This is a genomic window from Streptomyces sp. NPDC002463 (assembly GCF_042889835.1).
Classification (GTDB): domain Bacteria; phylum Actinomycetota; class Actinomycetes; order Streptomycetales; family Streptomycetaceae; genus Streptomyces; species Streptomyces nymphaeiformis.
In genome coordinates, this window is the sequence record NZ_JBIARL010000001.1 from 980,913 (window position 1) to 1,036,461 (window position 55,549).

At 72.4% G+C, this 55,549-nt stretch carries 56 protein-coding genes and 1 pseudogene (2 of these 57 only partly in view); 32 read left to right on the forward strand and 25 right to left on the reverse strand.

Features of this window, described 5'->3' with window-relative positions:
• Together thpR and ACFYX3_RS04610 are read right to left on the reverse strand one after the other, a co-directional pair.
• On the reverse strand, positions 1-398 hold the 5' portion of the coding sequence (thpR, locus tag ACFYX3_RS04605) for an RNA 2',3'-cyclic phosphodiesterase (RefSeq protein WP_376585691.1). Its footprint begins 187 nt before the window's first position; the window shows 398 of its 585 coding nt (coding positions 1-398); the start codon lies at positions 396-398; its stop codon lies off the left edge, out of view.
• Positions 399-436: 38 nt separating this feature from the next.
• Entirely contained in the window at positions 437-2,722 is a 2,286-nt protein-coding gene (locus tag ACFYX3_RS04610; RefSeq protein ID WP_389007870.1) for an FG-GAP repeat domain-containing protein, read from the reverse strand.
• 83 nt (positions 2,723-2,805) lie between these two features.
• Here ACFYX3_RS04610 and ACFYX3_RS04615 point away from each other — a divergent pair, with 83 nt between their 5' ends.
• Positions 2,806-3,309 carry a GNAT family N-acetyltransferase gene (locus tag ACFYX3_RS04615; RefSeq protein WP_389007872.1) on the forward strand — a complete coding sequence of 168 codons (504 nt, stop codon included), beginning with the start codon at positions 2,806-2,808 and terminating at the stop codon, positions 3,307-3,309.
• Between the two features lie 48 nt (positions 3,310-3,357).
• Here the strand turns inward: ACFYX3_RS04615 and ACFYX3_RS04620 are convergent, their stop codons facing one another.
• The 3 genes from ACFYX3_RS04620 to ACFYX3_RS04630 all read right to left on the reverse strand — a co-directional run bounded on the left by ACFYX3_RS04620 (position 3,358) and on the right by ACFYX3_RS04630 (position 7,623).
• Complete coding sequence (locus ACFYX3_RS04620; protein WP_389007874.1) at positions 3,358-5,670, reverse strand: FG-GAP repeat domain-containing protein; 2,313 nt, start codon at positions 5,668-5,670, stop codon at positions 3,358-3,360.
• A gap of 129 nt (positions 5,671-5,799) precedes the next feature.
• Positions 5,800-7,152 carry an MFS transporter gene (locus ACFYX3_RS04625; RefSeq protein ID WP_376585682.1) on the reverse strand — a complete coding sequence of 451 codons (1,353 nt, stop codon included), beginning with the start codon at positions 7,150-7,152 and terminating at the stop codon, positions 5,800-5,802.
• A 27-nt stretch (positions 7,153-7,179) separates the two neighbouring features.
• The gene (locus tag ACFYX3_RS04630) at positions 7,180-7,623 is read right to left on the reverse strand and encodes a MarR family winged helix-turn-helix transcriptional regulator (protein WP_116165386.1); all 444 of its coding nucleotides are present in this window, start codon (positions 7,621-7,623) and stop codon (positions 7,180-7,182) included.
• Between the two features lie 210 nt (positions 7,624-7,833).
• Here ACFYX3_RS04630 and ACFYX3_RS04635 point away from each other — a divergent pair, with 210 nt between their 5' ends.
• On the forward strand, positions 7,834-8,061 hold the full coding sequence (locus ACFYX3_RS04635; RefSeq protein ID WP_116159561.1) for a ribbon-helix-helix protein, CopG family: 228 nt from the start codon (positions 7,834-7,836) through the stop codon (positions 8,059-8,061).
• Here the strand turns inward: ACFYX3_RS04635 and ACFYX3_RS04640 are convergent.
• Complete coding sequence (locus tag ACFYX3_RS04640; RefSeq protein WP_359514363.1) at positions 8,031-9,482, reverse strand: NCS2 family permease; 1,452 nt, start codon at positions 9,480-9,482, stop codon at positions 8,031-8,033. The two genes, ACFYX3_RS04635 and ACFYX3_RS04640, sit on opposite strands and share 31 nt — an antisense overlap.
• 152 nt (positions 9,483-9,634) lie before the next feature.
• On the opposite strand from ACFYX3_RS04640, the gene ACFYX3_RS04645 reads away from it, so the two are divergent.
• From ACFYX3_RS04645 to ACFYX3_RS04655, 3 genes are all read left to right on the forward strand, one after another.
• The gene (locus tag ACFYX3_RS04645; RefSeq protein ID WP_389007877.1) at positions 9,635-9,913 is read left to right on the forward strand and encodes a DUF2530 domain-containing protein; all 279 of its coding nucleotides are present in this window, start codon (positions 9,635-9,637) and stop codon (positions 9,911-9,913) included.
• An 80-nt stretch (positions 9,914-9,993) separates the two neighbouring features.
• Positions 9,994-12,414: a cation-translocating P-type ATPase gene (locus ACFYX3_RS04650; protein ID WP_389007879.1), complete on the forward strand. Its 2,421-nt coding sequence runs from the start codon at positions 9,994-9,996 to the stop codon at positions 12,412-12,414.
• A gap of 254 nt (positions 12,415-12,668) precedes the next feature.
• Positions 12,669-13,484 (forward strand): hypothetical protein, encoded by an 816-nt coding sequence (locus ACFYX3_RS04655; protein ID WP_389007881.1) that lies wholly within the window; start codon positions 12,669-12,671, stop codon positions 13,482-13,484.
• 4 nt (positions 13,485-13,488) lie between these two features.
• Here ACFYX3_RS04655 and ACFYX3_RS04660 read toward each other — a convergent pair whose 3' ends face one another.
• The gene (locus ACFYX3_RS04660; protein WP_389007883.1) at positions 13,489-14,067 is read right to left on the reverse strand and encodes an HD family hydrolase; all 579 of its coding nucleotides are present in this window, start codon (positions 14,065-14,067) and stop codon (positions 13,489-13,491) included.
• Between the two features lie 176 nt (positions 14,068-14,243).
• A complete protein-coding gene (locus ACFYX3_RS04665) occupies positions 14,244-15,083 on the reverse strand; it encodes an XRE family transcriptional regulator (RefSeq protein WP_389007885.1) in 840 nt (279 codons plus the stop codon).
• 249 nt (positions 15,084-15,332) lie between these two features.
• On the opposite strand from ACFYX3_RS04665, the gene ACFYX3_RS04670 reads away from it, so the two are divergent.
• The 5 genes and pseudogenes from ACFYX3_RS04670 to tgmC all read left to right on the forward strand — a co-directional run bounded on the left by ACFYX3_RS04670 (position 15,333) and on the right by tgmC (position 18,132).
• Positions 15,333-15,509: a hypothetical protein gene (locus ACFYX3_RS04670; RefSeq protein WP_389007887.1), complete on the forward strand. Its 177-nt coding sequence runs from the start codon at positions 15,333-15,335 to the stop codon at positions 15,507-15,509.
• Complete coding sequence (locus ACFYX3_RS04675) at positions 15,506-15,727, forward strand: hypothetical protein (RefSeq protein WP_389007888.1); 222 nt, start codon at positions 15,506-15,508, stop codon at positions 15,725-15,727. Before ACFYX3_RS04670 ends, ACFYX3_RS04675 begins: the two co-directional genes overlap by 4 nt.
• 23 nt (positions 15,728-15,750) lie before the next feature.
• Positions 15,751-16,062 carry a putative ATP-grasp-modified RiPP gene (gene tgmA, locus ACFYX3_RS04680; RefSeq protein ID WP_389007890.1) on the forward strand — a complete coding sequence of 104 codons (312 nt, stop codon included), beginning with the start codon at positions 15,751-15,753 and terminating at the stop codon, positions 16,060-16,062.
• Positions 16,059-17,011, forward strand: a pseudogene (tgmB, locus tag ACFYX3_RS04685) (ATP-grasp ribosomal peptide maturase). The gene tgmA and the pseudogene tgmB overlap by 4 nt, the downstream one beginning before the upstream one ends.
• Entirely contained in the window at positions 17,008-18,132 is a 1,125-nt protein-coding gene (gene tgmC / locus ACFYX3_RS04690; RefSeq protein WP_389007892.1) for an ATP-grasp peptide maturase system methyltransferase, read from the forward strand. Before tgmB ends, tgmC begins: the two are co-directional and overlap by 4 nt.
• Before the next feature lie 217 nt (positions 18,133-18,349).
• Here tgmC and ACFYX3_RS04695 read toward each other — a convergent pair whose 3' ends face one another.
• Both ACFYX3_RS04695 and ACFYX3_RS04700 read right to left on the reverse strand, forming a co-directional pair.
• Entirely contained in the window at positions 18,350-18,754 is a 405-nt protein-coding gene (locus ACFYX3_RS04695; RefSeq protein ID WP_389007894.1) for an SRPBCC domain-containing protein, read from the reverse strand.
• Positions 18,751-19,065, reverse strand: coding sequence for a helix-turn-helix transcriptional regulator (locus tag ACFYX3_RS04700; protein WP_116159566.1), 315 nt, complete (start codon positions 19,063-19,065; stop codon positions 18,751-18,753). Before ACFYX3_RS04700 ends, ACFYX3_RS04695 begins: the two co-directional genes overlap by 4 nt.
• Before the next feature lie 165 nt (positions 19,066-19,230).
• Between ACFYX3_RS04700 and ACFYX3_RS04705 the strand changes: the two genes are divergently transcribed.
• Positions 19,231-20,412, forward strand: a complete 1,182-nt coding sequence (locus ACFYX3_RS04705) for a calcium-binding protein (protein ID WP_389007897.1) — start codon at positions 19,231-19,233, stop codon at positions 20,410-20,412.
• Here ACFYX3_RS04705 and ACFYX3_RS04710 read toward each other — a convergent pair.
• Together ACFYX3_RS04710 and ACFYX3_RS04715 are read right to left on the reverse strand one after the other, a co-directional pair.
• Entirely contained in the window at positions 20,409-23,564 is a 3,156-nt protein-coding gene (locus tag ACFYX3_RS04710; protein ID WP_389007899.1) for a sacsin N-terminal ATP-binding-like domain-containing protein, read from the reverse strand. The genes ACFYX3_RS04705 and ACFYX3_RS04710 overlap by 4 nt on opposite strands.
• A 340-nt stretch (positions 23,565-23,904) precedes the next feature.
• Positions 23,905-24,834, reverse strand: coding sequence for a DUF3027 domain-containing protein (locus tag ACFYX3_RS04715; protein WP_376585661.1), 930 nt, complete (start codon positions 24,832-24,834; stop codon positions 23,905-23,907).
• A 414-nt stretch (positions 24,835-25,248) separates the two neighbouring features.
• Here ACFYX3_RS04715 and ACFYX3_RS04720 point away from each other — a divergent pair, with 414 nt between their 5' ends.
• From ACFYX3_RS04720 to ACFYX3_RS04735, 4 genes are all read left to right on the forward strand, one after another.
• Complete coding sequence (locus ACFYX3_RS04720) at positions 25,249-26,628, forward strand: MFS transporter (RefSeq protein WP_116159570.1); 1,380 nt, start codon at positions 25,249-25,251, stop codon at positions 26,626-26,628.
• 113 nt (positions 26,629-26,741) lie between these two features.
• A complete protein-coding gene (locus ACFYX3_RS04725) occupies positions 26,742-27,227 on the forward strand; it encodes a DUF2771 domain-containing protein (RefSeq protein ID WP_389007902.1) in 486 nt (161 codons plus the stop codon).
• Between the two features lie 7 nt (positions 27,228-27,234).
• Positions 27,235-28,014, forward strand: a complete 780-nt coding sequence (gene mqnB / locus ACFYX3_RS04730; protein ID WP_389007904.1) for a futalosine hydrolase — start codon at positions 27,235-27,237, stop codon at positions 28,012-28,014.
• Positions 28,011-28,862: a 1,4-dihydroxy-6-naphthoate synthase gene (locus tag ACFYX3_RS04735; RefSeq protein WP_389007906.1), complete on the forward strand. Its 852-nt coding sequence runs from the start codon at positions 28,011-28,013 to the stop codon at positions 28,860-28,862. Before mqnB ends, ACFYX3_RS04735 begins: the two co-directional genes overlap by 4 nt.
• Before the next feature lie 67 nt (positions 28,863-28,929).
• On the opposite strand, the gene ACFYX3_RS04740 is transcribed toward ACFYX3_RS04735, so the two are convergent.
• Positions 28,930-29,313 (reverse strand): cold-shock protein, encoded by a 384-nt coding sequence (locus tag ACFYX3_RS04740; protein ID WP_030694234.1) that lies wholly within the window; start codon positions 29,311-29,313, stop codon positions 28,930-28,932.
• Between the two features lie 140 nt (positions 29,314-29,453).
• On the opposite strand from ACFYX3_RS04740, the gene ACFYX3_RS04745 reads away from it, so the two are divergent.
• Positions 29,454-29,741, forward strand: a complete 288-nt coding sequence (locus ACFYX3_RS04745) for a hypothetical protein (protein ID WP_359519552.1) — start codon at positions 29,454-29,456, stop codon at positions 29,739-29,741.
• On the opposite strand, the gene ACFYX3_RS04750 is transcribed toward ACFYX3_RS04745, so the two are convergent.
• Positions 29,729-30,358 (reverse strand): HAD family hydrolase, encoded by a 630-nt coding sequence (locus ACFYX3_RS04750; protein ID WP_376585647.1) that lies wholly within the window; start codon positions 30,356-30,358, stop codon positions 29,729-29,731. The genes ACFYX3_RS04745 and ACFYX3_RS04750 overlap by 13 nt on opposite strands.
• 100 nt (positions 30,359-30,458) lie before the next feature.
• On the opposite strand from ACFYX3_RS04750, the gene ACFYX3_RS04755 reads away from it, so the two are divergent.
• From ACFYX3_RS04755 to ACFYX3_RS04765, 3 genes are read left to right on the forward strand one after another with little or no spacing between them, the layout of a single operon-like run.
• Positions 30,459-31,463, forward strand: a complete 1,005-nt coding sequence (locus ACFYX3_RS04755) for a FecCD family ABC transporter permease (RefSeq protein WP_389007909.1) — start codon at positions 30,459-30,461, stop codon at positions 31,461-31,463.
• Positions 31,460-32,566, forward strand: coding sequence for a FecCD family ABC transporter permease (locus ACFYX3_RS04760; protein ID WP_389007911.1), 1,107 nt, complete (start codon positions 31,460-31,462; stop codon positions 32,564-32,566). The genes ACFYX3_RS04755 and ACFYX3_RS04760 overlap by 4 nt, the downstream gene beginning before the upstream one ends.
• On the forward strand, positions 32,563-33,366 hold the full coding sequence (locus ACFYX3_RS04765; RefSeq protein WP_389007913.1) for an ABC transporter ATP-binding protein: 804 nt from the start codon (positions 32,563-32,565) through the stop codon (positions 33,364-33,366). The genes ACFYX3_RS04760 and ACFYX3_RS04765 overlap by 4 nt, the downstream gene beginning before the upstream one ends.
• Positions 33,367-33,381: 15 nt before the next feature.
• Here the strand turns inward: ACFYX3_RS04765 and ACFYX3_RS04770 are convergent, their stop codons facing one another.
• Complete coding sequence (locus ACFYX3_RS04770; protein ID WP_389007915.1) at positions 33,382-34,470, reverse strand: hypothetical protein; 1,089 nt, start codon at positions 34,468-34,470, stop codon at positions 33,382-33,384.
• Between the two features lie 72 nt (positions 34,471-34,542).
• On the opposite strand from ACFYX3_RS04770, the gene ACFYX3_RS04775 reads away from it, so the two are divergent.
• Complete coding sequence (locus ACFYX3_RS04775) at positions 34,543-37,128, forward strand: helicase-associated domain-containing protein (RefSeq protein WP_389007917.1); 2,586 nt, start codon at positions 34,543-34,545, stop codon at positions 37,126-37,128.
• Between the two features lie 356 nt (positions 37,129-37,484).
• Here the strand turns inward: ACFYX3_RS04775 and ACFYX3_RS04780 are convergent, their stop codons facing one another.
• Positions 37,485-37,679, reverse strand: coding sequence for a hypothetical protein (locus ACFYX3_RS04780; protein ID WP_031132883.1), 195 nt, complete (start codon positions 37,677-37,679; stop codon positions 37,485-37,487).
• A 116-nt stretch (positions 37,680-37,795) separates the two neighbouring features.
• On the opposite strand from ACFYX3_RS04780, the gene ACFYX3_RS04785 reads away from it, so the two are divergent.
• Both ACFYX3_RS04785 and ACFYX3_RS04790 read left to right on the forward strand, forming a co-directional pair.
• Positions 37,796-38,536, forward strand: coding sequence for a helix-turn-helix domain-containing protein (locus ACFYX3_RS04785; RefSeq protein WP_389007919.1), 741 nt, complete (start codon positions 37,796-37,798; stop codon positions 38,534-38,536).
• 5 nt (positions 38,537-38,541) lie between these two features.
• Positions 38,542-39,012: an NUDIX domain-containing protein gene (locus ACFYX3_RS04790; protein WP_389007921.1), complete on the forward strand. Its 471-nt coding sequence runs from the start codon at positions 38,542-38,544 to the stop codon at positions 39,010-39,012.
• Positions 39,013-39,072: 60 nt separating this feature from the next.
• Here ACFYX3_RS04790 and ACFYX3_RS04795 read toward each other — a convergent pair whose 3' ends face one another.
• The gene (locus tag ACFYX3_RS04795; protein WP_389007923.1) at positions 39,073-39,276 is read right to left on the reverse strand and encodes a hypothetical protein; all 204 of its coding nucleotides are present in this window, start codon (positions 39,274-39,276) and stop codon (positions 39,073-39,075) included.
• 428 nt (positions 39,277-39,704) lie between these two features.
• Positions 39,705-41,345: a recombinase family protein gene (locus ACFYX3_RS04800; RefSeq protein WP_389007925.1), complete on the reverse strand. Its 1,641-nt coding sequence runs from the start codon at positions 41,343-41,345 to the stop codon at positions 39,705-39,707.
• A gap of 27 nt (positions 41,346-41,372) precedes the next feature.
• Between ACFYX3_RS04800 and ACFYX3_RS04805 the strand changes: the two genes are divergently transcribed.
• Positions 41,373-43,010, forward strand: coding sequence for a DNA repair helicase XPB (locus ACFYX3_RS04805; protein ID WP_389007927.1), 1,638 nt, complete (start codon positions 41,373-41,375; stop codon positions 43,008-43,010).
• A 10-nt stretch (positions 43,011-43,020) separates the two neighbouring features.
• Here ACFYX3_RS04805 and ACFYX3_RS04810 read toward each other — a convergent pair whose 3' ends face one another.
• Both ACFYX3_RS04810 and ACFYX3_RS04815 read right to left on the reverse strand, forming a co-directional pair.
• Positions 43,021-43,374: a hypothetical protein gene (locus tag ACFYX3_RS04810; RefSeq protein ID WP_389007930.1), complete on the reverse strand. Its 354-nt coding sequence runs from the start codon at positions 43,372-43,374 to the stop codon at positions 43,021-43,023.
• A gap of 48 nt (positions 43,375-43,422) precedes the next feature.
• Positions 43,423-43,608, reverse strand: a complete 186-nt coding sequence (locus ACFYX3_RS04815; protein WP_389007932.1) for a hypothetical protein — start codon at positions 43,606-43,608, stop codon at positions 43,423-43,425.
• A gap of 228 nt (positions 43,609-43,836) precedes the next feature.
• Here ACFYX3_RS04815 and ACFYX3_RS04820 point away from each other — a divergent pair, with 228 nt between their 5' ends.
• Positions 43,837-45,870, forward strand: coding sequence for a HelD family protein (locus ACFYX3_RS04820; RefSeq protein WP_389007934.1), 2,034 nt, complete (start codon positions 43,837-43,839; stop codon positions 45,868-45,870).
• Positions 45,871-45,890: 20 nt separating this feature from the next.
• On the forward strand, positions 45,891-46,289 hold the full coding sequence (locus tag ACFYX3_RS04825; RefSeq protein ID WP_389007936.1) for a VOC family protein: 399 nt from the start codon (positions 45,891-45,893) through the stop codon (positions 46,287-46,289).
• On the opposite strand, the gene ACFYX3_RS04830 is transcribed toward ACFYX3_RS04825, so the two are convergent.
• Both ACFYX3_RS04830 and ACFYX3_RS04835 read right to left on the reverse strand, forming a co-directional pair.
• On the reverse strand, positions 46,286-47,167 hold the full coding sequence (locus ACFYX3_RS04830) for an aminoglycoside phosphotransferase family protein (protein ID WP_389007938.1): 882 nt from the start codon (positions 47,165-47,167) through the stop codon (positions 46,286-46,288). The genes ACFYX3_RS04825 and ACFYX3_RS04830 overlap by 4 nt on opposite strands.
• Before the next feature lie 17 nt (positions 47,168-47,184).
• Entirely contained in the window at positions 47,185-47,775 is a 591-nt protein-coding gene (locus tag ACFYX3_RS04835; RefSeq protein ID WP_389007940.1) for a TetR/AcrR family transcriptional regulator, read from the reverse strand.
• Positions 47,776-47,888: 113 nt separating this feature from the next.
• Between ACFYX3_RS04835 and ACFYX3_RS04840 the strand changes: the two genes are divergently transcribed.
• Entirely contained in the window at positions 47,889-48,482 is a 594-nt protein-coding gene (locus tag ACFYX3_RS04840; protein ID WP_389007942.1) for a DUF2867 domain-containing protein, read from the forward strand.
• 52 nt (positions 48,483-48,534) lie between these two features.
• Here ACFYX3_RS04840 and ACFYX3_RS04845 read toward each other — a convergent pair whose 3' ends face one another.
• Positions 48,535-49,224 carry a copper homeostasis protein CutC gene (locus ACFYX3_RS04845; RefSeq protein ID WP_389007944.1) on the reverse strand — a complete coding sequence of 230 codons (690 nt, stop codon included), beginning with the start codon at positions 49,222-49,224 and terminating at the stop codon, positions 48,535-48,537.
• Positions 49,225-49,275: 51 nt separating this feature from the next.
• A complete protein-coding gene (locus ACFYX3_RS04850) occupies positions 49,276-50,238 on the reverse strand; it encodes a hypothetical protein (protein ID WP_389007946.1) in 963 nt (320 codons plus the stop codon).
• Between the two features lie 184 nt (positions 50,239-50,422).
• On the opposite strand from ACFYX3_RS04850, the gene ACFYX3_RS04855 reads away from it, so the two are divergent.
• From ACFYX3_RS04855 to ACFYX3_RS04865, 3 genes are all read left to right on the forward strand, one after another.
• Positions 50,423-50,704: a heavy-metal-associated domain-containing protein gene (locus ACFYX3_RS04855; protein ID WP_116159589.1), complete on the forward strand. Its 282-nt coding sequence runs from the start codon at positions 50,423-50,425 to the stop codon at positions 50,702-50,704.
• Between the two features lie 160 nt (positions 50,705-50,864).
• Entirely contained in the window at positions 50,865-53,126 is a 2,262-nt protein-coding gene (locus ACFYX3_RS04860) for a heavy metal translocating P-type ATPase (protein ID WP_389007948.1), read from the forward strand.
• Positions 53,127-53,189: 63 nt separating this feature from the next.
• The gene (locus ACFYX3_RS04865) at positions 53,190-53,471 is read left to right on the forward strand and encodes a metal-sensitive transcriptional regulator (RefSeq protein ID WP_015035316.1); all 282 of its coding nucleotides are present in this window, start codon (positions 53,190-53,192) and stop codon (positions 53,469-53,471) included.
• 65 nt (positions 53,472-53,536) lie between these two features.
• Here the strand turns inward: ACFYX3_RS04865 and ACFYX3_RS04870 are convergent, their stop codons facing one another.
• Complete coding sequence (locus ACFYX3_RS04870) at positions 53,537-53,692, reverse strand: hypothetical protein (RefSeq protein ID WP_158718993.1); 156 nt, start codon at positions 53,690-53,692, stop codon at positions 53,537-53,539.
• A gap of 89 nt (positions 53,693-53,781) precedes the next feature.
• Between ACFYX3_RS04870 and ACFYX3_RS04875 the strand changes: the two genes are divergently transcribed.
• The 3 genes from ACFYX3_RS04875 to ACFYX3_RS04885 form a co-directional block, all read left to right on the forward strand.
• Positions 53,782-54,222 carry a BlaI/MecI/CopY family transcriptional regulator gene (locus ACFYX3_RS04875; protein WP_382654460.1) on the forward strand — a complete coding sequence of 147 codons (441 nt, stop codon included), beginning with the start codon at positions 53,782-53,784 and terminating at the stop codon, positions 54,220-54,222.
• Positions 54,219-55,130 (forward strand): M56 family metallopeptidase, encoded by a 912-nt coding sequence (locus tag ACFYX3_RS04880; RefSeq protein WP_382654457.1) that lies wholly within the window; start codon positions 54,219-54,221, stop codon positions 55,128-55,130. The genes ACFYX3_RS04875 and ACFYX3_RS04880 overlap by 4 nt, the downstream gene beginning before the upstream one ends.
• Before the next feature lie 123 nt (positions 55,131-55,253).
• Positions 55,254-55,549, forward strand: partial view of a GNAT family N-acetyltransferase gene (locus ACFYX3_RS04885; protein ID WP_389007951.1) — the 5' portion only. 187 nt of this gene lie beyond the right edge of the window; 296 of the gene's 483 nt are visible here — the first part of the coding sequence; its start codon is at positions 55,254-55,256; its stop codon lies beyond the right edge, outside the window.

The window sequence follows — 55,549 nt, forward strand, 5'->3', positions numbered from 1 at the left end:
CGCGCCCGGCCGACGGTCAGGTGCCCCTGGTAGCGCCGGTGCTCGTCCATCGCGACCCCGGCCCGGCGCGCGGCGGCGTCCGACCGCTCGGCGAGGAGCCGCAGCGTGTCCAGATCCCCGGCGACCCCGGCCCACAGGGCCCGCCGCCCGAAGTGCCCGCCGCCGTGCAGCCGCAGCGGGAACGGCGCCGTCCGGTGCGCGGCCCGCTCCATCCGCACCAGCAGCTCGGGCAGCAGCTCCTCCTCGACCTCCCCCATGAAGGCGAGCGTGAGGTGCCAGCCGGGCCGCGAGGTCCAGCGGATCCCGTCCGCACCGGGCAGCCGGCGCAGCCGGGCGACGACCCCGCCCAGCTGGTCCAGCTGCTCCGACGGCGGCACGACGGCGGCGAAGAGCCTCATGGGGAAAGTCTGACAGGAGAACGGGGTCGCCGGTCGGGTCAGGAGACCTGCTGGACGGCCCCGCCGCTCCAGGTCGTCCCCGTGCCGGCCTCGGTCGTCGTGCGGGGCTTGAACGGGGCCTTCCAGTCACCCGTACCGGCGTAGAAGTACGCGGCGCCCGCCGCCGTCCGGGCGTACACGTCGGGACGGCCGTCCTTGTTGCCGTCACCGATGCCGACGACGTCCGCGTACGCGTTCCAGCCGCCGCCGATCCGCGTGCGGGGCGCGAACGTGCCGTCGCCCTTGCCGAGGTACAGCCAGAGCACCCCGTCCTTGTCGCGGGCCACGAGATCACCGGCCGGTCCACCGCCGACGTTCCCCACGGCCGTGATCTGGTTGTAGATCCCCCAGCCGAAGCCGGTCTTCTTCCGCGGAGCGAACGGAGCCGTGGTGGAACCGGTCGCCTTGTAGAGGTACAGGTCCCCCGCCTTGTCGACGGCGACCAGATCGGCCCGCCCGTCACCCGTCAGATCGCTGCCGCCGGTGAACTGGGTGTACGTGTTCCACCCGCCGCCGATCCGCACCCGGGACTCGTAGCCCACACGGGTGTCGCTGCCGGTGCCGCGGTGGAGCCAGAGGACCCCGTCCCGGTCGCGGGTGACCAGGTCGGCGGCGTTCGAACCGGCGAGGTCACCCGCGGCCTCCACCCGGTCGTAGACGTTCCAGCCGCGCAACTCGTTGGTGTTGTACTTCCGGGGGACGAGCCGTCCCGCGGCGTCGTCCCAGCGCGTGCCGATCTGTTCGAGGTAGCCGTCCTTGTCCCGCGCGACCAGATCCGGCGCCCCGTCGTCGTCGAAGTCGTGCGCCTGGGGGGAGCGGGTGACGGTGAGGGTGCCGGACGTGGTGACCGACGGCATCCCGTTCCACGGCCGGGCGGTGACCGTCCAGTCGTACGCGCCGTTGGGGGCGGCCTTCGGGTCCCAGTCGTCCCCCACCTCGCCGGTCCAGTCGAACCCGAGGGTTCCGTCCGGGTACGCCCCGGTCCCGGACGCGGGCCGCACGACCGTCCGGAAACTCTCCGGCGACTCCTTGCGCCGCAGCTCGACGGTGAGGTCCGCCCGCGTCGTGGAGAACTTCCAGGACAGACGGGCCTTGGCGACTCCGTCCAGGTCGACGGTGACCGGGGCGCCCCCGACGTACGCCAGGGGGCCGGCCCCGTCGTTCGGTTCGCCGGTGGGGGCGATCAGCGAGGCGGTCGGCTTCCCGTCCGCGCCGAGCGCGACCCGGTAGACGCCCGCGCCGTGGGCGGCGGTGGTGCCGAGGACGAGGAGGGTGCCGTCGGGGCCCTGGGTGGCGCTCTCGGCGTGGTCGAGGAGCTTGACCGTCGACCCGTCCTTCAGGGAGCGGGCCGAGAAGGCGTGCCACGGGGTGGCGTTCCCGGTGGTGGCGCCCCACAGGAACCAGTCGCCCAGCAGTCCGCCGGTGATCTTCTGCGAGTCGTCGGGCCCGAGCGGGGTCCGCACGACCTCGTTCTGTCCCCGTACGGCCGCGGCGAGGACCAGCTCGCCGCCGGTGTGCTCCGTCCACGCCATGCGGGTCGGCGAGAGGAAGGAGGCGGACAGCCAACGGGAGTCCGGGTCCAGCCGGTAGCGGCCCGTCTCCCGCCCCTCGGCCACGTCGACGACCACGAGCGCGTCGTACTGGTAGTACTCGTTGAAGGTCAGCGCGACCGCCGTGCCGGGCAGGGTGCCGGGCATCCAATAGGGCTCCCTGTACCCGTCGCCCACCGTGCGGACGGTCGGCCGCCCGCCGTTCACGTCGACCAGCTTCAGCTTCTGACCGTCGCTGACCAGAAGCGTCGTCCCCACGGCGCCGCTGAGCATCCCGAAGGTCTCCCGGCTCGCCGCCAGGTCGAGGGTGACGGGAGCGGCGCCGGTCGCCATGTCGTACACCCGCACGGTCGAGGTGTAGATCACCTCGGCCCCTGCCTCGTTCACCTCGTGCCCGACCACGACGATGTCCGAGCCGGGCCCGCCACCGACGACGTAGTCGCCCGCGCGCTTGTCGATGACCTTCGACACCCCGTCCGCGTAGCGCGTCCAGCGGGCCCGGCCGTCGGCGTCCTCCGACAGGAAGCCGGTCTTCCCGGCGTTGACCAGCTCACCGCCCGAGGCCAGGAACGGCACCTGGATCGGCGCGGTGGCGGTCGCGGCGGCCGGAGCCACCGCCGCCTGCGCGGGAGCGGCCGTGGCCGTGGCCGTCGGCCCGACGAACGGCGTCACGGCGGCCACCGCCAGGACGACCCCCACCGACATCGAGACACGGCGCGACAAAGCAGTACGCAAGGTGTGTTCCCTCCCCAACCCCATGGATACGTCCGTTACGACTCCCCACCCCGCCGGAAGGTTGTACGACTACCCTCGGCCGGATGAAGATCCGGAAGGGCGGGGCGGAGGACCTCCCCGCGATACTCGCGATACTCGACAGCGCCGTGGTGTGGCTCAACGGCAAGGGGATCACCGCCCAGTGGGGCACGGAGTCGTTCTCCGGGCGGCCGAAGGCGGTGGAGCAGGTCGAGCGGACGATGTCCGAGGGCGACCCGTGGATCGTCGAGATCGACGGCGTCCCGGCGGGCACGATGACGCTGACCCCGCACCCCGGCCAGTACATCGAGCCCGCCGACGAGCCGGAGGTGTACGTCCGCCTCCTGGCGACCGACGCGCGCTTCCACGGCCACGGGGTGGGAGCGGCCCTCCTGAAACACGCGGAGGCGGAGACCCTGCGCCAGGGGGTGTCCCTCCTCCGGGTGGACTGCTTCGCCGGCAGCGAGGGCCGCCTGATCGCGTACTACGAGCGCCAGGGCTTCACCCGCACCGAGGAGTTCGTGGTCGGCGACTGGCCGGGGCAGGTCCTGGAGCGGCGGTTCCGATGAGTCGGAGGGTGCGGGGACGCCGGTCGGCGCCCCCGCACCACCCCGCCGTCAGGAGACCTGGTCGTACACCGTCCCGGCGGGCGCCTTCCCGGCCTCGATGGCGACGCGGGGCTTGAACGGGACCTTGTAGTCCCCCGTACCGGTGTAGAAGTACGCGGCGCCCGCCGCCGTCCGGGCGTACAGGTCGGGACGGCCGTCCTTGTTGCCGTCACCGATGCCGACGACGTCCGCGTACACGCCCCAGCCGCCGCCGATCCGCGTCCGCGGCGCGAACGTGCCGTCCCCCTTGCCGAGGTACAGCCACAGCACGCCGTCCTTGTCGCGGGCGACCAGGTCACCGGTCGGGTTGCCACCGATCTGGCCCGTGGCCGTGAGCTGGTTGTAGATCCCCCAGCCGAAGCCGATCTTCTTCCGGGGCTCGAAGGGAGCCGTCGCCGACCCGGTCGACTTGTAGAGGTACAGGTCGCCGGCCTTGTCGACGGCGACCAGGTCCGCGCGGCCGTCGCCGGTCAGGTCGCTGCCGCCGGTGAGCTGCGCGTACGTGTTCCACCCGCCGCCGATCCGGATGCGCGGCTCGAACGGGCGGGACGGGCCGCCCAGCACTCCCTGGTGCAGCCACAGCCCGCCGTCCCGGTCCCGGGTCACCGTGTCGGGCGCGCCCGAACCCGCGACGTCGCCGACGGACTCGATGCGGTCGTACATGTCCCAGCCGCCCCCGACTCCGTAGTCGACCGCGGCGACGAGCCGTCCCGACGTTCCGTCCCAGCGCGTGTCGAGCCGGGTGAGGGAACCGTTCGTGCTCCGCGCGAGCAGGTCGGGCGAGCCGTTGTCGCCGTAGTCGTGCGCCTGGGGCCTGCGCGTGACCGTGAACGTCCCGGTGGCCGTGGCCGTCGGCATCCCGTTCCACGGTGTCGCGGTCACCTTCCAGTCGTACGCGCCGTTGGGTGCGGCCTCGCGGGTGCGGGTCCACTCGTCCAGCACCACGCCCTCCCAGTCGAAACCGACGGAGCCGTCCGGGAAGACGCCGGAGCCGGAGGCAGGCCGGACGAACTCCGTCCAGGTCTCCCCCGTCGCCTTGCACGTGAGCTCGACGGCGAAGTCCGCCCGCGTGGTGGAGAACCGCCAGGCCATGCGGGGCCGGGGCGTGCGGTCCATGTCGAGGACGGCCGGGATGCCGGTGCCGACGTACGTGGCGGGGGCGGCGCCGTCGCCGGGCTCACCGGTGGAGGCGACCAGCTCGGCGGCGGGCTGCCCGTCCGCGCCGACCGCCACCCGGTAGACGCCCTCGCCGTGTGCGGCGGTGACGCCGAGGACGATCAGCGTGCCGTCGGGTCCCTGGGTGGCCTGCGAGGCGTGGTCGAGCAGTTTCACGGTCGCCCCGTCCTTCAGCGAGCGGGCCGAGAACGTGTGCCAGGGGGTCGCGTCTCCGGTCGTGGCCCCGAACGCGAACCAGTCGTCTCCCAGCAGGCCGCCGGCGAGCTCCGCCGTGGCGTCGGGGCCGAGCGGGGTCCGTACGACCTCGCCCTGCTGCCCCCGTACGGCGGTGGCGAGCACGGCCTTGCCGTCCGCCTGCTCGACCCAGGCGACCCGTCCGGGTGAGAGGGACGCGAGCCGGGGAAGGCCGTACGAGGGATTGTCGGTGGTCCCGGGGACCCGGTCGTAGAACTCGACGGCGCGGGCGGTGGCGAGGTCGACGACGGCCGTCCCGCCCTTGCCCGAGGCGTAGTCGTAGGAGCCCACGAGGGCGGCGCCGGGCAGGGAGGCGCCCGGCAGCCAGTCGCTCTCGAGGCCCGCGGGCACGCCGGCCACCGTACTGACCCGTGGGCTTCCCCCCGGGCTGATCAGCCGTAGAGCGGACCCGTCGTAGCTGCGTGAGAGGAGCCTCGAACCCGCCGCGCCGCTGATCTCGCCGTTCAGCTCGGGGACATCCGACGCGTTGACGGTGACCGGCGCGGCACCGGTCGCCATGTCGTACACCCGCGCCTCCTCGATCGAGGGACGGGTGGAGCTCTGCCGGATGGCCGTGACGGAGTCCGAGGCGGAGCCGTAGGCCCAGGTGTAGTGCTTGTCCGACTCGATGACCGTGGACACGCCGTCCGCGTAGCGGGTCCAGCGCGAGACGCCCTCGGGGTCCTCGGAGAGGAACCCGGTCTTCCCCGCGCCGAGCAGCGTGCCGCCCGAGGCCAGGAACGGCACCCGGATCGGTGCGGCGGCGTCCTGGACCGCCCCGGCCGAGACGGCGGCGGACGCGGACGGGACGGCGGCCGCGGCCGGGACGGCGAGGCCGGCGGCCGTCACCGCGGCGAGCACGACGCCCACCGAGATCGACAGACGCCGGTGAGACGGAGCGGCGGTACGCAAGGTGTGTTCCTCCCCCAAGCCGATGGATGCCCTCTCCGACCCACCGCCCCGTCGAAAGGTTGTACGAGTACGGGGACGGGGGTGCCGATCGGCACCCCCGTCCCCGTACTCGCGTACGACCGTTCCCGCCTACGCGGCCGTCGCCAGCCGCTCCCGCGCCACGAACCGCACCTGCGGGTGCCCGTGGCGCCAGCGCATCGCGACCTTGAGGCCGCCGACCCGGGCCAGGACCAGGCCCACGACGACCGCCGCGGCGAGCGAGATCGCACCGCCGGCGACGAAGCCGACGCGCGCGCCGTACGTGTCGGTGACCCAGCCGAGCAGCGGGGCGCCGATCGGCGTCCCGCCGGCGAAGACCATCATGTAGAGGCTCATGACCCGGCCCCGCATGGCGGGGTCGGTGGCCATCTGGACGGCCGAGTTCGCGGTGATGTTCACCGTGAGGCCGAGCAGGCCGATCGGCACGAGCAGCAGCGCGAACAGCCAGAACGCCGGCGACAGGGCCGCGGCGATCTCCAGGACGCCGAAGACGGCCGCCGTGATCACCAGCATCCGCAGCCGGGTCGAGCCGCGGCGCGCGGCGGCGAGGGCGCCGACGAGGGAGCCGGCCGCCATCAGGGTGTTGAGGAGGCCGTACGCGCCGGCGCCGACGTGGAAGACGTCGCCGGAGAAGGCGGTGAGCCAGATCGGGAAGTTGAACCCGAAGGTGCCGATGAAACCGACGAGGACGATCGGCCAGATCAGGTCCGGCCGCCCGGCGACGTACCGCAGCCCCTCCCTCAGCTGGCCCTTGCCGCGCGGGGCGCGCTCCACCTTGTGGAGCTCGCTCGTCCGCATCAGCAGGAGGCTCGCGAGCGGGGCGAGGAAGGACAGGCCGTTGAGGAGGAAGGCCCAGCCGCTGCCGACTCCGGCGATGAGGACACCGGCGACGGCGGGGCCGATGAGCCGCGCGGACTGGAAGTTCGCGGAGTTGAGCGAGACGGCGTTGCGGAGCTGCTTCGGGCCGACCATCTCGGAGACGAAGGTCTGCCGGGCCGGGTTGTCGACGACCGTCACCATGCCGAGGAGGAAGGCGATCAGGTAGACGTGCCAGACCTGGACGGAGCCGGAGAGGGTGAGGACGGCGAGCGCGAGGCCGCAGAGGCCGAGGGCGGCCTGGCTGACGAGGAGCAGGCGCCGCTTCGGGTAGCGGTCGGCGATGACACCGCCGTACAGCCCGAAGAGCAGCATCGGCAGGAACTGCAGGGCCGTCGTGATGCCGACGGCGGCGGCCGAGCCGGTGAGGCTCAGGACCAGCCAGTCCTGGGTGATCCGGGCCATCCACGTACCGGTGTTGGAGACGATCGCTCCGGTGAAGAACAGCCGGTAGTTCCGGATCCCGAGCGAGGAGAAGGTGTCTCCGAAGAGCCTTCCTCCCCGCCCGCGGGTGTCGAGGGTGGGTTGATGGACGGGTGCGGAGTCTGCTCCGGGTCCCGTACTCAAAGTGCGTCGCCTCCTTGGCGCATCGGTTCAGAGATGGGCGAGCTTCTCCAGGACCGGAGCGGCCGCGCGCAGCTTGGCCCACTCGTCCTCGTCCAGGCCCTCGGCGAGGGAGGCCAGCCAGGCGTTCCGCTTGCGGCGGGACTCCTCGAGCATGGCTTCGGCCTGCTCGGTCTGGCTGACCACCTTCTGCCGGCGGTCGTCGGGGTGCGGCTCCAGCCGGACCAGTCCCTTGGCTTCGAGCAGCGCGACGATGCGGGTCATCGACGGCGGCTGGACGTGCTCCTTGCGCGCCAGCTCGCCGGGGGTGGCGGAGCCGCAGAGCGACAGGGTGCCGAGCACCGACATCTCGGTGGGGCTCAGCGACTCGTCGACGCGCTGGTGCTTGAGGCGTCGGCCCAGTCGCATGACGGCGGAGCGGAGCTCGTTCACGGCGGCGGCGTCGTCGGCGGTGCCGTGGGACAGGTCAGGCATGGTCATTAGGCTAACTCATTACTCTGTCTAAATACCAACGGAGGCGCGCCAGCGTCGCACGGATCACACCCGTAAGGCCCATAGGGGGCATAGGGGGCGGCAACCGGGGTGCCCGCAGGTCACGCTTCGGCATCCATGTATCACCCAAATGAGTGAGTCGGATCCGGAAAGTGACGCAAAGAGGCCCCGGCTGCCCCGACCCTGAACGGCATGGGATCGACAGTGCTCAGCCTGCGCATCGACGGTGAGCTGCTCGACCGGCTCAGGAGTCACGCCGCGAAAAGAGGAATGAGCGTCCAGGACTACGTGGCCCGGACGCTCATTCGCGAGGATTTCGACGAGCGGTTCAAGACCGCCGTCGACGAGACGGAGAAGTTCTACGGCTCACGCGGAGCCGCGACCGACGATCACGTGAGGCCGAGCGCCGGCATCGCGTAGTAGAAGACGAAGACCGCCGACACGACGTACATGGCCACCGGGACCTCACGGCCCCGGCCGGCCGCCAGACGCAGCACGCTGAACGAGATGAAGCCGATGCCGATGCCGTTCGTGATCGAGTACGTGAACGGCATCATCAGCATGGCCAGGAACGCCGGCACCGCGATGGTGTAGTCGGCCCAGTCGATCTCCTTGATCGAACCGGCCAGGATCAGGAAGCCGACCGCGAGCAGCGCGGGCGTGGCCGCCTGCGACGGGACCATCGTGGCGAGCGGCGTGAGGAACAGCGCCACCGAGAACAGCGCGCCGGTCACGACCGAGGCGAGACCCGTACGGGCACCCTCGCCGACGCCCGCCGTGGACTCCACGAAGCAGGTGGTGGCCGAGGAGGAGGTCGCACCGCCGGAGGCGACGGCCAGGCCGTCGACGAGGAGGACCTTGTTGATGCCGGGGAAGTTGCCGTCCTTGTCGATCAGCTTGGCCTCGTCGCCGACGCCGAGGATCGTGCCCATCGCGTCGAAGAAGCAGGACAGCAGCACGGTGAAGACGAACAGGACGCCGGTGAGGACGCCGACCTTGTCGAAGCCGCCGAAGAGGCTGACCTTGCCGACCAGGCCGAAGTCGGGCGAGGCGACCGGGTTGCCCGGCCACTCCGGGGTGGTGAGGCCCCAGGACGGGACCTTCGCGACCGCGTTGATCACCATGGCCACGATCGTCATGACGACGATCGAGATCAGGATCGCGCCCGGCACCTTGCGGATGATCAGCGCGAGGGTGAGGAGCGTGCCCAGGATGAAGACGAGGACCGGCCAGCCGGTGAGGTGGCCGTCGCCGCCGAGCTGGAGCGGGACGGTGGTGTGCGCGGCGTCGGGGATGCGGGAGACGAAGCCCGAGTCGACGAGGCCGATCAGCATGATGAAGAGGCCGATGCCGATCGCGATGCCCTTGCGCAGGCCGACCGGGACGGCGTTCATGACGCGCTCGCGCAGACCGGTGGCGACGAGGAGCATCACGACGATGCCGGCGAGGACGACCATGCCCATGGCGTCCGGCCAGGACATCTTGGGCGCGAGCTGGAGCGCGACGACCGTGTTGACGCCGAGGCCGGCGGCGAGGGCGATCGGCACGTTGCCGATGACACCCATGAGGAGCGTCGTGAACGCCGCCGTGAGGACGGTGGCGGTGACGAGCTGGCCGCTGTCGAGCTGGTGCCCGTACATGTCCTTGGCGCTGCCGAGGATGATCGGGTTCAGCACGATGATGTAGGCCATCGCGAAGAAGGTGGCGAAACCGCCACGGATCTCGCGGGCGACGGTGGAGCCGCGCTCGGAGATCTTGAAGTAGCGGTCGAGGCCGGAGACGGGACCCTGGTCCTGGGGAGTCTCCTGGGGCGTGGCCTTGGCGGTGGCCGTCGAGCTCATGGGGTTCCTCTTCGGAGGTTCAGAGAAGTCCTTTTTTGGCGGTTCATACGAGTGGAACCCGCCAGAGGCAAACCGTTTCAGTATGAACACATGAACGAGCGGGCGTCTATCTCCGCGCGTAGACACGAAAACGGGCGGCCTAAACTGAGCCCATGGCGAAGTGGACACCGAAGCACGAGGCACCCGAGCCCCTCGAAGGGCCGGTCGTCGCCACCATCACCGGCGGAACGATCCTCTGGTTCGTCCTCTTCCTCGCACAGCTCCCCTTCTACGGCTGGTTCGACGACCGGGGCATCACCTCGTGGATCTGGACCTGCCTGGCCGGAGCGGGGCTCGGCCTGATCGGCATCTGGTACGTGCGCAAGCGGGACGCGGCGATCAAGCGGCACGCGGCGGCGCAGGCTGCGGGCGAAGAGCACGCACAGCCGTAGCCCCTCCCGGGGGAAGCCCCTCCGGCAGGCAGCCCCTCCTCGGCAGGTGAACGACCGAATCCGGTCGTACCGTCGAAACCATGACTCAGCGGGCGAAGATCGACACGGACGGCGGCGAGACCGGCCCACAGCCCGGGCCGGCGGAACCGCCGGTCGTCCATCACCCCGCCGGACTCACCGCCGCCCAGGTCGCCGAGCGCGTCGCGCGCGGGGAGGTCAACGACGTCCCCCTGCGCAGCTCCCGCTCGACCACGGACATCGTCCGGGCGAACGTCTTCACCCGCTTCAACGCGATCATCGGCGTGCTGTGGGTGATCATGCTGATCGTCGCGCCGATCCAGGACAGCCTCTTCGGCTTCGTGATCGTCGCCAACACCGGCATCGGCATCGTCCAGGAGCTCCGCGCCAAGAAGACCCTCGACGGGCTCGCCGTCATCGGCGAGGCGAAACCCACCGTCCGGCGGGACGGCGCGGCCGCCGAGATCTCCACCTCCGAGATCGTCCTGGGCGACCTGATCGAGCTGGGCCCGGGCGACAAGGTCGTCGTGGACGGCGAGGTGGCGGAGGCCGACAGCCTGGAGATCGACGAGTCGCTCCTCACGGGCGAGGCCGACCCGGTGGTGAAGAAACCCGGCGACCGGATGATGTCCGGCTCGTTCGTCGTCGCCGGCGGTGGCGCCTTCACCGCCACGAAGGTCGGACGCGAGGCGTACGCGGCGCAGCTCGCCGAGGAGGCGTCCCGCTTCACGCTGGTCCACTCGGAGCTGCGCACGGGCATCTCCACCATCCTCAAGTACGTGACGTGGATGATGGTCCCGACCGCGATCGGGCTCGTCATCAGCCAGCTCGTGGTCAAGAACAACGACTTCAAGGAAGCGGTCGCCCGTACGGTCGGCGGCATCGTCCCGATGATCCCCGAGGGCCTCGTCCTCCTCACCTCGGTCGCCTTCGCCGTCGGCGTCATCCGGCTCGGCCGCCGGCAGTGCCTCGTGCAGGAGCTGCCGGCGATCGAGGGCCTGGCCCGGGTCGACGTCGTCTGCCTGGACAAGACGGGCACGCTCACCGAGGGCGGCATGGACGTGACGGACCTCCACCCCCTCGACGGCAGCGACGAGGCGTACGTACGGAAGGTGCTCGGCGCCCTGGGCGAATCCGACCCGCGCCCGAACGCCTCCCTCCAGGCCATCATCGAGGCCTACCCGGAGACGGTGGAGTGGCGCTGCACGGAGAGCCTGCCGTTCTCGTCGGCCCGCAAGTACAGCGGGGCGTCGTTCAGCGAGGGGAACGGCGAGGACTCGACGTGGCTCCTGGGCGCGCCGGACGTCCTCCTGCCCCCCGGGGACCCGACCCTCCCGGAGATCGACCACCTCAACGAACAGGGCCTGCGCGTCCTCCTCCTCGCCCGTACGACCCACGAGCTCGACTCCCCTCAGGTCACCGCCGACACCCGCCCCACCGCACTCGTCGTCCTGGAACAGCGCCTGCGCCCCGACGCGGCCGACACCCTCGCCTACTTCGCCGACCAGAAGGTCGCCACCAAGGTCATCTCCGGCGACAACGCGGTCTCGGTGGGCGCGGTGGCGGGAAAGCTGGACATGCCGGGCGCGGAGAACACGATCGACGCCCGGCAGCTCCCCACCGACCGGGAGGAGATGGCGAAGGTACTGGACGAGAACGCGGTCTTCGGCCGGGTCACCCCGCAGCAGAAGCGGGACATGGTGGCGGCGCTCCAGTCCCACGGCCACACGGTCGCGATGACGGGCGACGGCGTCAACGACGTCCTGGCCCTGAAGGACGCGGACATCGGCGTCTCGATGGGCTCGGGCTCGGAGGCGACGAGGGCGGTGGCGCAGATCGTCCTCCTGAACAACAGCTTCGCGACGCTCCCCTCGGTGGTGGCGGAGGGCCGCCGCGTCATCGGCAACATCACCCGCGTCGCGACGCTCTTCCTCACGAAGACGGTCTACTCGGTGCTCCTGGCGATCCTGGTGGTCGTCTCCCAGGTGGAGTACCCCTTCCTCCCCCGCCACCTGACCCTGCTCTCCACCCTCACGATCGGCGTCCCGGCCTTCTTCCTCGCGCTGGCCCCCAACAAGGAACGCGCGCGGCCGAACTTCGTCCGCCGGGTGATGCGGTACGCGATCCCCGGCGGCGTCATCGCGGCGGCGGCCACCTTCACGACGTACCTCCTGGCCCGCCACCACTACACGGGCACGGACGCCCTGGGGGCCGAGACCAGCGCGGCCACCCTCACGCTCTTCCTGGTCTCCATGTGGGTCCTCGCGATCATCGCCCGCCCCTACACCTGGTGGCGCCTCGCCCTGGTCGCCGCCATGGGAGCCGCCTTCCTCCTGGTCCTCGCCGTCCCGTGGCTCCAGGACTTCTTCGCCCTGAAACTGGTGGGCGTGACGATGCCGTGGACGGCGGTGTTCATCGCGGCGGGCGGTTGCGTCCTGCTGGAGGTGGCATGGAGGTGGGTGGACCGGAGGTTCCCGGCGTAGGGAGGCTGCCCGGTGCGGCTCGCGATCGGGCCCGAAGCTCAAGGTTCGCGCTTCGAGCGGTGTTTGAGGGAATGGGGTCGGGCTCGGACTTCAACCCACCCGCCCACCCTGCGACTTGACGGAGAGTCGCCGACTTGCCACGCAGTGTCATATGCCTCTAGCGTGACGGGCACCGCTTGAAACAAGCGACCCCCACAAGGTGCTGGAACACCTGGAGGGGGTCTCACCATCAAGATCGAGAGAAGTCGGTCCTCATGGCTAACGCCGAGTTTAGTGATGCCTTCCACCCCCTGGCCAACCCGGGGTACGGGAAGCGTTCCGCGCCGCACCAGGAGCCGCGCGGGCCCCACGACTTCGCCCACCTTCCTGCCCGCGAAGCCGCCATCGCCGCGTACATCGACCGGTTGCCCGAGGGCAGCGACATCTCGGTGAAGACGCTGGCCAAGCAGACGCCGTACGGCCAGTGCGCCCTGCGCACCGCCCTCAACCGCATCCAGCGGGCCGGTCACCTACGACGCGGACGCGAGCGCCTCGACGGGCGCTGGATCACCCGAACGTGGTTCACCCGAACGCCACGCGACAGCGCCTGGTGGGCCGCGTTCCAGCAGGGCGACGTCCCCCGCGAGAAGACGGCGCCGAAACGGACGCGGGCCTACGTCCTGCTGGCCGCGCTCGGCCGTACGAACTCCGCCCTGTCCCTGTCCCACGCCGAATGCCGCGCGCTCACACCGCTCGTCGAGGAGTGGTTCGACCGCGACGCCACCGACGAATTCGTCCTGCGCGCACTCACCACCGGCCTGCCGCAGCCCGTCCACCACCCCGCCGGCCTCGTCCGCCGCCGCCTCACCGACAAGCTGCCACCGCTGCCCGTCCAGCGCACACCCGCGCCCCTCCGCATCCTCGAATGCGGCACCTGCGGCGCGCCGGGATACGCCGACACCCTCCGCGACGGCGACTGCGGCCCCTGCCGGGGCGAAACCGTCCCCCGACCGCGTACCCACCTCCCGGCCACCCAGGTCCACACGCGGGCCGCCACCATCCGGGAAGGGCTGGAAGCGGCGCGGAGGTGACGCGTCAGCTCAGGAAGGTCTTCCGCCACTCCAGCGGCGACATGGTGAGCGCGGCCTCGGCGAGAGCCTGCGCGGACGGTGTCTTGAGGCTGTTCAAGGACGTGTCGATCCAGTCCTGGACCAGGGTGTTGCCCTGGGCGCGGTACTCGACGGCCTGGACGAGGCACTCCAGCTTGTCCGCGTCCTTGGCCACGATCGCCTCGGGCGTGTCGTTGGCCTCGTACTCCTCGACGACCCGCTGCACCCCGGCCTTCACCGCCGGGTGCGCAGCGGACACCTGGTCGGCGGTGACCGTCTGATTCGTGGCGGCGTCGATGTAGCGACGCCCGATGTGCGGGATGTCCCCGATCCGGGTCTCCTGCGTGTCGTGGAACAGGCACATCAAGGCGACCTTGGCGGGATCCACCCCCTCCATCATGGCGAGGACGGCACCGATGACACCCACGCGGAACGAGTGCTCGGCGATCGACTCGGGGTTGTTGTTGCCGGTGAACCACCATCCGGTCCGCTTGGCGTTCTTGAGAACGCCCATCTCGAAGATGAACCCGGCCGTCCCCTGCGCGTTAGCCGTCTCGTCTGCCATGTGGTGACCTCCGGTTCTCAGGTGCGATCACGCAAAACGTAATGCACGGTGTCGAGTTCGTGACGGGCTCTTCCCGAAGCGGCGCCTTCGTCCAGCAGCCGGCCTGTGCGCTGTGCCAGGTCCGTTGCGAGTGAGGTCGACGCCTGCGGAAGCCACGGGTGGGCGGTCAGCAGGGCCTACAGAGTGTGCGCGTACAGATCGACGTATCCCGGAGCGTGGTGCATTCCGTACGTGAGTCCGCGTAAGAGCGTGACGGGATCCCAGCCGGTCAGTTCCCGGTCCTGCATGAACTGGTCGTCGGACTGGGGAAGCCTTACGCCGCCCAGCCAGTATGCCCAGTAGTTGAGGTTCGCGGCCTCGGCGGTGTCGTCGCCGGCCAGAGACCGCTCGATGAAGTCCAGCAGGGGCTGGGGGTCTCCGAGTCGGGCCAGCGCCGTCGCGGTCGACCGTGCTTCCGCCCAATGCTCCGACCACCCCCGGCGTGCGAGAACTCCCCGTCGGGCGTGCAGGGCGTACGCCGTCCACGCCGCCGCTTCCGGACCTCGGTCGTACGATGCGAGGTAGAGAGCCTGCCGGTGCAGGAGCGTGCCACCCCCAGGCCTTCGGGCATCCTCGGCAGTCCTGCGCAGCCGGTCGAAGAACAACGCCCGGTCGGCCGCTCCCAGCAGCGGGGCGGCAGTGACGGGTCCCCTGCGGGGGACCGGGATACGGCCGGCCAGTGCCGGGGGCGCCACTCCGGTCAGTGCCCAGGCCAGCATGTGGGCGGTATCTCTGGTGTGGACCCAGGACGCGAGCGGGTGCAACCCGATGTGGTCCGGGGGCTCCAAGGCAGCACCGATGATCTGGTCGGCGTCCATCGCAGCATCCAACAGCCCCACCACCGTCGGGTCCGCGCCAAGCGCCCCCAGCCGACGTCGCAGCGCCAGCAGCGCTCCGGCCTTCATGTTCGCAAGCGGTCTGCGGCCGGACTCCCACCCCTGCATCGTGCCCAGATCCACGCCGAGCGCTTCCGCCATGGACACCTGCGTGCGCGGGATGCTCTCCCGCGCTGTCCGCAGAACGAATCCCGCGACGGTTCCGGCGACCGCGCGTCCCCGCGCAGGCGGCTTCACCATGTCGGCTCCCGAGAGTGCTCCATCCCCAACACGTACTGCCAGTCAGTCCTACCGCGTCTGCGCCGACCGTACGTTCAAGAGGCGGAAACGACCAGCACCCGTACGGATCAAAGGCGTTGACATCCACGCCCCTGCCAGAGGAGTGACTTCATGACCACTTCCGAACTGCCTCGCAGGACTCCCGGCACCAACGGCCGGAGCCACGCCCACCTCGCCCCCACGCCGAGCGCCCCCAGTCGAGCACTGCGCCTCCGCGCAGCTGCCGGCTGGGTGCGGTTCATGCGGCGGGCCGAGGCCGAGGGCGGCCTGCGGGAGGTGAAGACGTGAGCGAGGTCGGTCACGACGGATACGAGCAACATCCCTTGCTGCACGCCCGAGTCCGTGACATCGCCAGCCAGGGAGAGGGAGAGCTGACGGCGGTGACACACGAGCTGCAGAGCGACGGCCGTGTGGTTCGCGTCGCCCACATCAGGCCCCCGAGCGGCATCGAGTGGACGACCTCGGCCGACAACCTCCAGATCGCGTTTCACCCCGACGAACACTGACTCGACAACTTCAGGAGGCCCCCTTGTTCCACCACATGGACCGACTCCCGACCGGATCTCCCCTGCCCATGGGCCACACCACCCCCGCCCCCTGGGGTATCCAGCGCATGGCCCCCTACCCGGCCATGGCCCCGTCCTGGTCGCGGGCCGAGGTCGACCCGGCCAGCCAGACGGCCCGCTACTTCGACAACGCGGGGCAGGTCATGGAGATGCCCGCACACGGCACCAGTACCGGGACCAACCCGGCCACCAACACCGGCAACCCGTCCGACGGGTCCAGCGGTGGTGGCTCCGGTGGCGGGGACAGCGACACCGGGAACGACTCCGACCAGTGACCGACCTCGGTCCGGTGCTGGTCGTCACCATGATCGACGACCCCACGGCCGACCTGGTGATCAGCGAGCTGCACGACCGGAACGTCCCGATCGTGCGGCTCGACTCCGGGGACTTCCCCGCCACCTTGTCGTTCGCGGCCACCCTCACGACGCCTCACGGCATCGAAGGAACCTTGTCCACCCCCACCCGTACCGCCGATCTCTCCCGCGTACGGTCGCTGTACTACCGGCGCCCGTCCGGCTTCACCTTCACCCACCTCGACGAGCAGGACACCCGCTTCGCCGTCACGCAGGCCCGGTACGGTCTCGGCGGCGTCCTCGCCTCGCTCCCCGACTGCCTGTACGTCAATCACCCCCACCGCATCGGGGACGCCGAATTCAAGCCCTCCGGCCTCGCGGCCGCCGTCCGGTGCGGCTTCCGGGTACCACCGACACTGGTCACCTCGGACCCCGTCGCCACCCGGTCGTTCATCCGGAGCCACGGGCCCGTTCTCTACAAACCACTGTCGACACCCCTCTACCGGATCGACGACGTGTCCTGCACGGTCGAGGTCGCCGAGGTCACCGAGGACCAGATCGACGAGCGGGTGGCCGGCACCGCACACCTCTTCCAGCAGCGTGTCGACAAGGCCGCCGACGTGCGCGTGACGGTCATGGGACGCCAGGTGTTCAGCGTACGGATCGACTCAGGGCTGCTCGACTGGCGCACGGACTACGACCGGCTCACGTACACGGTCGTCGAACCGCCGCCCGGAATCGCCGCGCCCTCCGGCGGTACCTGGACCACTTCGGATTGGTCTTCGGCGCATTCGACTTCGCCGTGGACCGCGCGGGGGCATGGTGGTTCCTGGAGTGCAACCCGTCCGGCCAGTGGGCGTGGTTGGAGCCGGAGACGGGGTTGCCCATGGTCGCGGCCATGGGCGACCTTCTGGAGAGGAAGGCCACGTGAACGACGACAGGATCCTGCGGCGGAACCTGGCCGACCGGCTCGCCACCACCGGTCACCTGCGTTCAACTCGCTGGCGTGAGGCTGTGGTCCGGACTCCCCGCCACGAGTTCCTTCGAGGTGGGTACTTCCGGCGGGTCGACGGCGTCGGCCCCACCGGCTGGGAGCCGGTCATGCCGGACGACCCGGCGTGGCTCCCCGCCGCGTACTCGGACGAATCGCTGGTGACCCAGATCGCCGGGACGATCGCCCCCGGCGACATCCGGGGCCGGATCTTCCGGGCTCCGACCAGCTCCAGCACCATGCCGAGTCTCGTCGTTCGCATGCTCGAAGAGCTCGATGTCGACGACGGCATGCGGGTCCTGGAGATCGGCACCGGAACCGGCTACTCGACCGCACTCCTCTGCCACCGCCTCGGCGACGACCTCGTGACCTCGGTCGAGGTCGACGAGGACGTGTCGATCCGGGCCCGAACCTCACTCGGTGCCACCGGCCATGTTCCCCGCCTGATCGTCGGGGACGGTCTCGCCGGGGACCCGGACGGCAGCCCGTACGACCGGATCGTGGCCACCTGCGGTGTCCTGGCCATCCCGCCGGCCTGGCTCGCCCGGAGCCGGCCCGGCGGCCAGATCCTGGCCACCGTCTGCGGCTGGATGTACTCCTCCGAACTCGCCCGCCTCACCGTCTCCGGCGACGGCACCGCCCACGGCCGGCTCCTGGACGGCCAGACCTCCTTCATGCTGGCCCGCCCTCATCTCCCGCCTTCCCTGGGTGTCCTCCCCGACCTTGCGGACGGTGAAGAGCGCGAGACCGCGATCGGCCCGGACGTCCTGGACGACTGGACCATCCGCTTCGTCGCCCAACTCGCCGCGCCTCGCGCCCAACTGGTCCGGGTCTCCGTCGACGGAGGCGAGGAACGCCCCGTACTCATCGACGTCGACGCGGGGGCCTGGGCCGCGCTTCACCGAGAAGGCAGCCACTGGATCGTCCGCCAGGGCGGGCCGGACCGGGTGTGGAACCGGATCGAGGAGCACGTGACCCGGTGGCGCCGGGACGGCTCTCCAAGCCTCGACCGCTTCCGAATCACGGTCACCCCGGAGGCCCAGACGATCACGTGGCTTTGAAGGTGACGGGCCCACAGGTCAGGCTCTTGAGGTGGGCGTGCTTCGTTGGTTTCTGGTGGGACCACCCTCTTTCCGAGAGTCGCTCCTTCCGGCGGCGCGTCAAGGGCAAGTCGGCTTCGCAGATAGCCTGCGGCCACCCTTGACCCGCCGCCTCCAGGAGCGAAAGACCTCTCGGAGGGCGGCCACACCCGCACCCTCGTTGCCGGATCACCCCTCGTCAGCTCTGCAGCGTGGTCTCCAGGCGGTCCAGGACGTGGGGCCAGCCGTGGCCCATGCCCTCGTACGCCTGGCGGCCCATGGGTGAGTCGAGGTCGAAGCCGGCGTGGGTGAGGACCAGGCGGGTGCCCTCGCCCTCCGGGTGGAGCGTCCAGGTGAGGGTGGTGTCGAGCGTGCCCTCGGCGAAGCGGTAGGCGAGCAGTCGTTCGTCGTCCACGGCGGTCACCTCGCAGGGCTGCTGCCCGAAGTTCCCCATGTCGAGGGTGAAGCGGTGCCCGACGACGGGCCGGACGTCGCCCGCCGCCCACCAGCGGGCGTGCAGGTCGGGGTCGGTCAGGGCCTTCCACACCGCCGCGGGTGCGTGGGGCAGGAACTTCTCGCAGGTGATCGTGGCGTCCTCGGTCATGACTCCGCTTCCTCGTCCAGGAGATCGGCCAGCGCGTCCAGACGCTGCTTCCAGTAGTGCTCGAACGGATGCAGCCACTCGCTCACCTCGGCCAGCCGGGCCGGTTCGAGGTGGTAGAAGCGGTGCCGCCCGCGGGGCTCCTCGCGTACGAGTCCCGCCGTACGGAGCACCGCGAGGTGCTCGGAGACCGCGGGCCTCCCGAGCGCGAACATCCCGGCCAGCTCGCCCGTGGAGCGAGGGCCCTCCCGCAGCGTTTCGAGCAGTTTGCGGCGTACCGGATTGGCCAGCACGCCGAAGACGTCGGTCGGCATGACCCTCACGATACGTCGGGATTTTCCGACGCGTCAAAGTCCTCCGACGCGTCCTGGAGGGTGATCCATCGGGTGAAATCACTCTCCGTACATCCATTCACCCCTTCACCTGGGGGAGAGATCACGCAACGCGACCGTCCTCCGGAAGGAACCCCCGTGACCCCCATGACCCTCAGACCAGCCATCGCCCTCCTCTGCGCCCCGGCACTCGTCGCCGCCGCCCTCACCGTCACCGCCGCGGGTCCCGCCACCGCCGCGGCCACCTGCTTCGAAGCCGCCGCCACCGTCACCGGCACCATCGGCACCCCGGGTGACGACGTCATCATCGGCACGCCCGGGAACGACGTCATCGACGGCAAGGGCGGCAACGACCGGATCTGCGGCCTGGGCGGCGACGACCGCATCCACGGCGGGGACGGCGACGACCGCATCGCGGGCGGCACCGGCGACGACCGGGTCTTCGGGGACGCCGGCAACGACGAGATGGTCGGCGACGAACGCGCGTACACCGGCGACGTCATCGGCTCCACCGGCCGGGACCACCTCGACGGCGGGACCGGGAACGACTTCCTGCTCGGGGACAACGCGGCGACGCAGGGCACCGCCTCCGGCGCCTCCCCCGACGTCCTCGTCGGCGGGGACGGCGACGACGTCCTCTACGGGGACGACTACGCCGACCACGCCGACGGCGGCGCCCCGGACCGGATCATCGCCGGCGACGGCGAGGACGTCATCGTCGGGGACTCCGTCGGCTACCTCTCGGCGTCCGGTGCCGGGGACGACGTCCTGCTCGAAGGCGCCGGCACCCTCGGCGACGTCACGGGCGACAGCTTCGCCGGGTTCGGCCCCGCGAGCGGGGCCGGCGGCGACGACCTGATCGACCTGGGACCGGACGGCGCGTTCGGCGCCGTCGGCGACCACACCGCCGGCGGCACCGCGGTCGGCTCCGGCAACGACCGGATCATCGGCGGCACCGCGGGCGAGATCATCCTCATCGGCGACAACTCCCTCGTCGACCCCACCGGCGCCACCGCGGGCGACGACCTGATCGAGGGCCGCGGCGGCGACGACCGGATCTTCGGCGACAACTCGGACTGGAGCCAGACGCTCGGCACCGCCGGCGGCCGGGACGTCCTGCGCGGCGGCGACGGCGACGACTTCCTGCGCGGCGGCCCCGCCGACGACGTCCTCGACGGCCAGGCGGGCGTCGACGACTGCGACGGCGAGGGCGGGACGGACATCGTGGTCCACTGCGAGACCACGCCCGCCGCACGGTCGGCGCGGAAGGCCGCGCCCGCCCGGACGGAGCGGCCGCTGTACGACCGCCTCGCCCGCCACGCCGTCTAGTCGAACCAGCGGTCCCTCGCCAGTTCCGCCGTCCTCGACGGGTCCTCCAGGAGCGCCGCCACCTCGAAGCGGCGGGGCCACTGGCCGGACGCCCATGCCAGACCCGCCGCCACGCCCTCCAGGGTGGCGGCGTGGACGACGCCGTCCGGGGTGCGGCGCCAGTCGAGTTCCACCCCGCCAGCGTGGAGCTCCTCGTGCTCGATGTACGAGGAGGGCGTCGACGGGCCCAGGAGGGCGTGGACCGACGGCGGGACCTCGTGCTCCTCGCCGACCGTCGTCACCTCGGCCTCGACGGCCTCGCTCAGCCGCCGGACCTGGAAGAGCTCGGCCAGGTCCGCGGCGCGGGTCGGGGAGACCGGGAGGAGGGGGAGGTCGCCGGCCAGCGGGAGCAGGTCGGGGGCGTCCGCCACCAGGGCCTCCGCGGCGTCGACGACGACGAGGGTGCCGTCCACGACCGCGCGCAGTTCGTCGGGGAGCGTCACCTGGTCGGGGTCCAGGTCCGCCAGGGCCGTGTACAGGGCGTGGAGTTGGACGCCCGTCACCTCCCGCGACGGGTCCGCGAGCCGCGTCAGGAGTTCCGCCGCGCCGCCCGGTTCGTCGAGGAGGGACGCGACCGAGGTGCGCACGCCCAGGGCGCGGAGGACCTGCTCGTCCTCGAAGCCGGTCGCGTCGGCGGAGTCGTACAGACCGGAGAGCAGCGGGTCGGAGCCCTCCGCGCGCAGGCCCGCCGGGCGGCGGCCGTCGAGGACGGGGTGGTCGCGCAGCCACCAGGCCGTGTACGAGCGGACGGTCTCCGTCGTGCCGTCCGGGAGGAGGACCCGTACGGGCTGGGTCAGGGCGTCCCTCAGGGGCGGCTGGGCGAGGAGGGCGAGCGCCATGGGCCAGCAGTCGTCGTCGACCAGGTCCAGGTCCCGTACGGCCACGATCTCCGTCGCCACGGGGGGTACGGGGGTCACCGGAAGGCGGTCCAGGACGTCCTCGCACCAGACGTCGACCGCGTCGAGGAGGCCCGCGTCGTCGGGCTCCGGGTAGTCGCCCTCGCGCGGCTCGACCTCGTCGGGGTCGAGGACCAGGTCGGTCGCGCGGACCAGGGCGAAGTTCGCCAGGACCCCGCACGCGGCGAGGGGCTGCTCGCCCCAGCGGGACGCGATCTCGGAGTCGACGAAGGCGAGTTCGTCCTCGCGCATCACCGCCGCGAAGGGGGAGCCGGGGAGGACGAGTTCGCCCGCCGGGGAGAGCTCGCCGTCCTCGTCGGGGAGGGCGAGCGCGCCGAGCCACGGCTCCTCGCCCGGGTCGAGCTCCGCGTCGCGGACGAGGGCGAGGACCGTCTCGGCCAGCTCCTCCGCGTCGAGGGTGTCGGTGTCCTCGTCCCAGATCTCGCCCGCGTCGAGGGAGGCCGCGACCGCCGCCCGCACCTGCGGGGTCGTCAGGACCGCGCGGGGCGTGGCGGGCAGGGCGCCCAGCTTCTCCAGGAGCGGGTGGGCGGCCTCCGGGTGCGCCACCTTCAGTCCGAGCCGGGTCAGCTCGGCGGGGGTGCGGTCCTGCGGGAGGAGGACCTGGCGGGGTCCGATCGTCGTACGGATCCGGGGGGCGTCGGCGGTCTCCGCGAGCGGCACCGGGAGGCCGGTCAGGCGGTCCGTGTCGACGCCGGCGAGGGAGTCGTAGAGCCGCCACCACCACGTCGGCGCCCTGTCGACCCCGGCGAGGCGGTCGACGGCCTCGGTGAGGGGGACGCGGCCGATGCCGAGCGTACGGAGCTCGGGGCGGCGCTCCAGGCCCGCCGGGAGGAGGGTCGGGAAGACCTCCGCGAGGACCTCGACGGTCTCCGCGCCCGCGCCCTCCACGACCTCCGCCTCGATCGGGCGGAGCGCCGGCAGCTCCTCGGACGGCGCGGCGGGCGCCAGGAACGCGACCCTCGGCAGCCGGTCCAGGATCGCCTCGCGCAGCGCGCCGTCGAGCGGACCCTTACCGAGCGGGCCGGGCACGAGGTCGAGGGTCGCGGTCGTCACCGGCTGCCAGTCGGCGAGCAGTTCGGCGTACGCGTCGGCCGCGCGCTGCACCAGGAAGTCGGTGAGCGGCCCCGGCGCGGGGTGCCGCCGCGCGGTGTCGAGCGGGAGGGACGCGATGAGGAGCGCGGGGATGCCGAGCGGCTCGTCGGTGGGCGTGGGGGCGTGCACGACCGGCGTCGTACGGGGGTAGCGCGGGGAGCCCTCGGCATCCACGGGTACGGCCCAGGTGACCGACCAGTGCGGGCGCAGACGCTCCTCGAACGGGCGGTCCTTGAGGAGTTCGGGCTCGATCGGGCCGCCGTGGGTGACGGTCCGCCAGCGGTGGGCGCCGTCGCTCGCGGTCGCCGAGTCGTCGATGCGGACGTACCCGTCGTCCTCGGAGCGGCGGAGGGTCCGTACCCCTCCTTCGGGTGTCTCGACGACGATCTCGGCGAGACCCGGAAGAGTGAGGAGCAGGGAGTCGTCGACGGAGGCGAGGAGGCGCTCGGCGAGGTCCTCGGCGGCGGTGTCGCGGAGCGGGAGGACGACGACGGTGTCGTAGCCGTCGGGGGCGGTGCCCTCGGCGGGCAGCGGCAGCCGCAGGAGGGGCACGTGGCCGTCGCGGCGGCGCAGTTCGTCGCCGAGGCCCGGGCTGTACCGGGCGGCCTCGGCGGCCAGTTCGCGGGCCTCGGCGAGGGACCAGCGGACGCCGCCGTGCCGGCCGAGGACGGCGGGCTCGTCGGACACGGCGAGGACGGCGGCGAACCCGACGCCGAAGCGGCCTACGGCACCGTGCGTCTGCTCGCGCTTGGCGGAGGCGCGGAGGGTGGACAGCGACTCGGCACCGGCGGCGTCCAGCGGGGCGCCGGTGTTCGCCGCGGCGAGGACCGCGGGGCCCTCGTGGTCCGCCGGGTGCAGCGTCAGACGGAGGCGGCCGGTGACGGCGGCGCGGTGGGCGGCGTCGGCGGCGTTCTGGGCCAGCTCGACGACGAGGCGGTCGCGGTAGCCGCCGAGCGCCAGGTCCTCCTCGGCGTTCGCGTCCTCCCGGAACCGGGCGGGACTCGCGCCCCAGGCGTCGAGCACGCCCCTCCGCAGCCGGGCGGTGCCGAAGGGGTCGGTTCCGTCGGTCGTCGTCCGGACGCTGACGCTCACGTCTGACTCCACTCTGCGGTTCTACGGGGCCGGTCGTTCCCCGGACCATTCAGCCCGGGGCCCGAAGGTACCGTGCGCCGGCCCACCCGGGCCGCCGGGGCACGTACGGCCCAGGGGCGCGCGGGGGCGCGTGCGCGCGCCGTCGTGGGCAGTCGTTCCGCCGGGGCGACGGGGGTTCCCCCTGCTCGAGCGAAGCCGAGAGCTTGGGGGAGGGTGGGCACAACGGACCCGCGCCCTGCCGGCGCCAGGGGCTCCCGAGCCCGAACCCGCACGTCCGGTGCGGTGCGCAAGCGGTGCGGGTCAGGGCGCGGAACGCGGAGGCGCCGCCAAGGGCGCCGCCCCCACGGGCGGCCTACGAGTGGCCCAGGTCCTCCGACGCCGCGTCCGGCTCCGACGTCGAGCCCGAGTCCTTCGCCGGCCGGAGCGGGAAGACGTCCGCCGCCATGGAGTCGAGGACCGGCGCCGCCGGCCGCGGCGGCTTCGGCATGACCGCCGCCTCCGAGTGCCCTCCGCACCCGTACGCGAGCGACACGACCCGGCCGTCCGCCGGCGAGAACTCGTTGGCACAGATGCCGAACGCCTGCTTCAGCGACCCGGCCAGCGGCACCAGGAACGCGCACGACTCGCACGACGCGGGCGCCGCCTGCGCCATCGGCGTCTTCGCGCCGAACGCCTCGTCCCACCGGTCCGCCGCCACGTGCAGGCCGTAGCGGGAGAGGACCCTCGCCCGCCGCATGCCGAGCTCCTCGGCGACCGCCGCGATCGCTCCCCGCGACGGGGTGCGCGAGGTCAGCTCGGCGTCCTCCTCGTCGAGGTGCTCCTCCATCTCCTCCGAGACGGCGGAGTTCGGCGGCGGCGCGTCCTCGCCCGAGTAGCCGGGCTCCAGGCGCGGGTCGTCCTGCTCCGTGGGGAGCAGGTCCCCCGGACCCATGTCCCCGGGCCGCAGCCGCTCGCTCCACGGCACCCACTCCGGGGCCATGAGCGCGTCGGCGCCCGGCAGCAGGACGGTTTCGTCAAGCGTGACGTTCTTGGCACGAGAGGCGCGGGTGACGGTCACCGCCCAGCGCCAGCCCCGGTAGCCGGGCTCCTTGGACTCGAAGTAGTGCGTGACGACGCGGTCGCCCTCCGCGACCACCTCGACGTGTGCGCCGACGATGCCGGGCGCGGCCGCCTCCTCGGCGGCCTCCCGCGCGAGGTCTACGGCCTCGGCGCACAGGCGGTCGGGGGTACGCGTGGCTCGCGGGGTACGCGGGGTACCGCTTCGCGTCGTCGCAGCACTCACAGGTCTCGCTTCTCTCCTACGCCGTCTCACGGGTGCGTCGGCCGAGGGGCGGGAGCGAAGCCACGGGTGGCGGGCGGAGCGGACCAGAGGGCCGCATCGACGTCCGCACCCGACTTGTCTCGCGCGTCTCGGGCACACCTAACGCCATCCATTCTGCGGGATGCCGAAGAGGCGCGCGGCCGAGAGCTTCCGCCGGTGACGCGCTACGCACGCTACCCCGTTCGCGGGCCTCCGCCCACCTGCCCGTCCCAAGTGGCCCGTATCGCGGACGCCCGCCACGCCCGAACCGGCCGCGGGACGGCGCGTACGGGGCGTGCGAAGCGGCCCGGGGAGAAGCCGTGTCCGCCGCGCGCTCGTCCGGGTCCCCCGTCGTGCCCCGGTTCGTCCGGGGCGCGGGTGGGGCACTATGACGGAGTGGCAGCCGCACGGTCCCCCGTACGATCACACGATCCCGCCGGGCCGCTCCGCCGAGCGGGCCGGAAGGTCGGGCGTGCCCTGCACCTGCCGTTCACCGGAACCGCGAAGGGCATCCGGAAGGCGACGCACGCGCACGGCGCGGGCGAGTCGGGGCTCGGGAAGCTGATCGAGCTCCACGCCGTGAACGGCGCGGGCGACGTCATGATCACCGTCGCCCTCGCCTCCACCGTCTTCTTCTCGGTGCCGACCGACGAGGCCCGCGGCCGCGTCGCGCTCTACCTGGCCGTCACGATGGCCCCCTTCACGCTCCTGGCCCCCGTGATCGGTCCGCTCCTGGACCGGATCCCGCACGGGCGGCGCGCGGCGATGGCGGGCGCGATGCTGACCCGCGCCGTCCTCGCGATCATGATGTCGGGGGCGGTGGCGACGGGCGGCCTCGAGCTGTATCCCGCCGCGCTCGGCGTCCTCGTGGCCTCCAAGGCGTACGGAGTGGTCCGCAGCGCCGTCGTGCCCCGCCTCCTCCCACCGAACTTCTCGCTCGTGAAGGCGAACTCCCGGGTCACCCTCGCCGGGCTGCTCGCCACCGGCATCGCCGCGCCCATCGGGGCGGGGCTCCAGCTGATCGGGCCGGGCTGGCCGCTGTACGGGGCGTGCGCGCTGTTCCTGCTCGGCACGTTCTGGGCGCTGCGGATGCCGCACAAGGTGGACTCCGCGAAGGGCGAGCGGCGGGCGCACCTGCTGACCCACGGCGAGAAGAAACCGAGCCTGCGGACCGTGGGGCCCTCGGTGCTGCACGGGCTCCAGGCGAACGCCGCCCAGCGCATGCTGTCGGGTTTCCTGATCTTCTTCCTGGCGTTCCTGCTGCGCGAGCACCCGCTGTCCGGGCAGAGCGCCGCCGTCTCCCTGGGCATCGTGGGCGTGGCGGCCGGCACGGGGAACGCCTGCGGTACGGCCGCCGGCTCGCTCCTGCGCGACCGGGGCCACGGGCCCGAGGTGATCATCGCCACGATGATCAGCGTCGTGCTCGGTACGGCCGTCTGCGCGGCGATCTTCTTCGGCGGCCTCATGGTCGCCGTCCTCGTCGCGGTCGCCGGGCTCACCCAGGCCCTGTCGAAGCTGTCCCTGGACGCGCTGATCCAGCGGGACGTGCCGGAGCTGGTGCGGACCTCGGCGTTCGCCCGCTCCGAGACGGCGCTCCAGATGGCGTGGGTGGTGGGCGGCGGGATCGGCATCGCCCTGCCCCTGAACGGCACCCTCGGGATGGCCGTCGCCGCCGGGATCCTGGGCGTGGGCGCCCTCCTCGCGGTCCGCGGGCTCCTCTCGGCCGCCCGCAGCCGCCCGGGCCCCAAGGGCCGCTCCAAGGCGAAGGTGGCCTGATCCCCGCTCCCGGGGGCCGGACGGACCCGGACACTCCACACGAAGCGGTACGCCGCGGCGGCACGCCGTACCCCCGCGTGGCGCGGACGCGGCGGCCCGATAGCCTTCGGCTCATGACCGTTGCGTTCTTCTCCGGCTCGCGCCGCCGGGCCGCCGTCGCCCTCGGGGCCGTCTCCGCCGGGCTCCTCGTACTCTCCGCCTGCGACAAGCCGACTCCGCTCGCGACCCTGACGGTCGGGACCGAATCGGTCCACACCGAGGCCGCCTGCTACAACGATGGCAACGCCATCAAGGAGTCGCAGATCCAGGAGTGCCTCAACAAGAAGGCCGAGAAGACCATCACGGTCTCCACGGACGACAAGATCCGCTTCGGCGTGGACCCGAAGATCGCGGACAACGGCTGGACGATCTTCCTCGGCGGCCAGCAGGCCGAGCCCGAGCCGTACAAGAAGACGTACCGGACCATCCCGGCCAGCGCCTTCTTCTCCAGCCAGTCCGGCGAGGCCACCGACAAGACCCAGGTGACCATCGTCGAGAACACCGGCAAGAAGCTGACCGGCATCTGGCACTTCCAGCTGAAGAAGGACACGAACTCCTGATCCGCCGGTGGCCCACCGGATCCTGATCGTGACGGCCGTGGCGGCGGAGGCGGACTCCGTCTCCGCCGGCCTCGGCTCCCCCGAGCCGCGCCCGCTGCCGGGGGGTCTCGTCCTGCGCCGTCACGGCCACGTCGACGTCCTCGTCGGCGGGGTCGGCCCCGCGGCCGTCGCCGCCGCGACGGGGACGGCCCTCACGTGCGAGGCCCTGGCCGGGAGCGGCTACGGCCTCGTCGTCTCCGCCGGGATCGCCGGCGGGTTCCAGCCCGCGGCGCCGGTCGGGTCCGTCGTCGTGTCCTCGTCGATCGTCGCCGCCGACCTCGGCGCGGAGACCCCGGACGGGTACCTCGCCGTCGAGGACCTCGGCTTCGGCCGCTCCGTCCACCTCGTACCCGAGGAACTGACCGGGCTGATCACCACCGCGCTGGACGCGGGGAGCCGGGATGCCGGGGGCTCGGACGCCACCGGCCCGGATGCCGGGCGCCCGCACGCCGGCGCCCCGTCCCACACCCTCGCGCCGGTCCTCACCGTCTCCACCGTCACCGGCACCGCCCGTCGCGCCGCCGAGCTCGCGGAGCGCCATCCGGCGGCCGCCGCCGAGGCGATGGAGGGCTTCGGCGTCGCCGAGGCCGCCGCCGCGCACGGGGTGCCCGTCGTCGAGATCCGGGCCGTGTCGAACGCCGTCGGCCCGCGCGACCGCGCCGCCTGGCGCATCGGCGAGGCCCTGGGCGCCCTCCGGCACACCTTCGAGCTGCTCAGCCGTACCGTCTTCGTGGAGGCGCACGCGTGAAACTGAAGATCGCCTACTCGCCCTGCCCGAACGACACCTTCGTCTTCGACGCCTGGGCGCACGGCCGGGTCCCGGGCGCGCCCCGGCTCGACGTGACCTTCGCCGACATCGACGTCACCAACGGCTGGGCCGAGAGCGGCACCGACACCCACGACGTCCTGAAGGTCTCGTACGCCGTCCTGCCGTGGATCCTCGACGAGTACGCCCTGCTGCCCTGCGGCGGCGCCCTCGGCCGGGGCTGCGGCCCGCTCGTCCTGACCAGGGAGGACGGGACCGGGGCGGACCTCGCCGGGAAGACCGTCGCCGTGCCGAGCGAGCGCTCCACCGCGTACCTGCTCTTCCGGCTGTGGGCGGCCGAGAAGGTGCCCGGCGGCGTCGGCGAGGTCGTCGTGATGCCGTTCCACGAGATCATGCCCGCCGTCCGGGACGGGAAGGTCGACGCGGGGCTCGTCATCCACGAGGCCCGCTTCACGTACAAGAACTACGGGCTGCACTGCCTCGCCGACATGGGCGAGCACTGGGAGACCACGACCGGCCTCCCGATCCCGCTGGGCGCGATCGTCGCCCGCCGCTCCTTGGGCGCCGAGACCCTCGAACTGCTCGCCGAGTCCGCCCGCGCCTCGGTGCGGATGGCCTGGGACGACCCTGCGGCCTCCCGGCCGTACGTCATGGAGCACGCCCAGGAGATGGACCCGAAGGTGGCCGACCAGCACATCGGTCTCTACGTCAACGAGTTCACGGCCGACCTCGGCGAGCACGGCTACGCGGCGGTCCGCGGGCTGCTCACGCGCGCCGCGGCCGAGGGGCTCGTACCGCCCCTCGGCCCGGACGCGCTGGCGTTCCCGTAACGGGAGGCCGGACGGGGTCCGGCAGCCGCCCGAAGCCTGCGCAGCAGTGCGAGGGCGGCCGGAAGGGCTAGACGTCGAGCTGGTCGGCGACCGCGCGCAGCAGGCCGGCGATCTTCTTGCCGGCCGCCTTCTCCGGGTAGCGGCCGCGCTCCAGCATCGGCGTGATGTTCTCCAGGAGCGTCGTCAGGTCCTGCACGATGGACGCCAGTTCGTCGGGCTTACGGCGCTGCGCCGCGGCGACGGACGGGGTCGGGTCGAGGATCGTGACGGACAGCGCCTGGTCGCCGCGCTGACCGGCGACGACTCCGAACTCCACCCGCTGTCCCGGCTTCAGTGCGTCGACTCCGGCAGGGAGCACCGACGAGTGCACGAAGACGTCGCCGCCGTCGTCGCGGGAGAGAAAGCCGAAGCCCTTCTCGCTGTTGAACCATTTGACCTTGCCGGTAGGCACGTCTGTCCTCGTCCTCGTCCTCGTCGATGGGGATGGCAAACAGCGGGTCAAGAGACCCGCCGGCACCAGGCTAATGGTCAGGAGGCCGGTGACAAGACGTCGCCGACGTGTTCCTCCGGCCTGGGAACTACCCTGGCCGGATGCGTAGTGAAACCCCCGCCGTGCCGGTGGACGACGTGGACGGCAGTGCTCCGGGTGACGGACTGGTCAAGGCCGGTGTGATCGTGTTCGCGGTCGGCGCGGTCGCGACGCTGGTCACCGTGGCCCCGCTGTTCCTCGGGACGGACCCGTTCCCCACCGTCGCGTACCTCGTGTCGATGCTGATGGGGGTCGGGTTCCTGGTGGCCGCCGCCGGGCTGCTGAGGTCGGTCGCGTCCCAGCGGCGGCAGGCCCGAAAGGCTTCGGCCACGGCCGCTCAGCCGCGGTAGCCCTCCCACCAGGCACGGAAGTCCGTCAGGTCCGCCAGGACCACGTCCGCGCCGGCCGCCCGCAGCTCCTCGGCGGGGCAGGGGCCGGTCGCGACGGCCACCGAGAACGCGCCCGCCGTGGCGGCGCCCCGGACGTCGCCGACGTGGTCGCCGACGTACACCCCGGCGCCGTGCGCGCGCAGGGCCTCCGCCTTGCCCTCGGCCCACAGGCCGCCGGCGACGACGTCGGGCTTGATGCCGAGGTGGTCGAGGTGCAGCCCGGCGTGCGCGCCGTTCTTCGCGGTGACGACGATCGTGCGGCCGCCCGCCTCGCGCACGGCCTCGATCGCGTCCAGGGCGCCCGGCATGGGGACGGTGGGCTCGATGGCGTACGAGGGGTAGAGCGCCCGGTAGCGGGCGGTCATCTCCGTGACGTGCTCCGCCGGGAACCAGTGCGCCATCTCCTGCTCCAGCGGCGGCCCGAGACGGCTCACGACGAGGTCGGCGTCGATCGGGGCGCCGACCTCGGCGGAGAAGGCGACGAAGGCCGCCTTGATGCCGGGGCGGGTGTCGAGCAGGGTCAGGTCGAGGTCGAAGCCGACGGTGAGCGGGTCCTTGGGCGGCGGTGTGGTCGTCATGGGCCCATTGTCGGGGGACCCGGGGCACAGGTGTTCGCACAAGGGCGGCTGATTAAATGAGGTGAGCCTAACCAAACCTGCACCTCCCCGATGGGTCCCGATGCCAGCCGCTTTCCGCACCAGACGCGTCCTCGCGACCTCGGCGGCCCTCGTCGCCCTGCTCCTCGCCGTCCTCCTCAGCCTCGCCGTCGGCGCCCGCCCCATCGCGCCCTCCACCGTCCTCGACGCCCTGCTGCACGGCGCGACCGGCGACGACGCCGAGGTCGTCCGACAGCTCCGCGTCCCCCGGACCCTCGTCGGGCTGATGGTCGGCGCCGCCCTCGCCCTCGCCGGCACCGCCCTCCAGGGCATCACCCGCAACCCGATCGCCGACCCCGGCATCCTCGGCATCAGCCAGGGCTCGTCCGTCGCCGTCGTCCTCGCCATCGCCTTCCTCGGCGTGCACGAGCTCAGCGGGTACGTGTGGTTCGCCTTCGTCGGCGCCGCCCTCGCCTCCGTCGCCGTCTACGCGATCGCCGCCGGCGGGCGCGGCGGCGCCACGCCCGTGAAACTGGCGCTCGGCGGGGCCGCGATCAACGCGCTGCTGCTCTCCGTCACCACCGGCGTCCTCACGACCCGGGCCTCGGCGCTCGACGAGTTCCGGTTCTGGCAGATCGGCTCCCTCGACGGGCGCGACACCGAGATCGTCGGCCAGATCTGGCCCTTCCTGCTGCTCGGCACGGTCCTCGTCCTCTCCGTGGCGCGCGGGCTCGACGCGCTCGCGCTCGGCGAGGACGTCGCCAAGGGACTCGGGCAGCGCGTCGCGACCGTACGGGTCGTGGGCGGGCTCGGCGCGACCGTCCTCACCGGCGCGGCCGTCGCCGCCGCCGGCCCCGTCGCCTTCGTCGGCCTCGCCGTCCCCCACATCGCCCGCGCCGTCGTCGGCTCCGACCACCGCTGGGTCCTGCCGATGGCCGCGCTCGTCGGCCCGGTGATGCTGCTCACCGCCGACGTCGCCGGCCGGATCGTCTTCCCGCCCGGCGAGGTCCCGGCCGGGGTGATGACGGCGCTGATCGGGGTGCCGTTCCTGGTGACGCTGGTACGCCGGAAGGCGGTGCCGGCATGACCGCGCCTGTGAGCACCCTCCCGGGCCCTGCCCCGAAGGGCACCTCGAAGGGCACCCGCCCCGTCCGGCCCGCCGGGTACGGGCTGCTGCGGGCCGGGCGGGCGTCGTTCCTCGTCCACCGGCGCTCCGCCGCCGTCGCCGCCGCCCTCCTCCTCGTCCTGGCCGCTGCCTGCGTCGCGTACCTCTGCGTCGGCGAGCGGTTCGTCCCGCCCGGCGAGGTCGTACGGATCCTCCTCGGGCAGTCGTCGCCGTCCGCGTTCGTCGTCGAGGAGCTGCGCGAGCCGCGGCTCGTCGTCGCCGTCGCCGTCGGCGCCGCCTTCGGCATCGCGGGCGGCCTCATCCAGACCGTCGCCCGCAACCCGCTCGCCAGCCCCGACATCATCGGCATCAGCCAGGGCGCCGGGGCGGTCACCGTCGCCGCGATGACCTTCGGCCTCACCTCGTACACGGTCCTGCCGTACGTCTCCGTCGCCGGCGGCATCCTCGCCGCCGCCCTCGTGTACGCCTTCGCCTGGCGCGGCGGACTGCACGCGACCCGCTTCGTGCTCATCGGCATCGGCATCGCGATCGCACTGCGGTCCCTCGTCACGCTCTTCATGACGAAGGGCGACTACCTCGTCGCCCAGCAGGCCCAGATCTGGATGACCGGCTCCCTCAACGGGCGCGGCTGGGACGAGTCCGCGCCGATCCGGTGGACGCTGCTGCTCCTGCTGCCCGCCGTGCTGTGGGCGGCCCGCGCCCAGCGGACCGTCTCGCTCGACGACGACACGGCGACCGCGCTCGGCGCCCGGCTCGGCGGGGTGCGGCTCGGGCTCGTCGCCGTCGGCGTCGTCCTCGCGTCGGTGGCGACGGGCGTCGCCGGACCGGTCGACTTCGTGGCCCTGCTCGCCCCGCAGATCGCCCGCCGCACGACCCGGACGGCGCAGATCCCGCTGCTCTGCTCCGCGCTCGCGGGCGCGGTGATCGTGGTCGTCGCCGACCTGCTCGGCCGGCGGCTCCTCTCCCCCGTCGAACTGCCGGTGGGTGTCCTCACGGCGGCGGTCGGCGCCCCGTACCTGATCTGGCTCATCGTCCGGAGCCGAGCCGTTGGAGGAAAGTCGTGAGCAGACTGCAGGCCCGTGGGCTCTCGCTCGCCTACGAGGACCGGACCGTCGTCGAGGAGCTCGACCTCGCGGTCCCCGACGGCAAGGTGACGGTGATCGTCGGCCCCAACGCCTGCGGGAAGTCCACGACGCTCCGGGCGCTCGGCCGGTTGCTGAAGCCGGCGGGCGGCGCGGTCCTCCTCGACGGGGAGTCGCTCGCGAAGCTCCCGACGAAGCGGATCGCCCGCTCGATCGGCCTGCTGCCCCAGACGCCCGTCGCGCCCGAGGCCATCACCGTCGCCGACCTGGTGTCCCGGGGCCGGCAGCCGCACCAGGCCTGGTGGAAGCAGTGGTCTGAGGAGGACGAGCGGGCCGTCGCCGACGCCATGGAGCGCACGGACGTCGCGGCGCTCGCCGACCGGTCCGTCGACGCGCTCTCGGGCGGGCAGCGGCAGCGGGTGTGGATCGCGATGGCCCTCGCCCAGGAGACCGACCTGCTGCTCCTCGACGAGCCCACCACCTACCTGGACATCTCCCACCAGGTGGAGGTCCTCGACCTGGTCCGCCGCCTCAACCGGCTGCGCGGCCGGACCGTGGTCCTCGTCCTCCACGACCTGAACCAGGCCGCCCGGTACGCCGACCACCTCGTCGCCATGAAGGCGGGCCGGGTCGTCGCGGAGGGCCCGCCGTCGGACATCGTCACGGCGGACCTCGTACGCGACGTCTTCGGCCTCACGTCGGTCGTCGTCCCGGACCCGGTGACGGGCTCACCCCTGGTGGTGCCGGGGGCGCCGTGGGCGGCCCCGTGCCCTAGGGCCTGATCCGAAAGACAGGCCCTAGTTCCTGCGGGCGCGCCACACGAGGAAGGCCGCCGAGGCGATCGCCGCGCCCCGGAGGACCCACGGCCAGGTCTCGGAGATCGCCGCTCCCATCGCCTCGCCGCCCGGGGCCACCGCCTCGCCCCAGCGGCCCTGGACGCGGCCCCACAGCCAGACGATCCCGGTCGCGGCGGCGAGGCCGGGGATCACCAGGACGGCGGTCTTGGCCTCACCCGGGGTCAGCCGGCGGGAGGCGTACGCGAGGAGCCAGCCCGCCGCGAGGGCGACGAGCGAGCCGAAGACGGCGCCGCCGAGCAGGAGCAGCGCGGCGAGGAGGACGAAGGGGTTCGAGAGGCGGGCGCGGGCCGGGGCGGCCTCCTCCTCGGGCGCCTCCTCCACGGCCGGGGCCTCGGTCTTGCGGCGGCGGAGGATACGGGCCAGGCGCCGGGCCTTCCCCGGTGCGGGCTCCTCCGCCGCGTCGTCCTCGTCCTCCTCCGGGGCCGGCGGCGTGAAGAGGTCGGGGCGCTCGATGCCTCCGACGAAGCCGAAGAACCCGTCCTCGTCGGAGGGGTCCTCGGTGTCCGTACGCCACCAGTCCGCCGCCCGGTCGGCCGCGGCGCCGCCGGAACCCGAGCCGTCGGGGCGGTCGCGGTCGCCCTGGGCGGGGATGGCGGGACTCGACGCGCCGGGGCGGACCCCCTCCCGGTCCGGCGCCCCTCCGGGCCTTCCCGCGCCCGGCCCCCCCGTGCCCGACGCGCCGGAACCCCCGCGCGTTTTTCCGGGGCCGTCCGCCGCCGTCTCGCGCGCGCCGCGGAGGCCGCGCGGCCGCCCCGTCCCCGCGCCCTCCCCCGCCCTCGGCTCCGGCACCGGGCGTCCGCCCGAGGGCCCCGCCCGGTCCACCACCTCGTCCGGCGTCCCCAGCGCGCCGAGGATGCCCCGTACCGCCGCCGGGCTCTCCTCGCCGTGTGTGGCGCGCCGGCGGTCGATCTCGTTCCGCAGGCCGGAGACGAGCTTCATGCGGTCGCTCGCCGGCAGTTGCCGCTGCTGTGCCAGATCGCCGACCCGGCTCAGATAGTCGTAGACCAGACGGTCGCTCTCGATCCCCACGATGCCCCTCCACGGCCGGTTCGCCCGGTACGGCCCGACGTTAGCGCCTGGACAGCGGCTAACGTGGTGCGGATGGGGATCGGTGAGCTCGACCGGGAGGCGCACGTGGCCGAGGCAACCAGCGCCGGCGCGGCGCCGCGCACGCTCGCGGAGGCGCTGCGCGCGCGGGGCGACGAGGGGCTCGCCGCGCTGCTGCGCGCCCGCCCGGACCTGCTGAGCCCCGTACCGAACGACCTGACGCAGCTGGCGACGCGTGCCGGCACGCGGGGTTCGGTGGTGCGGGCGATCGAGCGGCTCGACCGGTTCGCGCTCCAGACGGCGGAGGCGCTGGCCGTGGCCCCGGACCCCGCCCCGTACTCCGTACTGCTCGCGCTGCTCACCGGTGACGAGGGCGATCCGGAGATCGAGGCGGCGCTGCCGGGCGCGGTGGCGCTGCTGCGCGAGCAGGCGCTGGTGTGGGGCGAGGACGACCGGCTGCGGCTCGTACGGACCGCGCGGGAGCTGCTCTCGCCGTCGCCGCAGCACCCGTCGCCGACCGGTCTCGGGCCGACGGTGGCGGAGGCGACGGCGGGGATGTCGCCGGGCCGGGTGCAGGAGATCATCGCGACGGCCGGTCTGACGCCGACGCACGATCCGGTGTCGGCGGTGGCGGCGCTGACGGAGCTGTTCACGGACCGGGCGCGGATGGGCGCGCTGCTCGACGAGGCGTCCCCGGAGGCCCTGTCCGTCCTGGACCGGCTGGTGTGGGGTCCGCCGTACGGCGAGGTGACGCCGAATCCGGCGCCGCCGGTGCAGTGGCTGCGCGACCGGGGGCTGCTGCTGCCGGTGTCCGCGCGGACGATGGTGCTGCCGCGCGAGGTGGCGCTGCATCTGCGGGGCGGGCGGGCGCACCGGGCGCCGGAGCCGGTGGCGCCGGTGGTGGGGGCGGCGCGCGACTACCGTCCCCAGGTCGTGGACAGCGCGGCCGCCGGGCAGGCGTACGCGACGCTCGCGACGGTCGAGGAACTCCTGAAGTCCTGGGACCAGGGCGGCCCGCAGGTCCTTCGGGCGGGCGGGATGTCCGTACGGGACCTCAAGCGGACCGCGGCGGCCCTGGACGTGACGGAGCAGCTCGCCGCGTTCTGGCTGGAGCTGTGCTTCGGGGCGGGGCTGCTCGCCTCGGACGGCGAGGCGGACGAGCGGTACGCGCCGACGCCCGCGTACGACGACTGGCTCGACCTGCCGGCCGCCGAGCGCTGGGCCCTGCTCGTCGCGCCCTGGCTCGTCGCGACCCGCACGGCCGGCCTGGTGGGCGGCGCCGACGCGAAGGGCCGCACGCTCGCCGCCCTCGGCCCGGACCTGGACCGGGCGCCCGCGCCGGAGGTCCGCCACCGGGTCCTGGAACTCCTCGCGACCCTGCCGCCGGGTGCGGCGGCGGACCCCGAGACGCTGTTCGCCCGGATGCGGTGGGAGCGGCCGCTGCGGGGCGCGGCGCAGGCGGCCCCGCCGCGCGCGCCGCAGACGGTGTCCGGCGGTCCCGACGACTCCACGGACCCCGCCCCCGACGCCTCCCTCGACCTGCGGTCCCGGCTCGCACGCTGGACGCTCGCCGAGGCGGAGCTGCTCGGGCTCACGGGCCGGGGCGCGCTCGCGGGCCCCGCGCGGGCGCTGCTGAACCTGCCGCTCGCGGAGGCGGCCGCGCCCGCCGACCACGGGGGCCGGGTCGAGCTGTCGGTGGCGGCGGGGCGCGCGGCGACCCTGCTCGCGCCGCTGCTGCCCGAGGCCGTCGACCACGTGCTGCTCCAGGCCGACCTGACGGCCGTCGCCCCGGGGCCGCTGCGGCGGCCGCTCGCCGACGCGCTCGCGGTCCTGGCGGACGTGGAATCGAAGGGTGGCGCGACGGTGTACCGGTTCACGCCCGGTTCCGTGCGGCGCGCGCTCGACTCCGGGCGGTCGGCCTCCGACCTGCACGACTTCCTGACGGCGCACTCCCGGACGCCGGTGCCGCAGCCGCTCGCGTACCTGATCGACGACGTGGCGAGGAAGCACGGCCACCTGCGGATCGGGGCGGCCTCCGCGTACGTGCGCTGCGACGACGACACCGTCCTCGGCGAGATCCTCGCCGACCGGCGGTCCGCCGCCCTGGGGCTTCGCCGGCTCGCGCCGACGGTGCTCGCGGCGCAGACGGACCCGGCGTCGCTGCTCGACGGGCTGCGGGCGATGGGGTACGCCCCGGCCGCCGAGTCCGCCGAGGGCGACGTCCTGGTCACCCGCGCCGACGCGTACCGCACCCCTGCCCGTACGGCCCCGGTCCCGGTCCCGGACGGCCCCCCGGCCCCCGACACCACGCTCCTCGGCGCGGCGGTGAAGGCGATCCGGGCGGGCGACCGGGCGGCGACGGCGGTACGGAAGGAACCGACGGCCCCGGCGACGACGGGCGGCCTCCCCCGCACCTCCGCCGCCGAGACCCTGGCGACGGTCCAGGCGGCGGCGCTGACGGGCTCGGCGGTGTGGATCGGCTACGTCAACGCGGAGGGCGCGGCGAGCCAGCGCGTCATCGCACCGGTCCGCGTCGAGGGCGGCTTCGTGACGGGCTACGACCACACGGCCGACGAGGTCCGCACGTACCCCCTGCACCGCATCACGGGCGTCGCGGAACTGGCCGACGACCAGGTCTAGCGCGCATCGGGCAGACTGGAGGATTGGCCGTCACCGGAGCGGCCCGGGAAGGATCGATCGCACGTGAATGGGCCACTCATCGTCCATGCGATCAAGCTGGATGCACATACCTAGCACGTTGGGGCAGGTAGCGGATAGGCCCACCTGGAAAAGAGCGCGCTAAGCGCGCTTCACGCTCTCGGGCGGGACCAGCCACTCACGGCCCCCGCCCTCTGGCCACAGAAACGCTGTAGGGCGCTTCCGGCGCTCGCCCGGCAGGCCGGCGGGGTCCTCGTAGTCCGGAATCACGTCGCGCAGGATGCCGACCCGTCCCGCACCATCTTCCACGCGTCGCCCGATGTCCTCTGCGGTGACCATCAGTGCCCCTCGGGGTGCCGCCGCATGAAGACGTTGCAGTCGGACACCGTGGCCATGTCGCCCCCGGCACGGGCGCGGGAGCGCACGTTGGCCAGCTCGATGCATCCCGCGCACCCGTCGACAGGGTCCGGCTCCCGATCCAGGTTCAGTGGCAGTTCGACAGGCGTAGCGCTGTATCGCGTGGGCTCACTCATGGCGCGATGGTCGCGCCGGTCGTCAGGACGGAGGAACCTCGTACGTTTCCCACTTTGGGACGTCCTACCACGTGTAGAACGTCCCTGGGAACGTCCGAAATCCGAGGGGGCGCAGCATGTCCAACGAGCGACTTCGAACCGTCATGGAGGCAGGTGGCTGGACACATGCGGCCTTGGCTGGCGTCACAGGTGTCGACCCCAAGTCCGTGGAACGGTGGGTCAATCTCGGGCGTACTCCGCGCCGGGCAACGGCGCTGGCGGCAGCGGAAGCGCTCGGGGAAGACGTGCATGCCCTGTGGCCGGCACTCCGGCAGGCGCGTGCCGCACGTGCTGTCAGCCCCGAACTCGTCGCTCTGTACGGACAGCGGGCGGATCTCCCCGTGTCGGTCTTCGTCGATCTCCTCTCCCAGGCGCGGCAGCGGATCGACGTGCTGGTGTACGCGGCCGTCTTCCTGCACGAGGCGTACCCCCGCCTCAACGACCTCCTGCGCGAACGGGCCGACGAGAGCTGCACGATCCGCATCGCGGTGGGTGACGCAGACGACCCCAACGTCCAGCAGCGCGGACGGGAAGAGAAGTTCGGCCACGGCATCGAGCCCCGCTGCCGACTCGCGCTCCTGCATTACCGGCCTCTCGCGGACGTACCGGGAATCGAGCTGCGCACCCATGGAACGACCCTCTACAACAGCCTGTACCGCGCCGACGATCAGATGCTGGTCAACGCGCACGTGTGGGGCGTCAACGCCTACGGTGCGCCCGTGTGGCACCTCCGGCGCCACGGCGACGGGGGCATGTTCGACACCTACGCGGGGAGCTTCGACGCCGTATGGGAAACGGCCCGCCCCGTGGAAGGCTGAGCGCCGTGGCCCGAACCGAGTACTACGACGATCCCAACGCCCCCCGGCCGAACAGCCTGGTCGTGGCAGCCTCTGCCGTCGTCACCGATGAGGACGGCCGCGTACTTCTCCAACGGCGCCGGGACAACGACTTGTGGGCGCTGCCGGGCGGAGCCATGGACATGGACGATTCCCTCCCCGGCACGGCCGTGCGAGAGGTCCAGGAGGAGACCGGTCTGGATGTCGAGATCACGGGACTCGTCGGCACGTACACCGACCCCCGCCATGTCATCGCGTACAGCGACGGAGAGGTACGCCGGCAGTTCAACGTCTGCTTCACCGCCCGGGTCGTCGGCGGCACCCTGGCCATCTCCGACGAGAGCACGGAACTCCGCTTCGTGGCGCCAGAAGAACTCGATGCGCTTCCGATGCATCACACGCAACGGCTGCGTATCCGGCACTTCCTGGAGCACCGCGCCGCCCCGTACCTGGGATAGGGCTACCGGTCGCGGTGGCGTCACTCCCCCAGCCGACTACGTGCACCGGCCAGCAGTTCATCAGGAGTAGAAGCCCTGGCCGTAGTCCTCCCGCCTCAGAGTGAAGTCGTCCGGACGATCACGACGAAGCTCCTCGTATCGCTGCGCGAAGATGTCGATCGCTTCATGAAGCGTGCAGTCCAATGCTTCGCGGATCGTCATGAGCGCAGAGACGATCCTTTGCTCCAGGATGTCGCGGTCCAGACTCTCGGGCAGATGCTCCATGGTGCCGTGACCCTACCCGGCACGGATGGCCAACCCCCGGGGCAGGGGATAACCGCCCACGGAAACCCCCTGATCAGCCACGCGAGAGTTTCCGCTCCCACACGCGCTGGTCAAGGGTTGAAGGGGGCCACCGCCTACCCCCTCGCACGCAAACGGATGCGGCTCTGGTCCGACCGCCCACTCCCACACGCGCAGCGTGCGTGGCTCACCCTCAGCGGCGCAGGGCTGCGATGGCGCAATGACGGATCGAGCCCTTGGTCTGTTTTTCTCTTATTTTTCTATGTGCAATCAAAAAAGTAGGGAGAACCGTCATTCCGTCATCACCCTGCCGCTGAGAGAGCAGCAAACCGGCGGCACCCCCTGGGAGCGCGGACGGCCCGCCGCCAGGGCTTCCCCAGCAACGGGCCGCGAACAGTCGCCAGGAGAGCTCAGAACAGCTCAAGCGTCTGAGCCGCTGCGCGCTGTACGACCGCTTCGACGTCCTTGCCGTCGGCGTCCGCCCGGCGGATCTCGCCGTCCTCGCCGAAGTAGACCGCGAGGCGGGAAGTGTCCAGTCTCGGGCCGCCCTTGCGGGACATGCCGACCTCGACGTACGCCCCCGCGTTCAGCAGCAGATCGCGCTTGCCCGCCGTGTCCGCGTCCTTCCAGAGCTGTGCATGAGTCCGGCCGGTCGGAACCGCCTCCACGCCCGCAGGCTTCGCGGTGCGCTGCTTCTCGTTCAGCGAAGCCAAGCGTTCCTCCAGCTTGGCGTACTGAGCCGCGTACCTCGTGGCACCCTCCTCACCCTTGAACAGGCCACGGTCGTACCGGTCCTTCTCCAGGTCCTCCAGCGCTTCCCTGGCCTGCCGGATCTGCGGGCGGAAGTCCTCGCCCACGTGCTCCACCATGCGCACCACGGGGAAGGCGCCGAACTTCTCCAGGAACAGCGCCGTGACGTGCTGTTCCATGCCCTCACCGGCGATGCTCACGCCGTAGCAAGTCAGCTCCGCGCCTGCCTGCCGGGCCTTCAGCCGGCCGATGCACCGATAGCGGATGCGCCCCTTGGCGACGTACGTGTACATGCGGTTGTGGCACACCGCGCAGTAGACGATCCCCCGCAGCAGCGCCGTTCCCTCGCGTCGCCGGTCGCCCGGATTGGCTCGTCGGCTCAGCTCGTCCTGCAACGCCTGCCAGGTGTCCATGTCCAGGATCGGCGTGCGGTTGACCAGCGGCAGCCCGTCCGTCATCAGGATCGGCTTGCCGTCCTCGATCACCTGCCCCAGCAACTGAGGGTTGCCGAGAAGGCTGCGCAAGGTGGAGGGGTACCACCGCTTGGAGTCGCTGCGCTTGCCCGTGGTCTGCCGCGACGAGTGGCCGGGCGAGGGCTTGTCGGACTCCGTGAGGTCCACTGCGATCTTGAGCAGCGAGTCCTTGTTGAGGACCCGTTCCACGATCTCGTGAATCGTCTTCACTTCCTCGGGGTTGACCTCCAGGATCTTCCCCGCGCCTTCGGGGTTGGGGGCCACCCGGTACCCGTACGGCACCCTGCCGCCCGTATAGCGGCCCTCCCGCCTCAGGTGTTCATGGGCGCTGGAGACGCGCATCCCGATGGTGTCGGACTCCAGCTCTGCGAAGACCGCGATCACCTTCGCCATGGCGCGCCCCATGGAAGAGGTGAGGTCCAGCGGCTCACTGGCGGACGCGAGAGCCACGCTCTCCGCCTGGGTGACCTTCATGATCTCCGCGAAGTCCACCGTGGAGCGGGCCAGGCGGTCGATCTTGAAAAACACGATCACGTCGAACTCGGCGAGGCGGGCCAGGATCCGCTGAAGCCCGGGACGGTCCAGGCCGCGCGAGTAGCCCGAGACGTCGATGTCCTCTTCCACGGCTATGACCTGCCAGCCACGGGCCGCGCACAGAGCCTCACAGGCCGCGCGCTGACGCTCGGGCGAGGTAGAGTTTTCTGTTTCCCGCGAAAGGCGGACATAGATGGCCGCGCGCATTCCCGACGCGTTGGCCGGGACGCCCTTCGGGCGACGGGCACGGGGCATGGCCCTTGCCGTGGCAGGCGCAGATGTGGTGTCTGTCACAACGCGATCCTATCCCTGGAGGTATGTGTGTCCTGCCTGATCGTCCAGAGCGACAAGACGCTGCTCCTGGAGGTCGACCACGAGCTCGCCGAGGCATGCCGCCGGGCCATCGCGCCGTTCGCGGAGCTGGAGCGGGCGCCGGAGCACATCCACACCTATCGCGTGACGCCGCTGGGGCTGTGGAACGCACGGGCCGCCGGGCACGACGCCGAGCAGGTCGTCGACGCGCTCGTCGAGTACTCGCGCTACCCCGTGCCGCACGCGCTGCTCGTCGACATCGCCGAGACCATGGCCCGGTACGGCCGGCTGACGCTCTCCAAGCACCCCACGCACGGGCTCGTGCTGACCACGACCGACCGGCCGGTCCTGGAGGAGATCCTGCGGTCGAAGAAGGTGCAGCCGCTGGTCGGGGAGCGGATCGACCCGGACACCGTCGTCGTGCACCCCTCCGAGCGCGGGCAGATCAAGCAGACGCTGCTGAAGCTGGGCTGGCCGGCCGAGGACCTCGCGGGTTACGTGGACGGTGAGGCGCACCGGATCGACCTCGCCGAGGACGGCTGGTCGCTGCGCCCGTACCAGAAGCAGGCCGTCGACGGCTTCTGGCACGGCGGTTCCGGTGTCGTCGTGCTGCCCTGCGGCGCCGGCAAGACGCTGGTCGGCGCAGGGGCGATGGCCCAGGCGAAGGCGACGACGCTGATCCTCGTCACGAACACCGTCTCCGCGCGCCAGTGGAAGCACGAGCTGGTGAAGCGGACCTCGCTGACCGAGGACGAGATCGGCGAGTACAGCGGGACCCGCAAGGAGATCCGGCCGGTCACCATCGCCACGTACCAGGTGCTCACGACCAAGCGGAAGGGGATCTATCCCCACCTGGAGCTCTTCGACTCCCGCGACTGGGGCCTCATCGTCTACGACGAGGTGCACCTGCTGCCCGCGCCGGTCTTCAAGTTCACGGCGGACCTCCAGGCCCGCCGCCGGCTCGGCCTGACCGCGACCCTCGTCCGCGAGGACGGACGGGAGTCGGACGTCTTCTCCCTGATCGGGCCGAAGCGGTTCGACGCGCCGTGGAAGGAGATCGAGGCGCAGGGGTACATCGCGCCCGCCGACTGCGTCGAGGTCCGCGTGAACCTGACCGACTCGGAGCGGCTCGCGTACGCGACGGCCGAGGCGGAGGAGAAGTACCGCTTCTGCGCGACGACGGCGACGAAGCGGAAGGTGACGGAGGCCCTGGTGAAGAAGTTCGCCGGGCAGCAGATCCTCGTCATCGGGCAGTACATCGACCAGCTGGACGAGCTCGGCGAGCACCTGGACGCGCCGGTCATCAAGGGCGAGACGTCGAACAAGGAGCGGGAGCGGCTCTTCGACGCCTTCCGCAACGGCGAGATCAACGTCCTGGTCGTGTCCAAGGTCGCGAACTTCTCGATCGACCTGCCGGAGGCGACGGTCGCCATCCAGGTCTCCGGCACCTTCGGCTCCCGCCAGGAGGAGGCCCAGCGCCTCGGCCGGGTGCTGCGCCCGAAGGCGGACGGCCACCAGGCGCACTTCTACTCGGTGGTCGCCCGCGACACGATCGACCAGGACTTCGCGGCCCACCGCCAGCGCTTCCTGGCGGAACAGGGCTACGCGTACCGGATCGTGGACGCGGACGAGCTGATGGAGTCGTAGCCCACGGTCCTCAGTCCATGAGCTGGAGGGCCGCTCCGACGGCCCCGAGGCCGTACTGGGCGACGACGAGGGCCCGGCGGGGCCTGGTCGCCATCCGATCCCGAGGGGTGACGAGGGCGACCAGGCCGGCCACGACGGCGACGCGGAACGTCCAGAACGCGGCCTCGGTGAAGCCGCCGGCGGCGCCGTCGCCGTCGATGGCGTCGCCGAGGACCAGCACCACGGTGAGGACGAAGAGCACGAGGAGGGCGCCGAAGCCGCCGAGGGCGGTGAAGCGCAGCTTCCGGGTGGTGCGGGCGAAGTCGTCGGTCGCGGGCGTCGGCGGCGGTACGGGGGGCGCGGGCGGGATCGGCGTCGTCGTCATGCCCCGATCACATCAGGGCGCGCCCGGCCCGCCCAGGCGTTCCGGTACTCAGTCGGGGCCGGGGTCGTACTCAGGGCGGGGGTTCCGGACGCCCGCCTCCCGCGGCCCGTAGTCGCCCAGCAGGGCGACCGACGCCGCCGCGCCGCCGAAGGCGCGGATCGCGCGGAGGGCCGTGCCCAGGTGGGTGCGGGGGCGGGGGACGGTGGTCACGAGGGTGAAGGTCGTTGCGCTCATGACTCCATGATGGAATCCGGACATTCAGAACACATCGCCCCAGGGGTGGAATCAGGATCCACCCCCGGATGGACCCGGCCCCTAGGGGAAAGGGATTCGCCCGGCCGACCGCCCGGAGTTAGACTCGTCGGCTTCCCCGCCTCCCGCTCGTGGAGCGCGCCGCCGCCCGGTCGGAAACCGGCGGCCACCTCGTCGTGTCCGCGTATCCACCTGCCCGGAGGCTTCACCGTGTCCGTATCCGTGCCCGAATCCGACCCGCTCGCGCACGAGCGCGCCCATCTGACCTCCTCCCGCGCCGCGCTGCGCGCGATGCGCGAGGACGTCGAGGCGCTCGACATCAAGGACGTCACCGCGAACTGGGTCAACTCCCTCGTGCTCGGGCGGCAGATCGAGGACCGGATCAAGGCGCTCGCGGACCTCGCCGACACCCCGCTGTTCTTCGGACGCCTCGACTACCTGCACACCACGCAGGAGGGTCAGCGGTTCTACATCGGCCGGCGGCACGTCCACGACGCCGACGGCGACCCGATGGTGATCGACTGGCGTGCGCCGGTCTCGCAGCCGTACTACCAGGCGTCGAAGAAGGACCCGCAGGACGTCGGCCTCCGGCGCCGCTTCGGCTACACGGGCGGCGACCTCACCGCGTACGAGGACGAGCACCTCTCCGACCCCCAGGAGCTGGAACACACCAGCCGCCTCCTCCAGGCCGAGATCGAGCGGCCCCGCGTCGGCCCCATGCGCGACATCGTCGCCACGATCCAGCCGGAGCAGGACGGCATCGTCCGCTCCGACCTGTCGGGGACGGTGTGCGTGCAGGGAGGCCCCGGCACCGGCAAGACGGCCGTCGGTCTGCACCGTGTCGCCTACCTGCTCTACGCGCACCGGGAGCGGCTCGCCCGCACCGGCACCCTGGTCATCGGGCCGAACCGTTCCTTCCTCCACTACATCGAGCAGGTCCTGCCCGCCCTCGGCGAGCTGGAGGTCCAGCAGGCGACGGTCGACGACCTCGTCGCACACGTCGAGGTGCGGGGCACGGACGAGGCGGCGACGGCGGTCGTGAAGGGCGACGCGCGGATGGCCGAGGTGCTGCGACGGGCCGTCCGCTCGCACGTGACGCTGCCGAAGGAGTCGCTGATGGTGGTGCGCGGTTCACGGCGCTGGCGGGTCCCGGCGTACGAACTGGAGGAGATGGTGAGGGAGTTGCTGGACCGCGACATCCGGTACGGCGCCGCCCGCGAGGCCCTCCCGCAGCGCATCGCGCACGCCGTCCTCGTCCGCATGGAGGAGGCCGGCGAGGCCCCCGACGACCGCGTGCAGAACGCCGTCGCGCGGAACACGGCGGTCAAGGCCGCCGTGAAGGAGTGCTGGCCGCTCGTCGAGCCCGCGAAGCTGGTCCTGCGCCTGCTGAGCGACGCCGACTTCCTCGCCGAGCACGCCGAGGGGCTGCTCACCGAGGACGAGCAGAAGCTGCTCCTCTGGGCGAAGCCCGCGCGGAGCGTGAAGACGGCGAAGTGGTCGGCGGCCGACACCGTCCTCATCGACGAGGCGAAGGACCTGGTCGAGCGGACGCACTCGCTCGGACACGTGGTCCTCGACGAGGCGCAGGACCTGTCCCCCATGCAGTACCGGGCGGTGGGCCGCCGCTGCACGACCGGCTCGGCGACGGTCCTGGGCGACCTGGCTCAGGGCACGACGCCGTGGGCGACGGAGAGCTGGGCGCAGGCCCTCGCGCACCTGGGGAAGCCGGAGGCGCTGGTGGAGGAGCTGACCGCCGGCTTCCGCGTGCCGCGCGAGGTCATCGCGTACGCCTCGCGGCTCCTTCCGCACATGTCGCCGGGGCTCGCGGCGGTGGAGTCGGTCCGGGAGAACCCGGGCTCCCTGGAGGTCCGCCCGAGCGACGCCCTCGACGAGGACGTCGTCGCGGCGTGCGTGGAGGCGCTGGGCCACGAGGGCTCGATCGGCCTGATCGCCGCGGACGCGCGGATCGCGCCGCTCGCGGAGGCGCTGACGGCGGCGGGTCTGGCGTACCTCTCCCCCGGCGAGGAGACGACGGCCGAGTCCCGGCTCACGCTGGTCCCGGCCTCGCTCGCGAAGGGCCTGGAGTACGACTACGTGGTCCTGGACGAACCGGCGGCGGTCGTCGACGGCGAACCGGACGAACGCACCGGCCTGCGGCGGCTGTACGTGGCGCTGACGCGTGCGGTGTCGGGCCTGACGGTCGTTCACTCGGCGCCGGTGCCCGAGCAGTTGGGCGAGCTGTGACCGCCGCAGACGGGCGCGCTGTGGCCACCGTCGGGTCCCTCCACCACGTCGAGCTGTGGGTGGACGACCTGCCCCGCGCCGAGCGAAGCCTCGGCTGGCTGCTCGGCGCGCTCGGCTACAGGCCCTTCCAGTCCTGGGAGGGCGGCCGCAGCTGGTCGCTCGGCTCCTGCTACCTGGTCGTGGAGCAGTCCCCGGCCCGTACGCCGGGTCGCCACGACCGCCTCCGCCCGGGCCTGAATCACCTCGCCTTCCACGCGGGCGATCGGTCCGCCGTCGACCGGCTCGCCGCCGACGCACCAACGCACGGCTGGCGGCTGCTGTTCGCCGACCGCCACCCGTACGCGGGCGGGGAGGGCCACTACGCGGCGTACCTGGAGAACGAGGACGGCTTCGAGGTGGAGCTGGTGGCGACCGCCTAGTTCGAGTATTCGGGAAGCGCCTGGGTCCACGCCCGGTGGGCGATGTCGGCGAGGACCGGGTTCTTCCCGCGGTAGTAGTGCTCGGTCACGATGCCCCAGCACAGGGCCCAGCCGCGGCCCCGCGCCCAGGTGGCGTCGTCGACCTCGGCGGCCTCGCGGAAGAGGGGGCGGGTGTCGGGGGTGAACAGGGTCCAGGCCGGCGTGAGGTCGGCGGCCGGGTCACCCGCACCGAGGCAGCCGAAGTCGATGACCGCGTGCAGACGGCCGTCGCGGGCGAGGAGGTTGACGGGGAGCAGGTCACCGTGGAGCCAGACGGGTGCGCCCTGCCAGGCCGGGAGGCGGAGCACGGATTCCCAGGCCTCGCCGGCGGCCTCCGCGTCGAGGGTGCCGTCGGCCCCGAGTTCGCGGAGGGCGGTCGCCATGGAGCCCTCCTCCCAGTCGGCTACCGGCCCGCCCCGCGAGGAGGCGGGTCCACCGGTCGCGTCGACCGCGCGCAGGGAACGGACGAAGCGCCCCAACTCCACGGCGGCATGGGGAAGATCGGTGATCGGCGCGCTGTACGCGTCGTCGCCGTCGAGCCAGGCGAGTACCGACCAGGACTGGCCGTACCCCTCCCCCGGCGCCCCCTGCCCGACGGGCACGGGTACGGGCAGCGTCAGGTGCGGCGCGAGACGCGGCAGCCAGCGCTGCTCCTTCTCGGCCTGCCCGGCGGCCCAGTCGGCCTTCGGCAGCCGTACGGCGTAGTCGTCCCCGAGCCGGAACATGGCGTTGTCGGTGCCGGCGGAGTCCACCTCCCGTACGGGAAGCCCCGCCCAGTCGGGGAACTGGGCGGCGATGAGCCGCTCGACGAGGGCGGTGTCGACGGTGGCGGTGGTCATACGCGCGAGGCTAACGATCAGACATCTTCCGGACCACGGGATTTCGGCTCCGCGGGCCGGTCCAGGATCAGATCACCAGCCCGGGCCAGGACCTCGGCGCGGGTGCGGCCCGGATGGTCGGCGGCGAGGAAGTGGTGGCCGATGGCCACGCAGAAGGCGATGAGCGAACGGGCCTCGACCTCGTCGGGGTCGGGGCAGAAGGCGCCGATCATCTCGCGGAGCAGCTCCATGCGCCGGTTGTCGACGCGGCGCAGGCGGGCGGCGACGTCCTCGTCGCGCCGGGCCCAGTCGCGGACGGCGAGGTCGATGGGGCGCAGCCGGTCGCCGGAGAAGGTGAGCATGCCGGCGAGGGTGATGAGGGTGCGCGGGTCGCCGTGCTCGTCATGCCGGACGCGGTCGATGACCTGATCGGTGGCCTCGCGCTCCCAGGTGTCGAGCATGGCGGCGAGGAGGGCGTCGCGGTCGGCGAAGTACCCGTAGAAGCCGCCTTTGGTGACGCCGATGCGCTTGGCGAGGGCTTCGACGCGAACGGCGTCGGGCCCGCTGCCGGCAAGGACCTGGAGCCCCTCCTCCACCCATCGTTCGCGCGGCGTACGCGGAGCGCCCACGGTGTGTCCTCCCTCACTCGCCGCCCGAATATACGCCTCCGTACATCAGGTCTGGCATCGTTGGTCCCGTCGTTATACGCAAGCGTATAGAACGCAGGGGAAAGGCGGCAGCCATGAGACTTCCCGTCAGCGAACACACCGGCCGTCCGTGGCGGATCCACGAGTTCGCCCCGGACTTCACGACCGAGGACGTGTGGTCCTTCCGCATGCCGGGCGCCGGCCCGGACGACTTCCCGATCGCGGTGGCGGCGATCGCGGCGGGCGCGGGCCTGGGCCGGGAGACCGGACCGACGAAGTTCCTGTTCGCGGCGCGCTGGAAGCTGGGCGCCCTGCTGGGCTGGGACGACGCCCGGGCCGGCCTCGGCCCGCGCGTCCGGTCGCTGCGCGACCGCATGCCGGAAGACCTGACGGCGACGGCGAACCCCGCCCCCGGCCCGGGCCCGTTCGTCTCCCTGTACGAACTGCCCGACGAGTCCGCCCAGGAGCTGGCGAACAAGACCGTCCACGCGGTGGCGCACCTGGGCTGGGTACGGACGCCCACCGGCGACCACGAACTCCGCATGGCGGTCCTGGTCAAACCGAACGGCCGCCTGGGCCGCCTCTACATGGCCCTGATCGCCCCGTTCCGCCACCTCGTCGTCTACCCGGCGATGACCCGCCAGTGGGAGGCGGCCTGGCGGGACCGGGAGCGGCTGCTAAAGCAGTGACGTGCGGACGGCGCGGTGGCGGGGTGCTCGGGGTGGGCCACAGCGACCGCGCCTACGCGTCGACCGCCTCGCGCCACACCCGGACCGCCCCCTCCGAGACCGGGGCCGCCCAGCCGCCCGGGCGGGCCGCGCCGCCGATGTGGAAGGCGGTGAGGCCGGCCGCCCGGAGGGTCGGGAGGTGGTCGAGGCGGAGGCCGCCGCCCACCAGGATCTGCGGCTCGTAGCCCGGCTCGCCGGCGCGGGCCGCCTCGGCCCGGAGGGTCGGGAGGCCGTCGTCCACGCCGGTCGCCGCGCCCGCCGTCAGGTAGGTGTCGAGGCCCGGCAGGTCGGCGAGGCGCTTGCGGAGGCCGTCGCGGTCGGCCGCCCGGTCGATCGCCCGGTGGAAGGTCCAGTCGCAGCCGTCCAGGACGGTGATCAGGCGCTCGACCGCCACCAGGTCCGGTTCGCCGTCCGCCGTGAGGAAGCCCAGGACGAACTCCGTCGCACCCGCCGTGCGGAGTTCCTCCGCCCGGCCCACCAGCGCGTCGACGTCGCCGGCCGCGAAACCGTCCGCCAGGCGGAGCATCACACGGAGCGGGATGTCGACCGCGCGGCGGATGGCGGTGAAGGTGGCCGTGGACGGGGTGAGTCCGTCCGCCGCCATGTCGGTGACGAGTTCGAGCCGGTCGGCGCCACCGGTCTGGGCAGCGACCGCGTCTTCCTCGTCGAGGGCGATCACCTCAAGGACAGCACGGTTGCTCATCTCGCCCATTCCTCCATGAATGACGACTACAGGTCTAGTCCAATGACCAGACTAGCCGTGCGTGTGGCCTCCCGCATCGTGCGTCGCGGCACCGGCCGGCTCGGCGGCGGCCTTTCCGGTCGCACCCGCCTTCACCGTGAACGACGCCGTGCGGACCTTGCCCTCGTGCTGGAAGTCCAGGAAGAGGCGGTACGTGCCCGCGCTGGGCGCCTCCGCCGTGAAGGAGACGTCCGGACCGGGACCGCCCTCGTTCGGGTGGACGTGGAGGTAGGCGAGGTCGCCGTCGCGCAGCGCGACGAGGTGTCCGTACGCACCGAGGTACGGCTCCAGGTCCGTCACCGGCTTTCCGCCCTTGGTGACGGTGAGCTTCAGCTCGCCCGGCTTGCCCGGGTCCAGGACTCCGCCCAGCCGGACCTGGTAGCCGTCGACCGTCGCGGTCGGGGCCACCGCGGGCAGCGGCTTCGGCGCGTACGCCCCCGGGACCGAGAGGTCCGCGCCCAGCGTGACGCCCTCGGCGCCCGGCGCCGCCGGCCTGAAGTCCGCGAAGGCCTTGTAGCCGCCCGCCGTCGGCAGGTCCGCGTCCACCGACCAGGTGCCGTCCGCGGCCTTCACCGGGTGCAGGTGGCGGAAGGTGTTGAGGTCGCGCGAGGCGACGATGAAGTGCAGCTCCTTGCCGTGCTCGGTGGTGAAGGCGGTGACCTTCTTGCCGGTCGCGTCCTTGATGGAGAACTTCAGGGTGCTGCGCCCCACGGCGGGGGTGGGCGTCTCCAGGGCGAGGGTGTAGCCGTCCTGGGAGACCTGGAGGCCGCCCGGGAGGGCCGCGGCCGAGGCGGGAGCGCCTTCCTCGTGACCCTCGTGGCCCGATGTCTTCTGCGGGTCCTGCGCCGCGTGCCCCGCGTGCTCCGTCTTCTTCGGCTCGTCGACGGGGCCGACCCCCTTGCCGACCCCGTACGCGGTCCCGAAGGTCGCGGCGAGCGCGGCGGCAAACGCAGTGATCTTCACTCCGGTGTTCATGACTGCTCTCCCGTACGTGTGGGGCGGCGTGGGTAACCGTTCGATGCACCTCACCATACCCCTGGGGGGTATCAAGTCAAGTCCGATCCACACTTGCGCCGGATACCACCGGGGGGTATACATGAACTCGCAACCTGATACCCCCCGAGGGTATCGACGAGTGGAACCGACCGAGGAGGAAGCCATGGGCTCCTGCTGCACCCCCGACAACAGCTGCTCGACCACGGAGGCCACCGCCGTCGCGGTCGCCGACAGCACCGTCACGGTCTACGCCGTCTCCGGCATGACCTGCGGCCACTGCAAGAGCGCGATCACCAAGTCCGTCAGCGCCCTCGACGGCGTCATCTCCGTCGACGTCGACGTCGCCGGCGGCCTGGTGACCGTGACCACCGGCGGCGAGCCCGACGACGCCGCGATCACCGCGGCCGTCGACGACGCGGGCTACGAGCTGACCGGCCGGGCCTGATCCGCCGCCGGGCAGACCGACACCCCACCGGCGTCCCCCGTCCCGGTACCCGACGGTCCGCCCGGCAGGCGGACGACCGCCCGCACCACCCCGGCCGCCGGGGCCCGACCACCACGCCCGGGCCCCGGCCCCCGAACCCCGCTACACCGAGGAGCAGGAAATGACCACGACCACTCCGGGCACCGCCCAGGTCGAGCTCGCCATCGGCGGCATGACCTGCGCCTCGTGCGCGGCCCGTATCGAGAAGAAGCTCAACCGCATGGACGGGGTCGAGGCCACCGTCAACTACGCCACCGAGAAGGCGAAGGTCACCTTCGACGCCGACATCGACGTCGCCGACCTGATCGCCACCGTCGAGGCCACCGGTTACACCGCACAGGAGCCCACTCCCCCGAAGGCCGAGGAGGGCGACGACGGCCCCACCGACGAGGAGAAGGCCGACGAGGAGCTGCGGCCCCTGCGGCAGCGGCTGATCACCGCCGCCACCCTCGCCGTGCCCGTCATCGCGATGGCGATGGTCCCGGCGCTGCAGATCGAGTACTGGCAGTGGCTGAGCCTCACGCTCGCCGCCCCGGTCGTCGTCTACGCCGCCTGGCCGTTCCACAAGGCCGCCTGGACCAACGCCAAGCACGGCGCGGCCACCATGGACACCCTGATCTCGGTCGGCACGATCGCCGCGTTCCTCTGGTCGCTGTGGGCGCTGTTCTTCGGCACCGCCGGCACGCCGGGCATGACGCACCCCTTCGAGTTCACGATCGCCCGCACCGACGGCGCCGGGAACATCTACCTGGAGGCCGCGGCCGGCGTCACCGCCTTCATCCTGGCCGGCCGGTACTTCGAGGCCCGCTCCAAGCGCAAGGCGGGCGCCGCGCTCAAGGCGCTGATGCAGCTCGGCGCGAAGGAAGTCACCGTTCTGAAGAACGGCCGCGAGGTCACCGTACCGACCGCCGAACTCCAGGTCGGGGACCGCTTCCTGGTCCGCCCGGGCGAGAAGATCGCCACCGACGGCACCGTCGTCGAGGGCTCGTCCGCCGTCGACGCCTCCATGCTCACCGGCGAGTCCGTGCCCGTCGAGGTCTCCGTCGGCGACTCCGTCACCGGCGCCACCCTGAACGCCGGCGGCCGCCTGGTCGTCGAGGCCACCCGCGTCGGCTCCGACACCCAGCTCGCCCGCATGGCGAAGCTCGTCGAGGACGCGCAGAACGGCAAGGCCGCCGCCCAGCGCCTCGCCGACAAGATCTCGGCCGTCTTCGTGCCGATCGTCATCGCCCTCGCGCTCGGCACCCTCGGCTTCTGGCTCGGCACCGGCCAGGGCCTGACCGCCGCCTTCACCGCCGCCGTCGCCGTCCTGATCATCGCCTGCCCCTGCGCCCTCGGCCTGGCCACCCCGACCGCCCTCATGGTCGGTACGGGCCGCGGCGCCCAGCTCGGCATCCTGATCAAGGGGCCCGAGGTCCTGGAGACCACCCGCAAGGTCGACACGATCGTCCTGGACAAGACCGGCACCGTCACCACCGGCCGCATGACCCTCATCAAGGTCCACACCGCCGAGGGCGTCGACGAGACCGACGTGCTGCGCCTGGCCGGCGCCCTGGAGCACTCCTCCGAGCACCCGATCGCCCAGGCCGTCGCCACCGGCGCCGCCGCCAAGGTCGGCACCCTGCCCACCCCCGAGGACTTCGCCAACATCCCCGGACTCGGCGTCCAGGGCGTCGTCGAGGGCCACGCCGTCCTCGTCGGCCGCGAGAAGCTGCTCGACGAGTGGGCCATGACCCTGCCCGCCGCGCTCAAGTCCGCGAAGGAAGAGGCCGAGACGGCCGGCAAGACCGCCATCGCGGTCGCCTGGGACGGGGAGGCCCGCGCGGTCCTGGAGGTCGCCGACGCCGTCAAGGAGACCAGTGCCGAGGCCATCAAGCGGCTCCGCGCGCTGGGTCTGACCCCGATCCTGCTCACCGGTGACAACAAGGCGGTCGCCGAGGCCGTCGCCGCCGAGGTCGGCATCGACGAGGTCATCGCGGAGGTCATGCCGCAGGACAAGGTCGACGTGGTCAAGCGCCTTCAGGGCGAGGGCCGTTCGGTCGCCATGGTCGGCGACGGCGTGAACGACGCCGCCGCGCTCGCCCAGGCCGACCTGGGTCTGGCGATGGGCACCGGTACGGACGCCGCCATCGAGGCCGGCGACCTGACCCTCGTACGGGGAGACCTGCGGGCCGCGGCCGACGCGATCCGGCTCTCCCGCAAGACGCTCGGCACCATCCGCTCGAACCTCTTCTGGGCCTTCGCCTACAACGTGGCCGCCCTGCCGCTCGCCGCGGCCGGACTGCTCAACCCGATGATCGCGGGCGCGGCCATGGCCTTCTCCTCGGTCTTCGTGGTCGGCAACAGCCTCCGCCTGCGGGGCTTCCAGCCCATCGACCGCTGACACTCCCCGCCCCCCCGCCCTGTGAATCCCGGATCTGAATCCCTGATCTCCTAGGAGCCCGTCGTGGCCGGTTACGGACAGCACAAGGAAGACATCATCAGACGACTGAGGCGCATCGAGGGCCAGGTCAGGGGGGTGCAGCGGATGGTGGACGAGGACGTCTACTGCATCGACGTCCTCACCCAGGTCTCCGCCATCAACGCGGCCCTCCAGTCCTGCGCGGTGGCCCTCCTGGACGAGCACCTGAGCTGCTGCGTCACGGAGGCCATCGCCCAGGGCGGGGACCAGGCGAAGGTGAAGGTGGGCGAGGCGTCGAAGGCCATCGCCCGGCTGATCCGGACGTGACGGACATCCGTCCGGACGCGCGGAGGACATCCGGACGGATATTCGGACGGACTACCAGAAGGACATCAACCGCCCTTGCGTGAAGGGCAGTCGGCGGACAGCGTGAGACTCAGCCGGAGACAGAGGCCGAGCAGCTGTCGGAGGAGCACCAGCTCCACCGAACCGGGAAGACCGGAGTCGCAGACCTTCGCGCAAGGGCGGTTCTTCATGAGGGTCGACATCCTGCCACTGTACCCCTGGGGGGTATACCTGGGCGGGGGGAACGGCCCGTACGATGAGCCGCCCGCAAGGGGAGGGTGAGGGGATGCACGTGCGCCGGCTGGGAGAGCTGGAGGCCGAGATCATGGACCGGCTGTGGGCGTGGCAGCGGCCCGCCACGGTCCGCGAGATCGTCGACGACATCAATCGGGGACGCCGGGTCGCCTACACGACGGTGATGACGGTGGCGGACATCCTGCACCGCAAGGGCTGGCTCCGCCGCGAGAAGTCCGGACGGGCCTGGCTGTACGAGCCGGTCCGCAGCCGCGAGGAGTACACGGCGGGCCTGATGCGGGACGCCCTCGGCGACAGCCAGGACCGCCCGGCCGCCCTCCTCCGCTTCGTCGAGGTCATCTCGGACGAGGACATGGCCGCCCTGGACGCGGCCCTGCGCGCGGCGCGGGGCGACCAGGACGAGCAGGCCCTCCGCGCCGGGCGCGGCCGGGGCCCTCACGATCCGGACCCCGACGTGCCGGCCGGAGGTCCCGCGTGAACCATCACCTCCTCATCCCGCTCGGGCTCGTGCTCGTCACGGGTGTCCTCGTGCCCTGGCTGCTCGCCCGCGCCCGCTGGACCCAGCAGGTGCCGCGGCTCGCCCTCGGCGTCTGGGCCGCGTGCGGCGCCGGCTTCGCGGCCGGGGCCGCGCTGCTGCCCGCCCAGCTGGTCCTGACGGGCGCCGCGAGCCACCGCCTGAGCGACATGATGTTCACCCTCCGGCCGCCCACGCTCGACCAGCTCCTGAACCTCGACGGGCGCGAGCGGTTCGCGTTCTCGCTCGCGCTGCTGGTCCTCTCGGTGCCCACCGCCGCGTTCGTGCGCCGGCTCGCCCGGGCCCGGCGGATGCGGACCCGGCACGCGGGCGTGCTGCGGCTCGTCGGGCGGTACGACGCGACGCTGCGGGCCACCGTCCTCGATGACGACCGGCCCGCCGTCTACTGCCTGCCGGGCCGCTCGCGCCGGGTCGTCGTCTCCTCGGGCGCGGTGCACGCCCTGACCCCGGCCCAGCTCGGGGCGGCCCTCGCGCACGAGCGGGCGCACATCTCGGGGCGGCACCACCTCCTGGTCGCGGCGGCGGAGGCCTTCGCGGCCGTCTTCCCGCACCTCCCGCTCGCGCGGCACGGCGGGAGCGCCGTACCCCTGCTGCTCGAAATGGCCGCGGACGACCGGGCGTTGCGCCGGTGCACGCGGGACGCGCTCGCGACGGCGCTGTACGCGCTGGCCTCGGGGCGGGCGCCGCGGTCGGCGTTCGGCGCGGGCGGACCCTCGGCGGCGCTGCGGATGCGGCGCATCCTCACCCCGCACAGCGCCGGACACCCGGTGCTGTACGGGCTGTTGACGATCGCGGCGGGGGGACTCTCGATGGCGCCGCTGGTGATCGCCTGCTGCTCGTTCCCCCAGTAATCCGCGAACACCACTATTTACTAAGCGAATTCGTAGATTTCGCATCGGTCACAGACCGCGGAATACGCCGCTATTGTGGGTACGTTGGGGCTCTGACTCGGCACGTCGAAGGGTGCAAAACCAATGCAGCTCGCCGGCGTTCGTACGGCAGCGGCCGGCGACGCGACCACGATATCCAGACTGCTTGCCGACATCATCCGGAGCAGCTATGCCGGAATACTGGACGAAATCCCGATGCGGCGGCTGATCTCCGCCCAATGTGCACTCCCCCGCATACGCGCGGAAATTGAAATTCCGGGGGGTGCTCCCGGATGGCTCGGCTGGCTGGTCGCCACGGACCGGGAGGGCGCGGTCGTCGGCGTGGCCGCGGGCGGCGTCCCGGTCCCGGGCGAGGGCGAGGTGTACGCCCTGGCGGTGGA

Coding starts and splice junctions, on each gene's coding strand:
- ACFYX3_RS04705 (WP_389007897.1), top strand. CDS start 19,231: ATGACCCTCAGACCAGCCATCGCCCTCCTCTGCGCCCCGGCACTCGTC.
- ACFYX3_RS04830 (WP_389007938.1), bottom strand. CDS start 47,167: ATGACCACCGCCACCGTCGACACCGCCCTCGTCGAGCGGCTCATCGCC.
- ACFYX3_RS04665 (WP_389007885.1), bottom strand. CDS start 15,083: ATGGCGGAAGCGCTCGGCGTGGATCTGGGCACGATGCAGGGGTGGGAG.
- ACFYX3_RS04750 (WP_376585647.1), bottom strand. CDS start 30,358: ATGACGACCACACCGCCGCCCAAGGACCCGCTCACCGTCGGCTTCGAC.
- ACFYX3_RS04760 (WP_389007911.1), top strand. CDS start 31,460: ATGACCGCGCCTGTGAGCACCCTCCCGGGCCCTGCCCCGAAGGGCACC.
- ACFYX3_RS04640 (WP_359514363.1), bottom strand. CDS start 9,482: ATGAGCTCGACGGCCACCGCCAAGGCCACGCCCCAGGAGACTCCCCAG.
- ACFYX3_RS04745 (WP_359519552.1), top strand. CDS start 29,454: ATGCGTAGTGAAACCCCCGCCGTGCCGGTGGACGACGTGGACGGCAGT.
- ACFYX3_RS04650 (WP_389007879.1), top strand. CDS start 9,994: ATGACTCAGCGGGCGAAGATCGACACGGACGGCGGCGAGACCGGCCCA.
- ACFYX3_RS04780 (WP_031132883.1), bottom strand. CDS start 37,679: ATGAGTGAGCCCACGCGATACAGCGCTACGCCTGTCGAACTGCCACTG.
- ACFYX3_RS04695 (WP_389007894.1), bottom strand. CDS start 18,754: ATGACCGAGGACGCCACGATCACCTGCGAGAAGTTCCTGCCCCACGCA.
- ACFYX3_RS04855 (WP_116159589.1), top strand. CDS start 50,423: ATGGGCTCCTGCTGCACCCCCGACAACAGCTGCTCGACCACGGAGGCC.
- ACFYX3_RS04810 (WP_389007930.1), bottom strand. CDS start 43,374: ATGACGACGACGCCGATCCCGCCCGCGCCCCCCGTACCGCCGCCGACG.
- ACFYX3_RS04870 (WP_158718993.1), bottom strand. CDS start 53,692: ATGTCGACCCTCATGAAGAACCGCCCTTGCGCGAAGGTCTGCGACTCC.
- ACFYX3_RS04635 (WP_116159561.1), top strand. CDS start 7,834: ATGGGATCGACAGTGCTCAGCCTGCGCATCGACGGTGAGCTGCTCGAC.
- ACFYX3_RS04845 (WP_389007944.1), bottom strand. CDS start 49,224: ATGAGCAACCGTGCTGTCCTTGAGGTGATCGCCCTCGACGAGGAAGAC.
- ACFYX3_RS04850 (WP_389007946.1), bottom strand. CDS start 50,238: ATGAACACCGGAGTGAAGATCACTGCGTTTGCCGCCGCGCTCGCCGCG.
- ACFYX3_RS04700 (WP_116159566.1), bottom strand. CDS start 19,065: ATGCCGACCGACGTCTTCGGCGTGCTGGCCAATCCGGTACGCCGCAAA.
- ACFYX3_RS04660 (WP_389007883.1), bottom strand. CDS start 14,067: ATGGCAGACGAGACGGCTAACGCGCAGGGGACGGCCGGGTTCATCTTC.
- ACFYX3_RS04755 (WP_389007909.1), top strand. CDS start 30,459: ATGCCAGCCGCTTTCCGCACCAGACGCGTCCTCGCGACCTCGGCGGCC.
- ACFYX3_RS04795 (WP_389007923.1), bottom strand. CDS start 39,276: ATGGAGCATCTGCCCGAGAGTCTGGACCGCGACATCCTGGAGCAAAGG.
- ACFYX3_RS04815 (WP_389007932.1), bottom strand. CDS start 43,608: ATGAGCGCAACGACCTTCACCCTCGTGACCACCGTCCCCCGCCCCCGC.
- ACFYX3_RS04775 (WP_389007917.1), top strand. CDS start 34,543: ATGGGGATCGGTGAGCTCGACCGGGAGGCGCACGTGGCCGAGGCAACC.
- ACFYX3_RS04645 (WP_389007877.1), top strand. CDS start 9,635: ATGGCGAAGTGGACACCGAAGCACGAGGCACCCGAGCCCCTCGAAGGG.
- ACFYX3_RS04860 (WP_389007948.1), top strand. CDS start 50,865: ATGACCACGACCACTCCGGGCACCGCCCAGGTCGAGCTCGCCATCGGC.
- ACFYX3_RS04670 (WP_389007887.1), top strand. CDS start 15,333: ATGACCACTTCCGAACTGCCTCGCAGGACTCCCGGCACCAACGGCCGG.
- ACFYX3_RS04725 (WP_389007902.1), top strand. CDS start 26,742: ATGACCGTTGCGTTCTTCTCCGGCTCGCGCCGCCGGGCCGCCGTCGCC.
- ACFYX3_RS04785 (WP_389007919.1), top strand. CDS start 37,796: ATGTCCAACGAGCGACTTCGAACCGTCATGGAGGCAGGTGGCTGGACA.
- ACFYX3_RS04630 (WP_116165386.1), bottom strand. CDS start 7,623: ATGCCTGACCTGTCCCACGGCACCGCCGACGACGCCGCCGCCGTGAAC.
- ACFYX3_RS04655 (WP_389007881.1), top strand. CDS start 12,669: ATGGCTAACGCCGAGTTTAGTGATGCCTTCCACCCCCTGGCCAACCCG.
- ACFYX3_RS04840 (WP_389007942.1), top strand. CDS start 47,889: ATGAGACTTCCCGTCAGCGAACACACCGGCCGTCCGTGGCGGATCCAC.
- ACFYX3_RS04615 (WP_389007872.1), top strand. CDS start 2,806: ATGAAGATCCGGAAGGGCGGGGCGGAGGACCTCCCCGCGATACTCGCG.